General features: G+C 70.7%; 50 protein-coding genes, 1 pseudogene and 1 riboswitch (1 of these 52 only partly in view). Of the genes and pseudogenes, 23 read left to right on the top strand and 28 right to left on the bottom strand.

The window, feature by feature from the left end; all coding sequences use genetic code 11:
* Positions 1–752, bottom strand: the 5' portion of a protein-coding gene (locus AB0N06_RS25525; protein WP_366137000.1) for a glucosyl-3-phosphoglycerate synthase. 199 nt of this gene lie to the left of the window's left edge; only the first 752 of its 951 coding nucleotides appear in the window; the start codon lies at positions 750–752; its stop codon lies off the left edge, out of view.
* Positions 753–904: 152 nt separating this feature from the next.
* A riboswitch (SAM riboswitch) is annotated at positions 905–1,031 on the top strand.
* A gap of 17 nt (positions 1,032–1,048) precedes the next feature.
* On the opposite strand from AB0N06_RS25525, the gene thrC reads away from it, so the two are divergent.
* The 4 genes from thrC to groL all read left to right on the top strand — a co-directional run bounded on the left by thrC (position 1,049) and on the right by groL (position 5,250).
* On the top strand, positions 1,049–2,350 hold the full coding sequence (gene thrC, locus AB0N06_RS25520) for a threonine synthase (RefSeq protein ID WP_366136997.1): 1,302 nt from the start codon (positions 1,049–1,051) through the stop codon (positions 2,348–2,350).
* A 33-nt stretch (positions 2,351–2,383) separates the two neighbouring features.
* Positions 2,384–2,662 carry a MoaD/ThiS family protein gene (locus AB0N06_RS25515; protein WP_266730791.1) on the top strand — a complete coding sequence of 93 codons (279 nt, stop codon included), beginning with the start codon at positions 2,384–2,386 and terminating at the stop codon, positions 2,660–2,662.
* 433 nt (positions 2,663–3,095) lie between these two features.
* On the top strand, positions 3,096–3,302 hold the full coding sequence (locus tag AB0N06_RS25510; RefSeq protein ID WP_003967346.1) for a cold-shock protein: 207 nt from the start codon (positions 3,096–3,098) through the stop codon (positions 3,300–3,302).
* Between the two features lie 325 nt (positions 3,303–3,627).
* Positions 3,628–5,250 (top strand): chaperonin GroEL, encoded by a 1,623-nt coding sequence (groL, locus tag AB0N06_RS25505; RefSeq protein WP_358861679.1) that lies wholly within the window; start codon positions 3,628–3,630, stop codon positions 5,248–5,250.
* 497 nt (positions 5,251–5,747) lie between these two features.
* Here groL and AB0N06_RS25500 read toward each other — a convergent pair whose 3' ends face one another.
* Together AB0N06_RS25500 and AB0N06_RS25495 are read right to left on the bottom strand one after the other, a co-directional pair.
* Positions 5,748–6,329 carry a Uma2 family endonuclease gene (locus tag AB0N06_RS25500; protein WP_366136996.1) on the bottom strand — a complete coding sequence of 194 codons (582 nt, stop codon included), beginning with the start codon at positions 6,327–6,329 and terminating at the stop codon, positions 5,748–5,750.
* Between the two features lie 56 nt (positions 6,330–6,385).
* Complete coding sequence (locus AB0N06_RS25495; RefSeq protein ID WP_366136995.1) at positions 6,386–7,273, bottom strand: hypothetical protein; 888 nt, start codon at positions 7,271–7,273, stop codon at positions 6,386–6,388.
* A gap of 430 nt (positions 7,274–7,703) precedes the next feature.
* Here AB0N06_RS25495 and AB0N06_RS25490 point away from each other — a divergent pair, with 430 nt between their 5' ends.
* Both AB0N06_RS25490 and AB0N06_RS25485 read left to right on the top strand, forming a co-directional pair.
* Positions 7,704–8,099 carry a VOC family protein gene (locus AB0N06_RS25490; protein ID WP_366136994.1) on the top strand — a complete coding sequence of 132 codons (396 nt, stop codon included), beginning with the start codon at positions 7,704–7,706 and terminating at the stop codon, positions 8,097–8,099.
* A gap of 23 nt (positions 8,100–8,122) precedes the next feature.
* A pseudogene (locus AB0N06_RS25485) lies at positions 8,123–8,326 on the top strand (VOC family protein); the annotation flags it as partial.
* A gap of 445 nt (positions 8,327–8,771) precedes the next feature.
* Here the strand turns inward: AB0N06_RS25485 and AB0N06_RS25480 are convergent.
* Together AB0N06_RS25480 and AB0N06_RS25475 are read right to left on the bottom strand one after the other, a co-directional pair.
* Positions 8,772–9,038, bottom strand: coding sequence for a DUF397 domain-containing protein (locus AB0N06_RS25480; protein ID WP_366136993.1), 267 nt, complete (start codon positions 9,036–9,038; stop codon positions 8,772–8,774).
* Positions 9,019–9,861 carry a helix-turn-helix transcriptional regulator gene (locus AB0N06_RS25475; RefSeq protein WP_366136999.1) on the bottom strand — a complete coding sequence of 281 codons (843 nt, stop codon included), beginning with the start codon at positions 9,859–9,861 and terminating at the stop codon, positions 9,019–9,021. Before AB0N06_RS25475 ends, AB0N06_RS25480 begins: the two co-directional genes overlap by 20 nt.
* A gap of 113 nt (positions 9,862–9,974) precedes the next feature.
* Here AB0N06_RS25475 and AB0N06_RS25470 point away from each other — a divergent pair, with 113 nt between their 5' ends.
* The 5 genes from AB0N06_RS25470 to AB0N06_RS25450 all read left to right on the top strand — a co-directional run bounded on the left by AB0N06_RS25470 (position 9,975) and on the right by AB0N06_RS25450 (position 13,632).
* Entirely contained in the window at positions 9,975–10,220 is a 246-nt protein-coding gene (locus tag AB0N06_RS25470; protein WP_366136992.1) for a hypothetical protein, read from the top strand.
* Entirely contained in the window at positions 10,217–10,450 is a 234-nt protein-coding gene (locus tag AB0N06_RS25465) for a hypothetical protein (protein ID WP_366136991.1), read from the top strand. The genes AB0N06_RS25470 and AB0N06_RS25465 overlap by 4 nt, the downstream gene beginning before the upstream one ends.
* A 216-nt stretch (positions 10,451–10,666) precedes the next feature.
* On the top strand, positions 10,667–11,482 hold the full coding sequence (locus AB0N06_RS25460) for a hypothetical protein (protein ID WP_366136990.1): 816 nt from the start codon (positions 10,667–10,669) through the stop codon (positions 11,480–11,482).
* A gap of 9 nt (positions 11,483–11,491) precedes the next feature.
* On the top strand, positions 11,492–12,178 hold the full coding sequence (locus AB0N06_RS25455; protein ID WP_366136989.1) for a response regulator transcription factor: 687 nt from the start codon (positions 11,492–11,494) through the stop codon (positions 12,176–12,178).
* A 59-nt stretch (positions 12,179–12,237) separates the two neighbouring features.
* Positions 12,238–13,632 carry an ATP-binding protein gene (locus AB0N06_RS25450; RefSeq protein ID WP_366136988.1) on the top strand — a complete coding sequence of 465 codons (1,395 nt, stop codon included), beginning with the start codon at positions 12,238–12,240 and terminating at the stop codon, positions 13,630–13,632.
* Here AB0N06_RS25450 and AB0N06_RS25445 read toward each other — a convergent pair.
* From AB0N06_RS25445 to AB0N06_RS25430, 4 genes are read right to left on the bottom strand one after another with little or no spacing between them, the layout of a single operon-like run.
* The gene (locus AB0N06_RS25445; RefSeq protein WP_366136987.1) at positions 13,618–16,254 is read right to left on the bottom strand and encodes an ABC transporter permease; all 2,637 of its coding nucleotides are present in this window, start codon (positions 16,252–16,254) and stop codon (positions 13,618–13,620) included. The two genes, AB0N06_RS25450 and AB0N06_RS25445, sit on opposite strands and share 15 nt — an antisense overlap.
* On the bottom strand, positions 16,251–16,976 hold the full coding sequence (locus tag AB0N06_RS25440) for an ABC transporter ATP-binding protein (RefSeq protein ID WP_366136986.1): 726 nt from the start codon (positions 16,974–16,976) through the stop codon (positions 16,251–16,253). Before AB0N06_RS25440 ends, AB0N06_RS25445 begins: the two co-directional genes overlap by 4 nt.
* On the bottom strand, positions 16,973–17,638 hold the full coding sequence (locus AB0N06_RS25435) for an ABC transporter ATP-binding protein (RefSeq protein ID WP_366136985.1): 666 nt from the start codon (positions 17,636–17,638) through the stop codon (positions 16,973–16,975). Before AB0N06_RS25435 ends, AB0N06_RS25440 begins: the two co-directional genes overlap by 4 nt.
* Positions 17,638–18,240, bottom strand: coding sequence for a hypothetical protein (locus AB0N06_RS25430; protein ID WP_366136984.1), 603 nt, complete (start codon positions 18,238–18,240; stop codon positions 17,638–17,640). The genes AB0N06_RS25435 and AB0N06_RS25430 overlap by 1 nt, the downstream gene beginning before the upstream one ends.
* A gap of 238 nt (positions 18,241–18,478) precedes the next feature.
* Between AB0N06_RS25430 and AB0N06_RS25425 the strand changes: the two genes are divergently transcribed.
* Positions 18,479–19,084 (top strand): Uma2 family endonuclease, encoded by a 606-nt coding sequence (locus tag AB0N06_RS25425; protein WP_366136983.1) that lies wholly within the window; start codon positions 18,479–18,481, stop codon positions 19,082–19,084.
* 157 nt (positions 19,085–19,241) lie between these two features.
* Here AB0N06_RS25425 and murQ read toward each other — a convergent pair whose 3' ends face one another.
* A complete protein-coding gene (gene murQ / locus AB0N06_RS25420) occupies positions 19,242–20,216 on the bottom strand; it encodes an N-acetylmuramic acid 6-phosphate etherase (RefSeq protein ID WP_366136982.1) in 975 nt (324 codons plus the stop codon).
* 76 nt (positions 20,217–20,292) lie between these two features.
* Positions 20,293–21,210 carry a MurR/RpiR family transcriptional regulator gene (locus AB0N06_RS25415; RefSeq protein WP_366136981.1) on the bottom strand — a complete coding sequence of 306 codons (918 nt, stop codon included), beginning with the start codon at positions 21,208–21,210 and terminating at the stop codon, positions 20,293–20,295.
* Between the two features lie 124 nt (positions 21,211–21,334).
* On the opposite strand from AB0N06_RS25415, the gene AB0N06_RS25410 reads away from it, so the two are divergent.
* Both AB0N06_RS25410 and AB0N06_RS25405 read left to right on the top strand, forming a co-directional pair.
* Positions 21,335–21,703, top strand: a complete 369-nt coding sequence (locus AB0N06_RS25410; RefSeq protein ID WP_366136980.1) for a hypothetical protein — start codon at positions 21,335–21,337, stop codon at positions 21,701–21,703.
* Positions 21,700–21,987 carry a DUF4031 domain-containing protein gene (locus AB0N06_RS25405; protein WP_366136979.1) on the top strand — a complete coding sequence of 96 codons (288 nt, stop codon included), beginning with the start codon at positions 21,700–21,702 and terminating at the stop codon, positions 21,985–21,987. Before AB0N06_RS25410 ends, AB0N06_RS25405 begins: the two co-directional genes overlap by 4 nt.
* A gap of 40 nt (positions 21,988–22,027) precedes the next feature.
* Here AB0N06_RS25405 and AB0N06_RS25400 read toward each other — a convergent pair whose 3' ends face one another.
* The 3 genes from AB0N06_RS25400 to AB0N06_RS25390 form a co-directional block, all read right to left on the bottom strand.
* The gene (locus tag AB0N06_RS25400; protein WP_366136978.1) at positions 22,028–23,242 is read right to left on the bottom strand and encodes a Cmx/CmrA family chloramphenicol efflux MFS transporter; all 1,215 of its coding nucleotides are present in this window, start codon (positions 23,240–23,242) and stop codon (positions 22,028–22,030) included.
* Positions 23,243–23,334: 92 nt separating this feature from the next.
* The gene (locus AB0N06_RS25395) at positions 23,335–24,015 is read right to left on the bottom strand and encodes a hypothetical protein (RefSeq protein WP_366136977.1); all 681 of its coding nucleotides are present in this window, start codon (positions 24,013–24,015) and stop codon (positions 23,335–23,337) included.
* Between the two features lie 142 nt (positions 24,016–24,157).
* Positions 24,158–26,446 carry a heavy metal translocating P-type ATPase gene (locus tag AB0N06_RS25390; protein ID WP_366136976.1) on the bottom strand — a complete coding sequence of 763 codons (2,289 nt, stop codon included), beginning with the start codon at positions 26,444–26,446 and terminating at the stop codon, positions 24,158–24,160.
* A gap of 248 nt (positions 26,447–26,694) precedes the next feature.
* Between AB0N06_RS25390 and AB0N06_RS25385 the strand changes: the two genes are divergently transcribed.
* The gene (locus AB0N06_RS25385) at positions 26,695–27,384 is read left to right on the top strand and encodes a copper homeostasis protein CutC (RefSeq protein ID WP_366136975.1); all 690 of its coding nucleotides are present in this window, start codon (positions 26,695–26,697) and stop codon (positions 27,382–27,384) included.
* A gap of 138 nt (positions 27,385–27,522) precedes the next feature.
* Here the strand turns inward: AB0N06_RS25385 and AB0N06_RS25380 are convergent, their stop codons facing one another.
* On the bottom strand, positions 27,523–29,643 hold the full coding sequence (locus AB0N06_RS25380; RefSeq protein WP_366136974.1) for a UvrD-helicase domain-containing protein: 2,121 nt from the start codon (positions 29,641–29,643) through the stop codon (positions 27,523–27,525).
* Positions 29,644–30,056: 413 nt separating this feature from the next.
* On the opposite strand from AB0N06_RS25380, the gene AB0N06_RS25375 reads away from it, so the two are divergent.
* Entirely contained in the window at positions 30,057–30,302 is a 246-nt protein-coding gene (locus AB0N06_RS25375) for a hypothetical protein (protein ID WP_366136973.1), read from the top strand.
* Positions 30,303–30,352: 50 nt separating this feature from the next.
* On the opposite strand, the gene AB0N06_RS25370 is transcribed toward AB0N06_RS25375, so the two are convergent.
* Positions 30,353–31,996: a DNA repair helicase XPB gene (locus AB0N06_RS25370; RefSeq protein WP_366136972.1), complete on the bottom strand. Its 1,644-nt coding sequence runs from the start codon at positions 31,994–31,996 to the stop codon at positions 30,353–30,355.
* 149 nt (positions 31,997–32,145) lie between these two features.
* Here AB0N06_RS25370 and AB0N06_RS25365 point away from each other — a divergent pair, with 149 nt between their 5' ends.
* Positions 32,146–32,565, top strand: coding sequence for a hypothetical protein (locus AB0N06_RS25365; RefSeq protein WP_366136971.1), 420 nt, complete (start codon positions 32,146–32,148; stop codon positions 32,563–32,565).
* 117 nt (positions 32,566–32,682) lie between these two features.
* Here AB0N06_RS25365 and AB0N06_RS25360 read toward each other — a convergent pair whose 3' ends face one another.
* Positions 32,683–35,157, bottom strand: coding sequence for a helicase C-terminal domain-containing protein (locus AB0N06_RS25360; RefSeq protein WP_366136970.1), 2,475 nt, complete (start codon positions 35,155–35,157; stop codon positions 32,683–32,685).
* Between the two features lie 76 nt (positions 35,158–35,233).
* Here AB0N06_RS25360 and AB0N06_RS25355 point away from each other — a divergent pair, with 76 nt between their 5' ends.
* Positions 35,234–36,313, top strand: coding sequence for a hypothetical protein (locus tag AB0N06_RS25355; RefSeq protein ID WP_366136969.1), 1,080 nt, complete (start codon positions 35,234–35,236; stop codon positions 36,311–36,313).
* Between the two features lie 753 nt (positions 36,314–37,066).
* Here the strand turns inward: AB0N06_RS25355 and ispF are convergent.
* The 3 genes from ispF to AB0N06_RS25340 all read right to left on the bottom strand — a co-directional run bounded on the left by ispF (position 37,067) and on the right by AB0N06_RS25340 (position 39,073).
* Complete coding sequence (ispF, locus tag AB0N06_RS25350) at positions 37,067–37,564, bottom strand: 2-C-methyl-D-erythritol 2,4-cyclodiphosphate synthase (RefSeq protein WP_366136968.1); 498 nt, start codon at positions 37,562–37,564, stop codon at positions 37,067–37,069.
* Entirely contained in the window at positions 37,554–38,300 is a 747-nt protein-coding gene (gene ispD / locus AB0N06_RS25345) for a 2-C-methyl-D-erythritol 4-phosphate cytidylyltransferase (protein WP_366136967.1), read from the bottom strand. The genes ispF and ispD overlap by 11 nt, the downstream gene beginning before the upstream one ends.
* A 290-nt stretch (positions 38,301–38,590) precedes the next feature.
* Positions 38,591–39,073, bottom strand: a complete 483-nt coding sequence (locus AB0N06_RS25340; RefSeq protein ID WP_006380568.1) for a CarD family transcriptional regulator — start codon at positions 39,071–39,073, stop codon at positions 38,591–38,593.
* Positions 39,074–39,683: 610 nt separating this feature from the next.
* Here AB0N06_RS25340 and AB0N06_RS25335 point away from each other — a divergent pair.
* A complete protein-coding gene (locus AB0N06_RS25335; protein ID WP_366136966.1) occupies positions 39,684–40,340 on the top strand; it encodes a DUF461 domain-containing protein in 657 nt (218 codons plus the stop codon).
* 93 nt (positions 40,341–40,433) lie between these two features.
* On the opposite strand, the gene AB0N06_RS25330 is transcribed toward AB0N06_RS25335, so the two are convergent.
* Entirely contained in the window at positions 40,434–41,114 is a 681-nt protein-coding gene (locus AB0N06_RS25330) for a response regulator transcription factor (protein ID WP_366136965.1), read from the bottom strand.
* Positions 41,111–42,385 carry an ATP-binding protein gene (locus AB0N06_RS25325; protein WP_366136964.1) on the bottom strand — a complete coding sequence of 425 codons (1,275 nt, stop codon included), beginning with the start codon at positions 42,383–42,385 and terminating at the stop codon, positions 41,111–41,113. Before AB0N06_RS25325 ends, AB0N06_RS25330 begins: the two co-directional genes overlap by 4 nt.
* A 196-nt stretch (positions 42,386–42,581) precedes the next feature.
* On the opposite strand from AB0N06_RS25325, the gene phoU reads away from it, so the two are divergent.
* Positions 42,582–43,259 carry a phosphate signaling complex protein PhoU gene (gene phoU / locus AB0N06_RS25320; RefSeq protein ID WP_358860341.1) on the top strand — a complete coding sequence of 226 codons (678 nt, stop codon included), beginning with the start codon at positions 42,582–42,584 and terminating at the stop codon, positions 43,257–43,259.
* A 409-nt stretch (positions 43,260–43,668) separates the two neighbouring features.
* On the opposite strand, the gene AB0N06_RS25315 is transcribed toward phoU, so the two are convergent.
* From AB0N06_RS25315 to AB0N06_RS25305, 3 genes are read right to left on the bottom strand one after another with little or no spacing between them, the layout of a single operon-like run.
* Complete coding sequence (locus AB0N06_RS25315; protein WP_366136963.1) at positions 43,669–43,902, bottom strand: hypothetical protein; 234 nt, start codon at positions 43,900–43,902, stop codon at positions 43,669–43,671.
* Between the two features lie 34 nt (positions 43,903–43,936).
* Positions 43,937–44,638 (bottom strand): response regulator transcription factor, encoded by a 702-nt coding sequence (locus AB0N06_RS25310; RefSeq protein WP_366136962.1) that lies wholly within the window; start codon positions 44,636–44,638, stop codon positions 43,937–43,939.
* Complete coding sequence (locus AB0N06_RS25305; protein WP_366136961.1) at positions 44,638–45,852, bottom strand: histidine kinase; 1,215 nt, start codon at positions 45,850–45,852, stop codon at positions 44,638–44,640. The genes AB0N06_RS25310 and AB0N06_RS25305 overlap by 1 nt, the downstream gene beginning before the upstream one ends.
* A gap of 189 nt (positions 45,853–46,041) precedes the next feature.
* Here AB0N06_RS25305 and AB0N06_RS25300 point away from each other — a divergent pair, with 189 nt between their 5' ends.
* Together AB0N06_RS25300 and AB0N06_RS25295 are read left to right on the top strand one after the other, a co-directional pair.
* On the top strand, positions 46,042–46,983 hold the full coding sequence (locus tag AB0N06_RS25300; protein WP_366136960.1) for an ATP-binding cassette domain-containing protein: 942 nt from the start codon (positions 46,042–46,044) through the stop codon (positions 46,981–46,983).
* Complete coding sequence (locus AB0N06_RS25295; protein WP_366136959.1) at positions 46,980–47,765, top strand: ABC transporter permease; 786 nt, start codon at positions 46,980–46,982, stop codon at positions 47,763–47,765. The genes AB0N06_RS25300 and AB0N06_RS25295 overlap by 4 nt, the downstream gene beginning before the upstream one ends.
* Before the next feature lie 171 nt (positions 47,766–47,936).
* Here AB0N06_RS25295 and AB0N06_RS25290 read toward each other — a convergent pair whose 3' ends face one another.
* Positions 47,937–49,244: an MFS transporter gene (locus AB0N06_RS25290; protein ID WP_366136958.1), complete on the bottom strand. Its 1,308-nt coding sequence runs from the start codon at positions 49,242–49,244 to the stop codon at positions 47,937–47,939.
* Positions 49,245–49,613: 369 nt separating this feature from the next.
* Between AB0N06_RS25290 and AB0N06_RS25285 the strand changes: the two genes are divergently transcribed.
* Positions 49,614–50,375, top strand: coding sequence for a phosphoglyceromutase (locus AB0N06_RS25285; protein ID WP_366136957.1), 762 nt, complete (start codon positions 49,614–49,616; stop codon positions 50,373–50,375).
* A gap of 330 nt (positions 50,376–50,705) precedes the next feature.
* Here AB0N06_RS25285 and AB0N06_RS25280 read toward each other — a convergent pair whose 3' ends face one another.
* Complete coding sequence (locus tag AB0N06_RS25280) at positions 50,706–53,936, bottom strand: VCBS repeat-containing protein (protein WP_366136956.1); 3,231 nt, start codon at positions 53,934–53,936, stop codon at positions 50,706–50,708.
* Between the two features lie 798 nt (positions 53,937–54,734).
* Complete coding sequence (locus AB0N06_RS25275) at positions 54,735–55,514, bottom strand: calcium-binding protein (RefSeq protein ID WP_366136955.1); 780 nt, start codon at positions 55,512–55,514, stop codon at positions 54,735–54,737.
* Between the last annotated feature and the right edge of the window lie 280 nt (positions 55,515–55,794).

Below are 55,794 nucleotides of genomic sequence, written 5' to 3'. Positions count from 1 at the left end.
CCGTCCTGGTGGCGGTGTCTGCGCACCCCCACGTCGACCTGTGCCAGCGCGTCCAGCCCGACGGTGTGCAGGGCGTCCACCAGGAGGCCGAGTTCCACTCCGTAACCGACGGGGAACGGCAGCCGCTCCAGCAGTGAGCGCCGCACCGCGTACTCGCCGCCGAGCGGCTGGACGAAGCCGGCCAGCTGCGGCCAGTGCAGATTGAGCAGCGGGCGGGCCACCAGTTCCGTGACGCGACCGCCCTGACCCGCGGCGTCGCCCAGGGGGCGGTCGTACATCGCCTTGACGAACTGCACCTCGGGGTCGGTGAGCAGCGGGCCGACGATTCCGGAGACGAACTCCGCGGAGAAGTCCCTCAGGTCGGCGTCGATGAAGCAGACGATCTCACCGCTGGTGACCAGGAGCGAGCGCCACAGGACCTCGCCCTTGCCGGGGAGCGCGGGTATGCGCGGGAGTATCGCGTCGCGGTGCACCACTCGGGCGCCCGCCTTCCGGGCGACTTCCGCCGTGCCGTCCGTCGAGCCGGAGTCGATCACCAGCAGCTCGTCGACCAGCGGCACCTTCTCCATCAGCTCGACCCGGATCGTCTCGACGATGGCGCCGACCGTCGCCTCCTCGTTCAGGGCGGGCAGCACCACGCTCACGCTCCCGCGCCGCGGATCCCGGCTCTTGGCGGCGACGAGCCGGTCCAGCGGGCGGTCGGCTGCCGACCAGGAACGCCCGGCCAGCCAGCGTTCGACCTCTTCCAGCACGGTCGATACTCCCTGCATGTGATCCATCTCGCGGTTCGGACGACTGTCTCAACCGTCCGGGGCTTCGGTTACAGTCTTGAACAACGCGGATGACCGTCGCATGTCGGGGTCCTCCGCCAATAAATGCCTGGGTCGTTGATCCAGTGCCATAGCGCTCATCCAGAGGGACTGAGGGAACGGCCCGTTGAAGTCCCGGCAACCCCCCTGCCGACCGCGAGGTCAGGTGGGGAAGGTGCCAATTCCGGCTCGTGGCGAAATGCGCCGCGAGGAAGATGAGGAGAAAGGGCCTCGCCATCATGGCTGTGCAGACTGTTGCAGTAAGCACCGATTCTTCCACCGGCGCCGTCGACCTCGGCCCCGCAGCGGCGCTCTCCTGCCGCGAGTGCGGAGAGCGTTTCGAGCTCGGTCCCCTTTTCGCCTGCGCGTCCTGTTTCGGGCCGCTCGAAGTGGCGTACGACCTGCCGAGCGGCTCCCCGGACGAGCTGAAGAAGCGCATCGAGACCGGACCGGACAACATCTGGCGCTACGCGCCGCTGCTGCCCGTCCCCGCCGATGTCGCGGACAAGCCCAATATCAACCCCGGCTTCACCAAGCTGGTCAAGGCCGACAACCTCGCCCGTGAGCTGGGCGTCACCGGCGGTCTGTACGTCAAGGACGACTCCGGCAACCCGACGCACTCCTTCAAGGACCGCGTCGTCGCGATCGCCGTCGAGGCCGCCCGCGCCTTCGGTTTCACCACTCTCTCCTGCTCCTCCACCGGCAACCTCGCCGGCGCGGTGGGCGCGGCCGCCGCCCGGGCCGGCTTCCGGTCCTGCGTGTTCATCCCGCACGACCTGGAGCAGGGCAAGGTCGTCATGGCCGCGGTGTACGGCGGTGAGCTGGTCGGCATCGAGGGCAACTACGACGACGTCAACCGCTTCTGCTCGGAGCTCATCGGCGACCCGCTCGGTGAGGGCTGGGGCTTCGTCAACGTCAACCTGCGCCCGTACTACGGCGAGGGCTCCAAGACGCTTGCGTACGAGATCTGCGAGCAGCTCGGCTGGCAGCTGCCCGACCAGCTCGTCATCCCGATCGCGTCCGGCTCGCAGCTCACGAAGATCGACAAGGGTCTTCAGGAGCTGATCAAGCTCGGTCTCGTCGAGGACAAGCCGTACAAGATCTTCGGCGCCCAGGCCGAGGGCTGCTCCCCGGTCTCCACGGCCTTCAAGGCCGGTCACGACGTCGTGCGCCCGCAGAAGCCGAACACGATCGCCAAGTCCCTGGCGATCGGCAATCCGGCCGACGGTCCGTACGTCCTGGACATCGCCCGCCGCACCGGCGGCGCGGTCGAGGACGTCAACGACGAGCAGATCGTCGATGCGATCAAGCTGCTGGCCCGCACCGAGGGCATCTTCGCCGAGACGGCGGGCGGGGTGACGGTCGGTGTGACGAGGAAGCTGATCGAGGCCGGTCTGCTGGACCCGACGCTCACCACGGTCGTCCTGAACACTGGTGACGGTCTGAAGACGCTGGACGCGGTCGCCCCGACGACCGGCCCGACCGCGACCATCCGGCCCAGCCTGGACGCGTTCCGCGATGCCGGCCTCGCCAACGGCTGACCCGACCACCCGAGATGTAAGGAAGGCACCCAGATGAGCGTCAAGGTCCGTATCCCCACCATCCTGCGCACCTACACGGGCGGCCAGGCCGAGGTCCCGGCCGAGGGCTCGACCCTCTCCCAGGTCATCGAGTCGCTGGAGCGGAACCACCCGGGCATCGCCGCGCGAGTCCTGGACGACCAGGGCAAGCTCCGCCGCTTCGTGAACGTGTACGTCAACGACGACGACGTCCGCTTCGAGGGCGGCCTGGAGACGGCCACCCCGGACGGCGCGGGCATCTCCATCATCCCGGCGGTCGCGGGCGGCTGCTGACGAGTGGTCGGCCCTGCGGCCGACTTCACAGCGTTACCGGAATTGCCCCCTCTGCAAGCTAAGCGGAGGGGGCAATTCTGCATGGTTGAGCGCGGTACAGTGGGGGAAGTCCCCTCCGCTGCCCGTGCCGACCGCATATGAGAATGCGCCCGCCCGCGACAAGATGCAGCCAAAGTGTTCTCACTCCTTGCGCCGTAAGTGGCCTTTGTCCGGCCCGACTTGCCCTGGAATCGCGTAAATTCCTCATCTTCGGGCGTTCGGCGCTGCCCGGAATTCTCGTCCGATTGACCTGTTGCAGAGGGCAGTTGGGCAGATACATTCAGCCGCGGTCGACGCGTTCCGGCGCACGCACCCTCTCCTGTCGGAGGGTGAGTTCTGACCCGGGTCCGCGAAGTGCGGTCCTGTGCAAGGGCCAGTAATAGGGGAGTTAGGCATGGCTCAGGGCACCGTCAAGTGGTTCAACGCGGAGAAGGGGTACGGCTTCATCGCGGTCGACGGTGGTGCGGATGTTTTCGTCCACTACAGTGCGATCCAGATGGACGGGTACCGCACCCTCGAAGAGGGTCAGCGAGTTGAATTCGAAATCTCGCAGGGCCAGAAGGGGCCGCAGGCGGACATGGTCAAGCTCGCCGTCGGCTGAGCTCGACGCGGTCGGCCAACGACACTACTCACGCACGAAGGGCCCGTACCCCCGGGGGTACGGGCCCTTCGTGCGTCCCGGAGCCTGCCCGCGACCGCGCCGACGCTGCCCGGCGCCATCCATGAACTCGAAGGGGCGCTTGCACTCGAAGGGGTCGAGTGCTAATCATTGGGCGTTAGCACTCTGACGTTGAGAGTGACAGAAGGACCGGGTCGGTGAGGCCCGCAGGCCCGGCGGGGCAAGGAACCGTCAGGCACGCAGGCCGTCCGTCGCGGGCGCCACACGGTCCGGAGCAATCCACCCCTGTCCGGGAGGACCACTTCACATGGCCAAGATCATCGCGTTCGACGAGGAAGCGCGGCGCGGCCTCGAGCGCGGGATGAACCAGCTCGCCGACGCCGTCAAGGTGACCCTCGGCCCCAAGGGCCGGAACGTCGTCCTTGAGAAGAAGTGGGGCGCACCCACGATCACCAACGATGGTGTCTCCATCGCCAAGGAGATCGAGCTCGAGGACCCGTACGAGAAGATCGGCGCAGAGCTGGTCAAGGAAGTCGCCAAGAAGACGGACGACGTCGCCGGCGACGGTACGACCACCGCCACCGTTCTCGCTCAGGCGCTCGTCCGTGAGGGCCTCCGCAACGTCGCCGCGGGTGCGAACCCGATGGCCCTCAAGCGGGGCATCGAGAAGGCCGTCGAGGCCGTCTCCGCCGCTCTGCTGGAGCAGGCCAAGGACGTGGAGACCAAGGAGCAGATCGCTTCCACGGCCTCCATCTCCGCCGCCGACACCCAGATCGGCGAGCTCATCGCCGAAGCGATGGACAAGGTCGGCAAGGAAGGCGTCATCACCGTCGAGGAGTCCCAGACCTTCGGTCTGGAGCTGGAGCTCACCGAGGGTATGCGCTTCGACAAGGGCTACATCTCGGCGTACTTCGCCACCGACATGGAGCGCATGGAGTCGTCCCTGGACGACCCGTACATCCTGATCGTCAACTCCAAGGTCAGCAACGTGAAGGACCTCCTTCCGCTGCTGGAGAAGGTCATGCAGTCCGGCAAGCCGCTGCTGATCATCGCCGAGGACGTCGAGGGTGAGGCCCTGTCGACCCTGGTCGTCAACAAGATCCGTGGCACCTTCAAGTCCGTCGCCGTCAAGGCCCCGGGCTTCGGTGACCGCCGCAAGGCCATGCTCGGCGACATCGCCATCCTCACCGGTGGCACCGTCATCTCCGAGGAGGTCGGTCTCAAGCTGGAGAACGCCGGCCTGGACCTGCTGGGCCGTGCCCGCAAGGTCGTCATCACCAAGGACGAGACGACGATCGTCGACGGCGCCGGTGACACCGACCAGGTTCAGGGTCGCGTCAACCAGATCCGTGCCGAGATCGAGAACTCCGACTCGGACTACGACCGCGAGAAGCTCCAGGAGCGCCTGGCGAAGCTGGCCGGCGGCGTGGCCGTCATCAAGGCCGGTGCCGCGACCGAGGTCGAGCTCAAGGAGCGCAAGCACCGCATCGAGGACGCCGTTCGCAACGCGAAGGCGGCCGTCGAGGAGGGCATCGTCGCCGGTGGTGGCGTGGCGCTGCTGCAGGCTTCCGCCGTCTTCGAGAAGCTGGAGCTCTCGGGTGACGAGGCGACCGGCGCCAACGCCGTCAAGCTGGCGCTGGAGGCCCCGCTCAAGCAGATCGCCGTCAACGGTGGTCTCGAGGGTGGCGTCGTCGTCGAGAAGGTGCGCAACCTGGCCGTCGGTCACGGTCTGAACGCCGCGACCGGTGAGTACGTCGACATGATCGCCGAGGGCATTCTCGACCCGGCGAAGGTCACGCGCTCCGCTCTGCAGAACGCCGCGTCGATCGCCGCGCTGTTCCTGACCACCGAGGCCGTCATCGCCGACAAGCCGGAGAAGGCCGCTGCGGCCGCTCCGGGCGGCATGCCGGGCGGTGACATGGACTTCTGATCCTGACGGATCGGTAAGTGCCTGTACGTCGGCCCCCGGGACCAGTTGGTCCCGGGGGCCGACGTCATGTCCGGACCGGTGCGGCCCTACGGCGTGATCACCATCGCAGGGAAGCGGGCCGAAGGCCCGTCCAGCAGATGGTCGTCGTGCCCGCGCAGCCACGGGGCGAAGAACGACACCACGTACACGGCGGGGCCGGCGTCGGTGCGCTCAGGCGTTGGGGCGCTTGCCGTGGTTCGCCTTCTTCTTCTTGCGACCGCGTCGCTTGTTGCCTCGCTTGGCCATGGTGAATATCTCCTTATGTCGGGATTTGTCCATGCGTCAGCCAGTTTAATACCGCACCCACATGTGGGGTCGTGGTCTCGGCGTCGGTGGTGGCGTGGCGCTGCTGTGGTCAAGCCGGCGGATGCGGAGACCGATGACGGAACGCCACGGGCGCACCGCCGACCGGCAGCGGGCGGGCCGCGCGGTCGGCTGGTCCTGACGCCGGGGGAAGATCAGAGGGCGTAGTTCTTGAGTTTGTCGGTGTCCAGGGTGATGCCGACCGGGGCAGGGAGCGAGACTGTGTCTCCGTACGCGTGCGAGGTGCGGCTTCGGTACTCGCCCTTGTGCGGGTCCGTGTAGACCACCAGCTTTTCCGCGTCACGGTCGATGAGCAGGTACACAGGGATTCCGGCGGCCGCGTAGCCGTCGCGCTTCTCGACGCGGTCGCGCCGGTCGGTGTCCGAGTCGTGCGACGTGACCTCCACGGTCATCAGGACGCCGTCCGGTGCCGCCCATTCACCGGTCTGGCCGACGAAGTGGTCGAGGGGCGCGAGAGCGCCGTCCGCCCGGGCGCGCCCTCCCCGATACTTCTCCACCTGAAGGCCCTGCTCCGGATAGAGGGCCAGTTCGGGGCGGTGCTGCATGCACTGCCGGAGCAGCCACATGACGATGGCCCCATGGATCTGGTCCGGCACCGGCTTGACCTCCAGCTTTCCGTTGATGAATTCGAGCGTCACGGTCTCGGGAGCGGACCGGGCGAGCTGCTCGAACTCCTCGACGGACATCTGTGCGTGGTCAGCGGTGCTGGGGGTCATGGCGTCGCCTCCTCCCCACCATCGTGCCCCGCTTTCGGCGCGCGTGAGCTGAACCGTCATGTCCGTGTCCTCTCGGATCGGGGGACCATCGCCGCCCGCACCTCCGCGATCCGGTCGCGGACCCCGCCGGCCGGTACCGCCCCGTGCCTGCCTGCCGGTACGGGGACCTGCTCGCCCCGGCACGGTCCGCACTCGCCGCCCGGCAGCGCCTCCGGCTGCCCCGGTGTGCCGCACTTCGCGCACTCCAGGACCCGCAGCACAGTGCGTGGGGTGTGCGGGGCAACCCGTTCGGGTGGCATTTTGGCGGTCAGGCGACTGCGGACCAGTGCCGCCGCGTGATGCACCGGCACCGGCAACCCGTCGGTCAGCGCGTGCAGCAGCTGTACCTCGGTGGCGCCCCGGTCGAACCACAACGTGACGTACGGCTCCAGCGCCGCGCAGTCCGCCCCCGACAGGCTCAGTGCAGGTGCGGTGCGGCCGAGCGCGGCGAGCAGGACGAAGGACCGGGAGCGGGTGGGCCGTTGCTGCTCCGGCGGTACGTCGCCCCTGGTGAACGCCGCCCACCAGGCGTCGTCGCGAGGTGTGCGGGAGAAGAACGTACGGGTCACCCAGCGCGCGCTGCCCGAGCCGATGAGGTGCTCGCTGCCCCGGCGCAGATGCCCGGCCCGCTGAAGGTTGTTCAGCGCGGTCCGCAGCGCGCACTGCCCGTACGGGAGCATCTTTGCGAGGGTCTTCACGGAGATGTCGGCGCCGTCCGGCAACCGGTCGACATAGGCGGCGACAGCGGTCTCACGCGGCGGCAGATGCGCGAAATCGCGTGCGGTGCGTGGGTGTTGGCCGGACGCGGACCGCTTGCCGTAACCCGGATTGGCCATCGGGTGCGACGGGGTGTGCGGGGGTACGTGCGGTGCGCACGGGGCAGCACTAAGCTTGTTGGCAGCCATTGGATCGCTCTTTTCGATCTTGTTGGTCAGGCCCCTGTTCGGTGTTCCCGCACCGGCAGGGGCCGTTCGTTATTCGGAACGCTAGAGCTTCGCGACCTTGCGTGGCAAGCCGATCACGAAAAGTGAACATGCCTGCTGGGGTGGGTGGGTGGGGAGAGGTCCCCCACCCATTCCTTGGAAAGAGGGCTCGGAGTACGGGGCTTGAGCCCCGGGGCGTACGGGCCGTCGCCGGCGCGTCAGGGGTCAGGGGTGCGTTCCCAGCTGTGGACGGGGACGCGCCCCAGCTGTCCGGCAAACACCACCCGGGCGTGGCCCGGTGCTGCGGCCAGATGATCGATTCCAAGGGTTACTGGTCGTAGCGATCCGGGACTTGCCGGATGGGCGGCGCGGCCCCGTAGGCTGAGCCCCGTCCGCACTACCTGGGAGAGGCATGACAAGTAGGTTCACCGAGTTGGCCGTTGACTGCCACGATCCGGAGAAACTCGCGGCATTCTGGTGCGAGGTCCTGGACTTCAAAGTGATCGACCGGAACGGGGGCAAGGTCGAGATCGGCTCCTGGGTACCGACCGTCGAGGATGTTCGGGCCCGCCAGATGTCGCCCACCCTGCTGTTCATCCAGGTGCCCGAGGCCAGGACCGCGAAGAACCGGCTTCACCTCGACGTCAGCCCGATCGACGGCAGCACCGACGACGAGGTGACCAGACTGCTCGGCCTCGGCGCCACCAAGACGGATGTGGGCCAAGGCCCAGACCGAAGCTGGGTGGTCATGGCCGACCCCGAGGGCAACGAGTTCTGCGTCCTGCGCACCCTGGCGCCGCCCAACTAGGACTTGTCCGGCCGATCACGGGGCACCTCGATCTGACGTCCGCCGCGGACGACCGGGAGGCCGAGATCGAGCGCATCCTCGCACTCGGCGCCCGCAGTGCGGATGCCGGGCAGAGCGGCAACGAGTCATGGACCGTGCTGGCCGATCCGGAGGGGAACGAGTTCTGCGTAGTCCGCCCGAAGCAGACCCTTATCGGTGAGGACTTGTCCGGCCGATCACGTTCGTAGCCAGATGACGAGGGCGGCGGCGGTGGCTGTGCCGAGGTAGGCGTAGCCGCGTTTGTCGTAACGGGTGGGTGCGCCACGAGGCGCCATGGAGTCGAGTGAGGTGAGAGACCTTCACCGCCGTGTTGTCGCAGCAACCCGGTTGAACCTGAGGGCAGTTTGTCTCAGGGGATGCTGGGACGGGCGGTAAGCAGCCCTGACAACGTCGGGACGGGCCGGCACTGCCAGACGGTCCGGGTTCGGCTAGCGAGACGCAAAGGTGCACGCGAGGAATCAGCGCTTGACGCCCGTAATTACGACACCGGCTCCAACCTGGCGGATACGGGCTGGATGCAGTGCACGACCACCGCTGGCCGGTGGTCGACTCCGAAGCCGAGAGATCGCCCCGCCCCACAGCGAGATCATCGCGGCGCGAGGCAAGGCATGAAGACGGCTTTTGAAGCACGGCCTAAGCGCGCTTGAGGTCCGCGATGAAGGACGACCACGTCGCCGTACGGAACACGAGTGCCGGGCCGTCCGGAACCTTTGAGTCACGGACCGGGACGACACCGGGTTGCCCGTCGGCGACTTCGAGGCAGTTGCCGCCGTCGCCGCCGCTGTACGTCGACTTCCGCCAGGTGGCGGCTTCGAGGCAGTTGCCGCCGCTTGCGTCGCTGTACGACGACCTGTGCCAGGTCGCCGTGGTCAGGTCGTAGTCAGAACTGCTGATCTTCATGGGCGTGATCCTCCGCCACGGACTCGATCAAGGCCAGGGACGCTTCCGGTGACAATGCGCTGGCCACTAGGAGATCGTAGGTCAGCTCGTATTCGGTGACGGTGGCTGGATCGTCCAGGAGTTGGCCCGAACCGAGGCTCTCCAGATAGGCAAGGGGAGGCGCATCCGAGAACGCCATCAGCTTGAGACTGCCGGCCATTGCAGCATGTCCGCCTGCGCTGTACGGCAGTGCCTGCGCGATGATCCGGTGTTCGCGGGCCAGCTTCAGGATGTGGCGGAGTGCCTCTGCCATCACTGCCGGTCCGCCGACCTCCCGACGCAGCACCGCCTCATCCAGAACTGCCCAAACCAAGGGAGTTGTTGGATCGGACAGCAGGTGTGCCCGATCCAGCCTCACCGTGGTCAGGTCGTCGATCACGTTCTCCGGTGCTGTCGGCTGGTATGCACGGAACACCGCTCGCGCGTACGCCTCCGTCTGCAGCAGACCGGGAATCAGCTGCGGTGCGTACTCCTTGATGGTCTTCGCGACGGCTTCCGCCTCCGCCGCCTCTGCGAAGTGATCCGGGTACTTCGACTTCTTCAGGGCGACGCAGTTACGTACGAAGAATCCGTCCGCATGCAGGATTTCGTCGAACTTCTGGGCCTGGTCCACCTGCATCCGGCGTGTACCGGACTCCAGTTGGCCGATGAACGAGCCACTGACGAAGAGCGGGAGACCGAGTTCTTCCTGGGAAAGACCGGCTTTGTCCCTTCGGTGCCGGAGTTCGGCGCCGAGGAGGGCGCGCGGAGAGGAGGACGGGTCGAGCTTCTTGGGCCCCGGTATGACAACTCCCTGTGACACACGTGCGGTTGTTGGTTCTGCGCCCCTTCCAGGTTAGCCGCGCGTTGGACACGCTGGGTGGACGTTGCGGTTACGGAGCGTGGAAGGTGTGCAGGATGACCAATGCAGAGCGACGACGGGTTGCTGCCAGAAGAGTTCGGGAGGCGGAGGACGCGGTGGAGAAGCTGAGGCAAGGGCTGAAAGGCGTCGGGCTCGCGCTGCCGTCGCTGCGGGTCGATCCGGTGTCATGCGCGGGGAACGAGCCCGCGCCGCTGGTGGACCTCGGACGGTGCACCATCGATACGGCGCTGCGGCTGAGTGCTGTGCTGGGCGCGGACGGGCAACAGGGAGAGCGGACATGACGGGTGAGGGGCTTGAGCCGTGTGCGCCGGAACCCGGGTCGTTCGCGGTGGATTCCCGCGACGGGCGGGTGGGGCGCGTGATGGGGTGCGTCGGACCGTACGTACAGCTGCGGCCGCCGGGCGGTGGGGCGGAGTGGGACTGTCCGCCGGAATCGGTGCGCCCGGCCCCGCTCGGGGAAGTGCTGCGGGCCAGGGTCAGGGAGGTCAACCGGGAGGGGCGGCTGCCGTGACGGTGTCGGCCGGGCAGGGCTGACCCGGCGGCGGACGTGCGGAAGGGCGACGCTCTGGGTGGGTGCCGCCCTTCGACCGGACCGGCCGGTCCGGTCGAAGGGCGAGCGTCGCGACGGCGGCGAGGCTTCCGAGCTCGGTGAACACGTGTCGCACGCGGCTCGGGTGCCGTGCGCAGTCAGGAAAATTTCAGGGAGGCCATGCCAGCGTGCCGTTCCATGACAACCGACACGAGTGAGACGTATGCGCCCGGCACGCGCTCCCGGGCGCGGCAGATGCTGAACAAGGTCCCGGAAGTAACCCTCTACTTCTGGGTGATCAAGGTGCTGTGCACCACCGTGGGCGAGACCGCGGCCGATCTGCTCAACGACAACCTGGGCATGGGGCTGACCAACACCTCGTACCTGATGAGTGCGCTGCTGGTCGTCACCCTGTTCTTCCAGTTCCGGGCGCGTGCGTATGTGCCGAGCCTGTACTGGTTGTCCGTGGTCCTGATCAGCGTCGTCGGTACGCTGATCAGCGACAATCTGACCGACAACCTCGGCGTTCCGCTCCAGACCACGACCGTGGTCTTCGCGGTGGCGCTCGCCGTCACGTTCTTCGCCTGGTACGCGAGCGAGCGGACGCTGTCCATCCACTCGATCCGGACGACGCGCCGTGAGGCGTTCTACTGGCTGGCGATCCTGTTCACGTTCGCGCTGGGCACGTCCGCGGGCGACCTCACGGCGGAGAAGCTGAACCTGGGGTACTGGCTCTCCGCGGTCGTGTTCGCCGCGCTGATCGCGGCCGTGGCGCTCGCGCACCGCACGCTGGGCTTCAACGCGGTGTGGTCGTTCTGGATCGCGTACGTCCTGACCAGGCCGCTCGGCGCCTCGCTGGGCGACTACCTGTCTCAGCCCACGGCGGACGGCGGGCTGGGGCTGGGCACGGTCGGCACCAGCATCCTGTTCCTGGTCGTCATCCTCGGCCTGGTCGTCTTCCTGACCCGGACCCGGCGCGATGTGGCGGAGGAGGGTGCCGCCCGGTCGCGGTAGCGTGACGGGATGGCGCGCATCGTGGTCATCGAGGACGATCCGGCGATCGGCAGTCGGCTGGTCGCCACCCTGCGGGTGCTGGGCCACGGCAGCCAGTGGTGCCCCGACGGGGCGAGCGCCCTCGCCGTCACGGAGCGGCTACCCGCCGCCGATCTTTTCCTCGTCGATCTGGGGCTGCCGGACATCGACGGTTTCGAACTCTGCCGCAGACTCCGTGAGCGGGCGCCGGACGCGGTGCTGGTCGTGCTGACCGCCCGTACCGGGGAAATGGATGTCATCCAGGCGCTGGAGTGCGGCGCCGACGACTACCTGACCAAGCCGTTCCGGCTCGCCGAACTCCAGGCTCGGGTCACCGCCCATCTGCGGCGCGCGGCGCCCCACACGAACGGCAGTGCACCTCATCTCCGTGTCGGGGCGCTGGTGATCGACCGGTCGGCGCGGCGCTGCACCACCCCGACCGGCGAGGTGGAACTCAGGCCCCGCGAATTCGACCTGCTGGTGCGTCTCGCGGTCCGCCCGGGGCAGGCGGTGAGCCGGGAGGATCTGATGAGCGACGTGTGGGACGAGAATTGGTTCGGCCCCACCAAGACCCTCGACGTTCATGTGGCCGCCCTCCGCCGCAAGCTCGGTGACCAGGTGCGCATCACGACGCTGCGGCAGTTCGGGTACCGGCTGGAGGACCCCACCGGGCCGTGACCGTGGCCCGGTCACGAGAAGCCATGACCGTAGTCCGGTAGGTGGAGAAAGGGCGTGCCGTGCGTCGTCGCATTCTGAGAGCCACCGTTCTCGCCGTGGCGTGCGCGGTGCTGCTCTTCGCGCTGCCGCTCGGTTACGCGGCGCTGCGGCTGTACCAGCAGGACGAGGAGCGGGAGGCGCAGTCGCTGGGCGAACAGGTCGCGCTCAGCCTGCCCGAGCGGATCACCGCCACGGGCGACCCGATCGAGCTGCCGCCCGTCGAGTCCGGTACGGACATCGCGGTGTACGGGACCGACGCCCGCCGCATCCTCGGGGCGGGTCCGGGCGCGGGTGATGCCCCGGTACGGGAGGCGGAGGCGGGCCGGGTCGTCACCCGGGAGATCGGCGACAGCCTGGTCGTGGCCGTTCCCGTGGGGGGATCGGAGCAGGTGCGGGCGGTCGTACGGGTCGCCTCACCGGCCTCCGGGCCCTTGCGGCGGGCCGCGCTGACCTGGGCCGGAATGCTGGCGCCGGCGGCGGTCGCGGTGGGTGGGGGAGCCCTGCTGGCCGTACGGTCGAGCAGGCGGCTGGCCCGCCCGCTGGAGGAGCTGGCCGGGGTCGCCCGGGAGATGGAGGGCGGCGATCTGACGGCCAGGGCGGAGCCGTCCGGGCTTCCGGAGCCGGACGCGGTCGGCCATGCGCTGGCGCGGGCTGCTGCCCGCATCGATGAACTCCTGCGCCGGGAGCGGGCGTTCAGTGCGGACGCCTCGCATCAGCTGCGTACGGCACTGACCGGCGTACGACTGGAACTGGAGATGTCCCTCGCGGCCGGTCCGGACGCTGATGTTCCGGACGCTGATGTGGAGGGCGGTGCGGATGCCGGTGTGGGTGCCGGGCCACGCGCGGCCGTCCGCTCGGCCCTGGCGCAGCTCGAACGCATGGAAACCACCCTGGACGATCTGCTCGCCCTCGCCAGGGACGTACCCGAACGGGCGCCGCTCGACCTCGCGGCCCTGCTCGCCCGTGCCGAGGGGGACTGGCACGGGCCGCTCGCCGCACAGGGGCGGCGCCTGGAGATCAGGATCGACGACGCCCTGCCGCAGGCGCTCGGCTCGCGGCGGGCCGCCCGGCAGATCCTCGACGTGCTGCTCTCCAACGCGGTGACGCACGGCCGGGGCACGGTGACCGTGCACGCGAAGGAGATGGCCGGGGTCGTCGCAGTCGATGTCGAGGACGAGGGGGACGGCATCCCCGAAGCGGCTGGGGACGGTGTCTTCGAGCGGCGGGGTGGTGAGGCCGCGCGGGCGGGTGGACCGGCCGCCGGAGGCCATGGGATCGGACTCGCGCTGGCCCGGTCACTGGCCGAGGCCGAGGGCGGGAGGCTGTTCGTCTCCCGGCCCCGGCCCCGGCCCCGGTTCACCTGGCTCCTGGCGGCGTCACCGGTGGAGGAGCAAGAAGCCTCACAGTTCCCGTAGTTCGGTCAGCGGAGGTCTGCGTGCGTGTCGCGCCGCCGCCCAGGCCGCCACCGCCAGCGTGGCCGCGGTGATACCGGCCAGCGCGACGAGATACGCCCATGGCACCGCCACCTGGTCCGGGGGCGGGTCGAAGACCCCGGAGAGCACCTTCACCAGCATGTGCGACAGGGCCCATCCCACGACCGCACCGGCCGCGCCACCCGCTACCGCGACCAGTGCCGCCTCGCTCCACACGAACCCGGACAGTTGCCGGCCCCTGGCCCCCAGCACCGAGGCCAGCGCCAGCGTGCGACGCCGTTCGGCCAGGCCCAGGGCCAGGACGAGACCGCCCGCCGCCGCACCGATCACCAGGGCGAAGCCCAGCTCGACCCGGGTGAGTCCGGCGAGATCGACCGCGGTCAGGCTGGAGCCGACGACGGTCTGCGACGACGGCAGATCCGTGACATGGGCGCTCGGGCCCAACGCCTTCTTCGCCAGGTCGGCCACCTGACGCTGGCCGGTGCCCCCGGTGTCGGCGAGCAGCGTCCCGGCGGCGCCGCTGCCCGTCGTACGCGCGATGTACGAGGCGTTGGCGACCAGGAAGCTGTCCTTCGGGGCCGTCGGGAACTCCTTGACGACACCCTGGAAGTGGAAGGGGATCGTCCGCAGTTGGCCGGTCCGTGCGTCGGTCAGACGCAGCCGCACCTGATCGCCGGGGTGCAACTGGAAGTCGTGCGCCGTCTCCGCGCTGACCAGCAGCCCGTCCGGGCGCTGAGCCAGACGGTCCATCAGGGACCGTGCGGTGCCGCCGGAGAAATAGGCGTCCTGGAGCCGCCCCGCCGACACGATGCTCGCGGGCCGTACCCCGTACAGATCCTGCAAGTCGGCACCCACATAGGCGAACCGGTGCTGGAGCGGTTCCACATGCCGTACGCCCGGAACCGCCGCCAGCTTTGCGGTGTCCGCTGCGGAGAGGGCAGGCTGGGTGACCGTGACATCGGCGCCGTTGGTCAACACCGCGTCCACCGCAGCCTGTTGGCGGTACGTGGAGTTGAAGACGCTGGTCGACACGGCGAACGCGCAGGCCAGTGCCAGCAGCACCACCGAGCGGACCACGGTGCCGCGCTGCCGGGACAGGCCGGCCGCGACCGTGCCGGACAGGACCCCGGCCGTCGGGCGGAACAGCCGGGCGAGGACCGGCCTGCCGCGGCGCAGCAGCAGATCCACCAGCAGCCAGACCACCACCGCGCCGCCCGCCCACAGCAGCGCGGGACCGGCGAACGCCCAGTAGTCGACCGACAGGGTCGGGGTGCCTTCCGGCGCCAGGACCAGGGCGTAGTTGGTGCCGCTCGTGGCGCGGAAGACGGCCAGCGAACCAGCGAGCAGGCCGAGACCCAGCACCCACCACGCGGCGCGCGGCACCGTGCGCCGCTCGACCGCGGTGCGCCCCGAGGCGATCGTCGCCCGGCGGGCGTCGTACCGGGCGGGCACCAGCACGGTCGCCGCCGCGACGAAGGTGCCGACGACGCACGCGATCAGCATCCAGGACAGCGGAATGCCCTTGCCGTGGAAGGCCCAGCGGTCCACCAGCATGGCCAGCCCCAGACCACCGGCCGCGCCGAGCACCGCGACCACGGCCGCCTCCACACCGGCCAGGCCCATCAGCCGGCCGACGGTCGCACCGCGCGTCCGCAGCAGCGCCTGCTCCTTGCGGCGACGGCCCGCACCGGACTGGGCGACCGCCCAGGTCAGGGCCGCGGCCAGCACGGCCCCGGGCACGCCGAGGAAGAGGAAGAGCAGCTGTGCGTACAGGGCGTCGGACCGGGCGGCGTCCAGGACCGAACCGAGATTGTCGCCGACCAGGCCGGTACCGGCGAGCTGCACCTCGGCGTGGTGTGCGTTGCCGGTGGCCGTGGCGTAAGCGGCGGCCGGGTCGGACGGCAGGGAGTGGGTGCGCAGGGTGTGGATCTGCGACTGCACCAGGTCGGGGCGGGCCGAGGCGAGCGGACCGAAGACCGAATCCCAGGTCTGCCGGGGCATCAGGACGACATTGTCCGGCGGCGCGGAGGGCTGCGACTGGGGCGGGGCGCCCACCTTCTGGAACAACGAGTCCGCGAACGGCAGATCGACGACACCGGCCACCTTCACCGGCACGGGCGGCAGCCCGCCCGCCCGCTTGACGGTGATCGTGTCACCGGGGGCCGCGTGCAGATTGGCGGCGGTCTGCTGGGCGAGGAGCACGCCCTGCTCCCGGCCGGCCAGCAGCCGTATCTCGCCGGGGAACGTGGCGGCGTATCCGGGAGGCAGGCCGATGACCGAACCCGCGCCGGTGTTCTGTGTCGTTCCGCCGGTGTGCGCACCCAGACCACCGGTCTGTGCGTACCCGACCGGCAGGGCCGCCCTGGTGCCGGGCAGACCCCGTACGGTGGACAGCACGTGCTGTGCGTCCGCGCCGGTGGCCACCTGCACCTGCCAGTCCACGGACACCGAACGCACCGACTGGGACGTCATGGTGGCGCGGGTCGTGGACAGGAAACCGCCGAGCGCCGCGAGCAGCGCGACGGCGACCATGATACCGAGTGCCGTCCCGATCAGGCGTCCGCTGCGCACCCGCAGCAGGCCCGAGAGCCAGATTCCGATCATCGCAACTCACGTTCCCGGTCGGGGGTTTCGGGCTGTACGAGACGGCCGTCGGCCATGTACCAGCGCTCGTCGAGGGCGCCCGCCACCCGGGCGTCATGGGTGGTGATCAGGACGGCCGCGCCGAGCGAGTCGGCGGCCGACAGCAGCACCTCCAGCACGTGCCGGGCGGTCTCGCGGTCGAGCTGGCCGGTCGGCTCGTCGGCCAGGATCAGCCGCGGCCGGCGGGCCAGCATCCGGGCGACCGCGACGCGTTGCGCCTGACCCGCGGACATCTCGTCCGGGAGTTTGGCGGCCAGCGTTCCGAGCTCCAGCTCGGCCAGGGCGGCGGACGCCCGGCCGGCGGCCTCGTCCGCCGTGAGGCCGTCGATGAGCAGGGGCAGGGAGACGTTCTCCAGGGCGGTGAGCGGCGGCAGCAGGCTGGGCCCCTGGAAGACGACCCCGATGTCCCGGGCCTGCAGGATGTCCGCAGCGCCTTCGGGGTCCGCGGTCAGCCCGGGGTGGCTGACCGTACCGGCCGTGGGCCGGTCGAGGGCCGCCATCAGATGCAGCAGGGTCGACTTGCCGGAGCCGGAAGGGCCGACCACGGCGATCCGTGCACCGGCGGGGACGACGCAGTTCGCCCCGTGCACGGCGACGACGGCGTTCGGCCCCGAGCCGTAGGTACGGGCCGCGTCCACGCAGACGACGAGCGGCTTTGCGGCCGTGGGACCGACGCCGGTCATCGCACCCACCTCCCGTCACGCAGCCGGAGCACCCGGTCGGCGACGGCGGCCACCGCGCGCGAGTGGGTGACGAGCACCATCGCCGTGCCCGCACGCGCGCGTTCGCGCAGCAGCGCGAGGACGCGGCGCTCCGTCTCCCCGTCGACCTCGCCGGTCAGCTCGTCGGCCAGCAGAACAGCCGGGTTGTTGGCCAGCGCGACGGCCAGCCCGGCGCGGGCGGCTTCACCGCCCGACAGCTGCCGGGGCAGTGCGCCCGCACGGGGGGCGATGCCGACGTCCCGGAGCAGCTCGTGCACACCGGGGCGGTCCGTGCCGCCCGAAATGCCCTGCACCAGCCGGATGTTGTCGCGGACGGTGAGGTGTTCCAGCAGGTTGCCGGACTGGAACAACACGCCGATGTAGCGGGCGCGGAGCCGGCTGCGCAGGTGTTCCTGCTGGTGGGAGAGGCGTTCACCGGCGACGTGCACGGTGCCGCCGTCGGGCTCGTCGAGCCCGGCCAGGCAGCTCAGCAACGTGGTCTTCCCGGAACCGGAAGGGCCGGTCACCGCGACGATCTCGCCCCTCTCGACCTGGAGCCCCACGCCCTGGAGCGCGAACGTCTCCTCCTCGCCCGCGCGGAAGAACCGGTACAGGGAATCGGCGGTGAGCCGGGTCTCGGTCATCACGCCCACCGGAAGGAGTCCGTCACGATGTGCCAGGGATCGACGTTGTCGGCGCCCACGGCACCGGACAGGGTCAGCACGACCTGGGTGCCGTTCTTCCAGAACGCGTACCGCTCGACATCCTGGCGCACGCTCTTCCCGGTCACCTGGTCGGGCGCCGAGTCGGCCTGGTAAGTGGCCAGCACGGCGGTTGCGCCCGAGCGCTTCACGGTGCTGACCTTCCCCACCGTGACGTTCTTCGCGCTGCGCTGGACGGCCGGCAGATCGGCCGAGCGGACCGACTGGACCGTGGGGGCCTTGTTCGCCGGACTCCGGTCGATCCGGATGCTGTTGAACTTGTCGCTGAACACCGTGGCCCCGCCCGCCTGCTGACGGGCCCACCCCTCCGGCACCTTCACCGTGTACCCGCCGCCGGACGGCGACCACGCGACGTACACCTGGTCGTCGGGGATGTCACCGGCCGGATTCACCTCCTTCGGAGGCGCGACCGTGGAGGAGGACGACGAGTGCGAGGAACCGGACGAACCGGAGGAGGAGGAACAGGCCGCGGCCCCGGTGACGACCACAAGGCCGGTCACCACGGCTGACAAGGTACGACGCATGGGGAACACCTCTGCGCGAGCGAAGGAGCCGACCGGGATGCCGACCCCACTGCGACGCTAGAAACCCACCGGCCAGCGCCGTGGTTGCGGAGGGTTAGCGGGGGGTTAACGCCGACGGGCACACGGCGGAGGGTCGCTGCGCACGTCACACGATCGTGGGACGCTGGTGGGAGCGGCGAACTGCCGCAGAACCGTCGATCTACGCTCCTTTGACAGGCCACAGGAGAAGGGACCCGCGATGACCGCCGCGATGGTCGAGAACGACCGGCCCGCTGAGGGCCGCCCGTGGGAATACCTGCTGCAGACATGGCGTGAACTGGACGTGCCCGAGGGGTGGCGCGCCGAGATCGACGAAGGGCAGATCGTCTTGGTACCACCGCCTCATGCGCATCACAACGGCATCGCCGAGATGGTGCAGCGTCGCCTGTATCGGGGTCTCCCCGAGGAACTGGGCATTTACCAGACCCTGGGCGTGCACGTTGCCCCGTTGGACAAGCTCTACGTTCCCGACCTGGTGGTCATGCCGTCGGAGCTGATCGTGGAAGCCGATCCGGAATCCAGCGATCCGATGAACGCCTCCGAGGCCCTGCTCATCGTCGAGATCACGTCGAAGGGCAATGCCCGGGAGGACCGGACGAAGAAGTACCGCTCCTACGCGCGCGCGGGCGTGCCGCTGTACCTGCTGATCGACCGATTCGACACCCGTGGCGCGATGGCCACGCTGTTCACGGAGCCGAACGAGGACGGGACGTACAAGCACTCCGACCCCGTGCCCTTCGGGAAGCCGCTCACGCTTCCCGAGCCCTTCGGCACGACGCTGCCCACGGGGGACTTTCCGGTGTGACCGGGCACGGCTGAGGGCGGCACCCGGTGCGGGTGTCGCCCTCTGTTGCGTTACGGGGGGGCAGGCGCGGGTCGGTTCCTGCGGCGGGTCCGTGGTCGGGCAGGCCGGGATACCGGTCGCCGTGACCGGTGGGTGCGGAGCGGTGCCCCGGATCGGGTCAGGTGCTGCGGGGTGCGGCCGCGAGGGCGGTGCGGAGGTGACCGTCGGACGCGGACAGGAGCGTGGCGGCGGTCGGACCGTCGACCTGGCCGAGGATGGCGAGGATCGCGTTCTTCACCTCGCCGTCGGTGGCGGTGAGCGCGGCTTCGATCTCCGTGTCGGAGGCGCCGGTGGCGAGGGAAACGATCCGGCGGGAGCGGGCGCGCAGCTTCTCGTTGGAGGCGCGGACGTCGACCATGAGGTTTCCGTACGTCTTGCCGAGCCGGATCATCGTGATCGTCGACAGCATGTTGAGGACGAGCTTCTGCGCCGTACCGGCCTTCAGGCGGGTCGAGCCGGTGAGGAGTTCCGGGCCGACGACGACCTCGATGGGGTGCTCGGCCGCGGCCCCGAGCGCCGAGTCCGCGTTGCAGGACAGGCCGATGGTCAGCGCCCCCTTGGCGCGGGCGTGCTCGACGGCTCCGATCGCATACGGCGTACGGCCGGAGGCGGAGATGCCGACCACCGTGTCGTCCGGGGTGAGATCCAGTCCGTCGAGGTCGGCGGCGGCCAGCTCCTTGCTGTCCTCGGCACCCTCGACGGCTGTGACCATCGCGGACGGGCCGCCCGCGATCAGACCGACCACCTCGGACGGGTCGGTGTTGAACGTGGGCGGGCACTCACTGGCGTCCAGGACGCCGAGCCGGCCCGCGGTGCCCGCGCCCGCGTAGATCAGCCGGCCACCACGGGCCATGCGCGCGGCGACCCCGTCGATCGCGGCGGCGATCTCGGGCAGCCGGGCGGCGACGGCAGAGGGGACGGACTGGTCCTCGCCGTTCATGATCCGGGCAATCTCCAGCGTGGCCAGCCGGTCGATCTCGGCGAGCTCGGGCCGGAACGCCTCGGTGGTGAGGGTGGCGAGCTCGGCGCGCAGCTCCCCGTACTCGGAGGGCTGATCGGGCGTCGCGGCGTTGGCGTCGGTGGTGGAGGTCATGGGGAGCGGCTCTGCTTTCTCGATCTCGTGGCTCGTACGGTTCAGCGCGTGCGGCTGGGGGCGGTTGCTCGTGTGGTCAGCGGGTGCGGGGAGTGTGGCGGTGGGCCAGTGCCTCGTACGAGGCGGCGAGCGCCGGGGCCGCCGTCTCGTACGTCCGCTGGGCAACCCCTATGAACAGGCAGTCCACGACGAGGAGCTGGCTCGTCCGGCTCGACATGGCGGCGGGGCGCAGCTCGCTCTCGCGGGCGGTGGACGTGGTCAGCACGTGGTCCGCGTACTGCGTCACCGGGCCGTCGGGGCGGCCGGTGATCGCGATCGTCGTCGCGCCCCGGTCGAACGCCACCCGGAGCGGCTCGATCACGTCACCGGTGGAACCGGAGTGGGTGATCGCGATCGCCACATCGCCGGAGCGGAGCTGCACGGCGTTGGTGACAGCCAGGTGCGGGTCCATGTGCGCGTGCGCGATCAGGCCGATGCGGAGCAGCTTCTGCCCCAGGTCCTGGGCGACGAGAGAGGAGGCACCGACGCCGTAGATGTCGATCCGGCGGGCGGTCGACGCGGCGGCGACGGCGGCACCGAGCTGCACCGTGTCGAGTCCGGCGGCCGTGTCCGCGAGGGTCTGCTGCTCGTCGAAGGCGAGCTTGGCGACCACGTCGGCGATCGGGTCGTCGACAGCTATGTCCGCCGTGACGGAGGGGGCGCGGCCGGACTGCTGGTGGGCGGCGAGCCCGGCGAGGGCGAGGCGCAGATCCCGGTAGCCGGGGTAGCCGAGGAGGCGGGCCGTGCGGACCACGGTCGCCTCGCTGGTGCCGGTGAGCTCGGCGAGACCGGTGACCGTCAGGGCGGCGCAGCCGGCCGGGTCACCGGCTACGGCCTCGGCGACCCGCTGCATGGAGCGCGTCATGGACGGCGCGAGCGTCCGCACCTTGGCCGCGAGCGCGGCCGGAGCGGGCGGCGCATCACCGCTGAAACTTTCCTTCAGGTCATGGGTCACCTTTGGAAGGTATTTTCAACACTGTGGTCCGTCAACCCCCTGTGGTCCCGACCTCTGACGGAACGGAGGCCGGGACGGGTGACTGGACGCAGGACATGGTCGCACTCGGGGTGACAATGGCTGCATGGAGCTGAACCGCCTGGAGCAGGCGCTGCACACCGCCCGCGCCTTGGTCATGGCCGATCTCGCCGCAGGCGGTGTCGCCGAGGCCGAGATCGTCTCGCTCGTCGAGGACGCGGTGACGCACCGGCGCTGGTGGGTCGAGCACTGGCCGGACGGCGTGGATTACGTCGTCGGCCTCGTCGCCCAGGACGTCCAGGACGCGCTGCTGGAGCGGTACGGCCGCTGGCCGCTCTGCCCCGTGTGCGACGCGGGCGACCCGCACGCCCTCGACGTCGAACCGGAGCTGGGCCCGGACCCGCGCTGGGTCTGCACCAAGGCGACCGTGATGGTGGCGCGCGTGGGCGCGCTGAGCGGAGTGCTCGGCCGGTGACGGTCTATATCGACCCGCCCGACTGGCCGGGCCACGGTCGGCTCTGGTCGCATCTGGTCAGCGACGTGTCCTTCGACGAACTGCACGCGTTCGCCGCCGCCATCGGCTGCCCGCCGCAGGCGTTCGAGCGGGACCACTACGACGTACCGGAAACGCGGTACGCGGACGCGGTGCGGGCCGGGGCCGTCGAGATCGGTTCGAAGGAGCTCGTCCGTCGGCTCACGGAGGCGGGACTGCGGCGCCCCAAAGGGCGCCCGGCACGCGGCCGGGTGCCCGGCGGCTGAACGACTGCCGAAGCCACACCGCTCAGGCGGCGGAGGAGCTTCACGCTTCCACGTCGACGGACGCCGGCGAGGACGTCACGGCGGGCGACCCGGTCACCCGGCGCGACCGGGCCCCGCTGTGCAGCCGCAGCGAGAACACCACGGCGACCAGCGCCAGGGCCGTCATCGCCGCGCCCGCCCAGGCAGTCCCCTCGAAGCCGAAGTCCGCGTCGATCACCGTGCCGCCCAGCCAGGGGCCGCCCGTGTTGCCGAGGTTGAACGCGGCGGTCGTCGTCGCACCCGCCAGGGTCGGGGCCGCGCCCGCGATGTTGAACATCCGGGCGTTCAGCGCCGGGGCCGTGTAGAACGCCGACACGCCCAGCAGGAACGCCAGCCCGACCGCGGCGACCTGGTTCGAGGCGAACAGCGCCAGCGCGACCAGGAAGACTGTCGAGGCCGCGATACCGCTCATCAGCACCCCGAAGAGGTGCGCGTCCGCGACCCGGCCGCCGATCGTCGTACCGACCAGCGCCCCGATCCCGAACAGCGCGAGAACCGTCGGAACCCAGCCCGAATCCAGCCCGGCCACATCTGTCAGCAACGGCGCCAGATAGCTGAACGCGCAGAAGACCCCGCCCGCCGCGAGCGCCGTGATCACGATCGACAGCCACACCTGCCGGTCACGGTAGATGGACATCTCCCGCCCCAGCTGCGGCTTCTCCTCGGGGAGCGGGATGCGGGGGATGAGCGTCGCGACACCGACGAGCGCCACGGCGGACGCCGCGCCGACCGCCCAGAACGCCGACCGCCAGCCGAGGTTCTCACCGAGGAACGCCCCCAGCGGTACGCCGAGGACGTTCGCGATCGACAGCCCGCCGATCATCACGGCCATCGCTCTGGCCCGCGCGTTCACCGGCACCATCGCGATGGCGACCGCCGCCCCCACCGCCCAGAACCCGGCGCACGCGAAGGCGCTCACCACGCGGGAGGCGAAGAGCACCTCGTACGTCGGCGCGAGCGCTCCCGCGACCTGCCCGAGGCCGAAGACCGAGATCAGTGTGATGAGGGTGGTGCGGCGCGGCAGCCGGAGCGTGGCCACGGCGAGCAGGGGTGCGCCTATCACCATGCCGATGGCGAAGGCGGATATGAGGAGTCCGGCCCGGGGGATCGACACGTTCATGTCGTCGGCGATAGGCGGCAACAGCCCGGAGAGCATGAACTCACTGGTGCCCAGGGCGAAGACCGAGAGGCCCAGAATGTATACGGCGAGTGGCATGCGTGAGCGGCGAGCGGCAGAGTCGGGCATGACAGCTGCCAACAGCGACCACGGGCGTTACATTCCCGTATCGGGATATCTCGTCGGCCGTCTCAACGGGTGAGCAGTTCCAGCTCGGTCAGTAGGTTCTGCCGGGCCCGCGGTTCCCACTCGGCGAACCCGTGCGGCGTACGGAACAGCCGCGGCAGTCCGAGCAGCTGTCGCAGGATGGCCGCACGCCCGCTTCGGAAGGCTTCGTCGGGGACGAAGCCGTACTCGTCCCGCACCTGGGCCGCGTATGCCGCGTACTCCTTGGGGGCGGCCGCCAGGATGGCCAGGTCCGCGTCGCACAGCACCTCGCCGTTGGTGTCGCCGCCCGCCGGGTCATGGGTGACGGTCAGCCGGACCAGCCGTGCGACCTCGGCGGTGACGGCGTCCGGGACCCCGGCCTCGGGCAGGGCGCGCTCGGCGAGGGCGGCGCTGCGCTCCTCGTTCTCGGAGCGGTCCGGGCGGTACACCGCGTCGTGGAACCAGGCGGCGAGGCGGACCGCGTCCGCGGCGGCGGCGTGACCGGCGAGGGTGTCGATGCGGTCGAGGACCGCCGTCAGATGGGCGGTGGTGTGGTAGCGGCGCTGCGGTTCGGCCCAGCGGGCGAGCAGGTTGTCGGCGTACGGCAGCGGATCGGGGCCGGTCCCGCCTCCCCGCACGGCGAGCAGAGCATCGCTCCAGCGGGCCCGGAGCGCGTCCGCGGCGTCGGGGGAAGATCCGCTCTCGTGCGCGCTCTCGTCCGTCATACGCACGAGAGTAGATTCCCCCCGTCGTCCACGGCGAGCGGGCCCGGTTACCCGGCCCGCCGGGGGTTCGGGAGACGGTGCGGATGATCGCGGGCTGAGCACCGGCCCCGTCGGGCCGGTGCTCACCCCTGGGGCATGTCCCTCAGGCCGCGGCGCGGAACCCGCGCAGCCGCAACGAGTTCCCCACCACGAACACCGACGAGAACGCCATCGCGGCCCCCGCGATCATCGGGTTCAGCAGCCCCGCCGCCGCCAGCGGCAGCGCCGCCACGTTGTACGCGAACGCCCAGAACAGGTTCGTACGGATCGTCCCCAGCGTCTTCCGTGACAGCCGGATCGCGTCCGCCGCGGCCCGCAGGTCCCCGCGGACCAGCGTCAGGTCACCGGCCTCGATCGCCGCGTCCGTGCCCGTGCCCATCGCCAGCCCCAGGTCCGCCTGGGCCAGCGCCGCCGCGTCGTTGACGCCGTCGCCGACCATCGCGACCGAACGACCCTCCGCCTGCAGCCGCTTGACGACGTCGACCTTGTCCTCGGGCATGACCTCGGCGTACACGTCGTCCCGGCCGATCCCGACCTCCGCCGCGACCGACTCCGCGACCGCCCGGTTGTCCCCGGTGAGGAGGATCGGCGTGAGCCCCAGTGACCGCAGCCGCGCGATCGCCTCCGCGCTGGTGTCCTTCACCGCGTCGGCGACTTCCAGAACCGCCCGCGCCTCGCCGTCCCAGGCAACCGCGACGGCCGTCCGGCCCGCCGCCTCGGCGGCCGCCTTCTTCCGGGCCAGCTCCACCGGCAGATGGATCTCCCACTCGGCGAGCAGCTGCTCCCTGCCGACGAGGACCGCGTGCCCCTCGACGACGCCCTGGACGCCGAGCCCCGCGACGTTGGCGAAGTCCTCCGGGGCGGGGAGCGCCGCGCCGGTCCGCTCGACCGCACCGGCGGCGACCGCCTGGGCGATGGGGTGCTCGGAGGCGTGCTCCAGGGCGCCCGCCAGCCGCAGTACCTGCGTCGCGTCGGTGCCGGGCGCCACGTTGACGTCCAGCAGCGTCATCCGGCCGGTGGTGACCGTGCCGGTCTTGTCCAGGACGATCGTGTCGACGCGACGCGTGGTCTCCAGGACCTCCGGGCCCTTGATCAGGATGCCGAGCTGCGCGCCGCGCCCGGTCCCCACCATGAGGGCGGTCGGAGTGGCGAGGCCCAGCGCGCACGGGCAGGCGATGATCAGTACGGCGACGGCGGCCGTGAACGCGGCCGTCAGACCGGCCCCGTTGCCCAGCCAGAACCCCAGCGTGCCGAGCGCGAGCGCGATGACCACGGGCACGAACACCGCGGAGATCCTGTCGGCCAGCCGCTGCGCCGCCGCCTTGCCGTTCTGCGCGTCCTCGACGAGCTTCGCCATCCGCGCCAGCTGCGTGTCGGCGCCGATCCGTGTCGCCTCGACGACGAGCCGGCCGCCCGCGTTGAGCGTGGCACCGGTGACGGAGTCCCCGACACCGACCTCGACCGGCACGGACTCGCCGGTGAGCATCGACGCATCGACCGCCGAGGCGCCCTCGACGACTGTGCCGTCAGTGGCGATCTTCTCGCCGGGGCGGACCAGGAAGCGGTCCCCGACCCGCAGCTCCGCCGTCGGGACGGTCACCTCGCGGCCGCCCCGCACCACGGTGACCTCCTTGGCGCCCAGCTCCAGCAGCGCCTTGAGTGCGGCACCCGCCTTCCGCTTGGAACGGGCCTCGAAATAGCGCCCGGCCAGGATGAACGCGGTGACGCCGGCCGCCGCCTCCAGATAGATGTTCCCGGCGCCGTCACTGCGGCCGATGGTCAGCTCGAAGGGGTGTGTCATGCCCGTCATCCCCGCCGTGCCGAAGAACAGCGCCCACAGCGACCACAGGAACGCGGCCGAGGTGCCGACCGAGATCAGCGTGTCCATCGTCGCCGCGCCGTGCCTGGCGTTGGTCCAGGCGGCGCGGTGGAACGGCCAGGCGGCATACGTGACGACCGGCGCCGTCAGGGTCAGCGACAGCCACTGCCAGTAGTCGAACTGGAGCGCCGGGATCATCGCCATCGCGATCACCGGGACGGCGAGCACCACGGCGGTGAGCAGCCGCTGCCGCAGGGGGAGCAGCTCGTCGGCCTCCGCGGCGCCGGGGGAGTCGTCCTCGCTGCGTACCGGCGGAGCGGGCTCGTGCGCGGTGTAGCCGGTCTTCTCGACGGTGGCGATCAGGTCCTGGACGGAGATGTCCTCGCCCCGGTAGCTGACCTTGGCCTTCTCCGTGGCGTAATTGACGGTGGCCTCGACGCCGTCCATCCGGTTGAGCTTCTTTTCGATACGGGCCGCGCAGGAGGCGCAGGTCATGCCGCCGATCGCGAGCTCGACCTCTCTGGTGGTGCCGGCGGCTGTTCCGGTGCCGTTTGTGGCGGTGTGCGCGGACACGATGTCCTCCCTGGCGGAGATGTTGATACCCCTAGGGGGTATGCATTGCTGGTTCAGGTATACCCCCTACCCCTATAAAGCGCAAGGGTGATCCATCGTCGGGACCCGGAGTGCGCGCGTCCGATCGTCTGGCGCGCGTCTGACCTCGCGTATCTTCACGTCGGATTGAGGCTGCGTCCTCGGGCGACCGCCCCGTAGGCTGTCCATTGGACTAGACCTGTAGCTGCTTACTGGAGGAATGGGGTCCCATGAGCAACCGTGCAGTCCTGGAGGTGATCGCTCTCGACGCGGAGGACGCGGTCGCTGCCCAGGCGGGTGGTGCAGACCGGCTTGAGCTGGTCACCGACATGGCGGCGGACGGCCTGACCCCGTCCTGTGCGACCTTCGCGGAGATCCGGGCGGCGGTGGACATTCCGCTGCGGGTGATGCTCAGGTCGGCGGACGGCTTCGTGGCCGGCGACATCGAGGTGCTCCTGCCCAGGGCGCGCGAGCTGCGGGCGGAGGGCGCCGAGGAATTCGTCCTGGGCTTTTTGGACGTCGAGGGCCACCCGGACCTGGTCGCCGTCGAACGCCTCCTCGCCGAGCTGGAGGGCTGCCGCTGGACGTTCCACCGCGCGATCGACCACGCCACCGACCGGGACACCCTGCGCAAACAGCTGGCAGACCTGCCGGGCCTCGACACGTATCTCACGGCGGGTTCGCCGAAGGGCGTCGACGACGGCATTCCGACGCTGCTGACCGAGGCGGCGCGCAAGGGTGAGCCCGGGTACGAGGCGCAGATCCTGGTGGGCGGCGGGCTCCGCCTGGACCACCTGCCGGAGCTGCTGTCCGCGGGCATCGACGCCGTACACATCGGCGGCGCCGCGCGCCCGCACGGCTGGTCGGGTCCGGTGGACGCGGCGGCGGTACGGGAGTGGCGGGCGGTGCTTGACGCGTAGGTCCCGTCCTCGGCGGCACTAGCCAGGGGCGAGGTGGCCCCGTGCCGTGAGTCCGGGCTCATCCGGCTGAACGGTTCCGTCCTCGAACGCCGGACGGGCTTGATCTCCCAGCCCGTCCGGCGTTTGACGACAAAGCGGCTACCGGACGACCCCGGTACCCCCGAGCACCTCCGGCAGCTCCGCCGCATGCACCACGGTCAGCCCCGACACCGCACGGGTCAGCGCCACGTACAGCCGGCGCAGACCCGTGCGTTCGTCCGGTTCGCCGTCGACCACCGCCGCCGGCTCGTCCAGCACCACGTAGTCGTACTCCAGGCCCTTCGCCAGCGACGCCGGGACCAGCGTCAGCCGCGACTCGGCCGTCGTCTCCTCGCCCGGCGACAGATACGCGTGACCCGCCGCCGTCAGTGCCTCCGCCAGCACCGGGATCCGCGCGTCCGCCGCGATCAGCCCGATCGAGCCCTCCTGCGCCAGCGACTCCTCGCAGGCCGCGATCACCGCCGCGTCCAGTACGGCCGCGTCGGGCACCTCCCGTACCGCCAGCGAACCCGGCGACTCACGCACCGACTCCACCGCCGCAAGTCCCGGCGAGATCACCGGCAGCAGGCGTGACGCGTACGCGATGACCTCCCTCGGCACACGGAAGCCCGCCGTCAGCTCCTCCACCACGGCGTCCTCCTTGCCCAGGTGGTGCAGCGCCTGCGCCCAGCTCTCCGTCGACCACGGCGTCGTCCCCTGCGCCAGATCGCCGAGCACCGTCGCCGAACCCGTCGTGCACCGCCGTCCCACCGCCCGGTACTGCATCGGCGACAGGTCCTGCGCCTCGTCGAGGACGACATGGCCGAGCGAGTGCGTACGTGCCACCAGATCGCTCGCCTCGTCGATCAGCACCGCGTCCGCCGCCGACCACTTCGCCGATTTCACACTGCGGGCCGGCTTCGTCCACAGGATCGCCTTCTGCTCGTCCTCGGTGAGCAGCCCGTCCGCGTGCGCGGCCAGGAAATCGGGGTCGGAGAGCAGCCGCAGCACCAGCTTCGCCGGATCGACCGCGGGCCAGATCGCCTTCACGGCCGCCTTGACCGCCGGAGTACGGGCCACCGCGTTCTGCACCCGGTCGTCGGGCGCCTCGCCGGCCTCCTCCATCCGGACGAGGACGGCGTGCGCGATCCGCTGCGGGAGCGCCTCGTGCGCCGCGCCGTACCGCATGTCGCGGGCCAGCAACTCCGTGACGATCTCCTCCAGTTCGTACGCGGGTACCCGCCACCGCCGCGAACCGCGCACCACCATCACCGGCTCCGTCGGCAGCGTCACATGCGAACGGATCGCCCGCCGCAGCACCTCCGCCATCCGGGCGTCACCCTTGACGACGGCTGCCTCCGCCGCGTCCGATCCCCGTACCTCGACATGTGCCGCCACCAGATCGTCGACGGTCGCCTGCTTCACCTCCAGCTCACCGAGGGCCGGGAGCACCTGCTCGATGTAGTGCAGGAACGACCGGTTCGGCCCGATCACCAGCGTGCCGGTGCGGGCGAGGCGCTCCCGGTGCGCGTACAGCAGATAGGCGACACGGTGCAGACCGACGGCGGTCTTACCCGTACCCGGGCCTCCCTGGACGCAGACCGTCCCGCCCAGTCCACTGCGGACGATCTCGTCCTGCTCCGGCTGGATCGTCGCCACGATGTCGCGCATCGGACCCACGCGTGGCCGCTCGATCTCCGCCTGGAGCAGCTTGCTGGTCTGCGTGGCCTCGGTGGGGTCGGTGAGGTGCTCGTCCTCGTACGCGGTCAGTTCGCCGCCGGTGTAGCCGAAACGGCGCCGCTGTCCGACGTCCTGCGGGTCCTTCCTCGAAGCCCGGTAGAACGGCTGCGAGACGGGCGCACGCCAGTCGATGACCATCGGGTCGCCGTCGGCGTCATGGACGTGGCGGCGCCCGATGTAGAACTGTTCGCCCTCCCGTCGCCCACCACCACCCTTGGCCGAGGCGCTCCGCGCCGCCCCTCGTGAGGCGCCCTCGGCCTGATCCGCGCCGACCCGGTGCAGATAGTCGAGGCGGCCGAAGAAGAGCGGGGTGTGCGACAGATCGGCGAGCGCCTTGATGCGTTCGTCGACCTTGGCCTGCAGGACGACAGCGTTCACCCAGTTCGCGGTGACATCGCGGATGTCGAGGGCCTGCGCGTCCTCGCGCATGGCCCGCAGCGCGGCGCGGGACGCGGCGAGATGGGCGCGCTCGTGAGCCAGCGCATCGGTGGTGGTCGTCATAACGGCTTCGTGTTCGTGCGCGGGCACGGTGTTGCCTCCGGCTTGTGACGCAGGACGGCGGACCGCGGCTCGCTCCCGGTCACGTGCCGGGGGCGATGCGGTCCGCTCGGGGATCGATCACGGGGTGCGCACGCTGGTGCGCGTGCGGCTGTCGGCCGGTTTCCGTCCGGTCGGCGGCGCTCCCCCGGCTGCCGGCGAAGAGCCGGTACCACGGTGCGGGAGGCGGGCAGACCGGCGATTGTATCGACCGCGACCGGCAGGGTCGAATGAATTGGGCCGCGGGGCCCGCCCCTCGTCCGCCCCTTGGCCCACCCCGCAGGGGACGGCGTGCGACCGGAGGCCTGTGCGAAGCCCACGGGGATTCCGCCCGCGAGCCGATGCCTCTGCGGAACGGGAGCAGGACCATGGACTACATGAGCACCGTCAGCCTGAACCCACACGGCACCGGCCCCGCGCACGGCGCGACCGCGGCCACCGGTCACCCGCCCACCCACCACGTCGGCGACGCCGTGCGCGCCGTCAAGGTCTTCGCGCGCGCCGCGTTCGGCGTGGCTGTCCTCGGCGAGTACGCGGAGGAGGCGGGCGTCCTCCGCCGCGACCACCGAGAACAGCACGACCACCGAGCACGCCGCGCCCACGGAGAACAGCGCGCCCACTGAGTACGCCGCGAAAACCGATGACGCCCCACCTACGTGCGCGGCCTCTGAGTTCAGTCGTTCGCCAGCAGCTCGTCCGCGTCCACGATCCGGTACGCGTACCCCTGCTCGGCCAGGAACCGCTGGCGGTGCGCCGCGAAGTCCTGGTCGATCGTGTCGCGGGCGACCACCGAGTAGAACCGGGCCTCGTGCCCGTCCGCCTTCGGCCGCAGCACCCGGCCGAGCCGCTGCGCCTCCTCCTGCCGCGAGCCGAATGTGCCCGACACCTGAATGGCGACGGTCGCCTCCGGCAGGTCGATCGAGAAGTTCGCGACCTTCGACACGACAAGGACGCTGAGCTCGCCCTCACGGAACGCGTCGAAGAGCTTCTCGCGCTGTGCGTTGCTCGTCTCGCCCTTGATGACCGGGGCGCCCAGATGCTCACCCAGCTCGTCGAGCTGGTCGATGTACTGCCCGATGACGAGAGTCTGCTCGCCCCGGTGCTTGCGCACCAGCGCCTCCGTCACCTTCTGCTTCGTCGCGGTCGTCGCGCAGAACCGGTACTTCTCCTCCGCCTCGGCCGTCGCGTACGCCAGCCGCTCCGAGTCCGTCAGATTGACGCGTACCTCGACACAGTCGGCGGGCGCGATGTAGCCCTGCGCCTCGATCTCCTTCCACGGGGCGTCGAACCGCTTGGGACCGATCAGCGAGAAGACGTCCGACTCGCGGCCGTCCTCCCGGACGAGCGTCGCGGTGAGGCCGAGCCGCCGCCGGGCCTGCAGGTCGGCGGTGAACTTGAAGACGGGCGCGGGCAGCAGATGCACCTCGTCGTAGATCACCAGACCCCAGTCGCGGGAGTCGAACAGCTCCAGGTGCGGGTAGATGCCCTTACGGCGGGTCGTCAGCACCTGGTAGGTGGCGATGGTGACCGGCCGGATCTCCTTGCGCGCACCGCTGTACTCGCCGATCTCGTCCTCGGTCAGCGAGGTCCGCCGCACCAGCTCGTGCTTCCACTGCCGGGCCGAGACGGTGTTCGTCACCAGAATCAGCGTGGTCGCCTTGGCCTGCGCCATCGCACCGGCCCCGACCAGCGTCTTCCCCGCACCACACGGCAGTACGACCACCCCGGAGCCGCCGTGCCAGAACCCTTCGACGGCCTGCTTCTGGTACGGACGCAGCGCCCAGCCGTCCTCGGCCAGCTCGATCGGGTGGGCCTCGCCGTCCACGTACCCGGCAAGGTCCTCGGCGGGCCAGCCCAGCTTCAGCAGCGTCTGCTTGATCTGCCCGCGCTCGGACGGGTGCACCGCCACGGTGTCCGGGTCGATCCGCGCCCCGACCAGCGGCTGGACCTTCTTCGACCGGAGGATCTCCTCCAGCACCGGCCGGTCGGTGGAGGTCAGGACCAGCCCGTGGACCGGGTTCTTGGAGAGCGTGAGGCGGCCGTACCGGGCCATCGTCTCGGCGATGTCGACGAGCAGCGCGTGCGGCACCGGGTAGCGGGAGTACTGCACGAGGGCGTCGACGACCTGCTCGGCGTCGTGCCCGGCGGCGCGCGCGTTCCACAGTCCGAGCGGCGTCAGCCGGTAGGTGTGGATGTGCTCGGGCGCACGCTCCAGCTCCGCGAACGGGGCGATCGCCCGACGGCAGACGTCGGCCTGCTCGTGGTCGACTTCCAGGAGCAGCGTCTTGTCGCTCTGGACGATGAGGGGTCCGGTCACGCGTCTCGGCCCTTTCTACGGGGGGTGGCCGCCCGTGCGGCCAAACGTCCAGTGTGCCGCATGCGGGGCAGGTGGTGCGTCGGTGTCGGCCGCCGTGGCGTTCGGCCCTCCGCCCGCCGCGCGGGCGGGGTGTGTGTCATGGTCCGTCCGTGACTGATGCCGCTGCCGGGGAAACGCCCCCGGAACGAACCGCTTCCGCGCGTCCGGACGACCGCATACCGTCCGTGCTGCGCTTCGCCACCGAACTCGTCGCCTGGGTGACCACCCCCTGGGTGCTGGCCGGCCACTCGTGGCTGCTCGCGGCGCTGTCGCTGGTGGTACTGATCGGCCTGCCGGCCGTTCTGTCCACCCCGGGCGACAAGAACAGTGTGATCGTCGCCGTGCCGGGCTGGGCCACGATCCTGATGGTGCTGGCCGAGCTGGGCGCTGCCGTCGTCTCGTCGTGGCTGCTGTGGCCGGTGTGGGCGGCCGTTCCGGTGACGCTGCTCGCGGCGGCCGCCGTGGTCACCGAGCAGCCACGCTGGCGGTGGCTCGTCTCGCTGAAACAAGGACTGTCCCGTCATGTCTGACGGCGCACGACGACAGCCACGGCATGTCGCCGCGTTGTCGGAACGTCCGAATACCTCCAGTATGCGGACGCCCCTCCGCCTTGCGATGCACCGCATCCGACGCCGCGCGCTGACCCGTCAGGTGTCACCGGACGAGGCGTCTTCGGAGTCGGCCAGTTCCGCGACGCCCGTGACCCGGTGCAGCGGATACGTGCGGATCTCGTCCGCCGTGTGGTCGTACGCCGTCACGAAGCCGCCCTCGACCCGCACCGGCGCGATGACGCGCTGGCTGGCCGCGCCGTCCGCGTTGACGTAGCCGATCCAGATCGCCGAGCCCGTCATGACCGCGGCCTGGACGGTCGCGAGAGTCTCCGCGGAGGTTGTACGGGGCAGTGAACCGGCCGGGGCCGCGGCGTCCTGGGAGGTGTCCTTGCGGACGACGGTGGCGGCCGTGTCCCCGGCGCGGATCGCGCGTACCGCCGCGCCCAGCAGCGTTCCGTCGGGGTGCGGCGGGCCCTCGGGGACCGGCACGGGGGGTGTACGGGGAGGGGTGCGGCAGGTGCCCGCGCGGGTGATCAGGACATCGCCCTCGGCGGACTCGGCGGCGGGCGCGTACCCCATCTCGCGCAGCCCTTCGAGCAGGGACGCCGGGTCGATCTGGGCGGCCAGCGCCGTCGGCGCGAGGCGGCGCAGGCGCAGGGTGGCCGAGCGTTTGTCGGCGAGGATCTCGCCCAGTACGGCCTCGTCGTCGCAGCGTACGTACGCGGACGCGGCGCCGATCCGCAGATGGCCGTGGCGACGGGCGATGTCGTCGATGAGGTAGCTGAGCGGCTGCGGGACCGGCGTGCGGCTGTGTGTGGCGAGGAACGCGTGCAGATCGGCCGCGGACCGTCCGGCGTCCAGCGCGCGGCGTACGGAGCCGGGCGTGAACCGGTAGACGGTCGCTCCGCCCTTCGACTCGATGTCCGCGAGGACGGACAGGGTGTCCGCGAGGGGGCGCTCCAGCGGGCCGGGCGCGACGGCCGTCAGGTCGGCCTGCAGCAGGACGTGGTCGAGAGGCTCAGGGATGAGCGGGGCGAGCAGCGCGGCCGCCTCGGCGGGCCCGGAGACGAGCAGGGCGCGGGACTGGGAGGAGAGTGCGCCGCGGCCGGTGATGCCGAGGAGTTCGGACTCGTTCAGTGTCCACAGGGCGATCCGGGACCGGAGGTCGGTGGTGTCCCCGGCGGAGGTGGAGGTGCCGCGCAGCGGCCGTTCCCAGCGGAGCCGGGCGAGCAACGTCTCCGGGTCCGGGGCGGTGCCGGGGACCAGGGAGGCGAGCAGGGCCAGGATGCGGTGGCGTACCTCGGGTGCTGCCGAGCGGTCCAGTTCGGGGCCGAGCGCGGACAGGGCCCGGCCCTTGGCGTCCTGGCCGCCGACCAGACCGGCGGTGCGGGTGGCGGAGAGCCAGGCGGTCGCGAGGCGCACCCAGCGGTCCTGGACGGGGAGTTCGGTCCAGTCGTCGTATGCGGGCGTCGGCGCGTACCGCTCGTCGGCCTCGCCGTCGGAGGCCAGCAGCCCGGCCGCGTAGGCGAGTTCGAGCCAGAACGCGGCGATCGGCTCGGACACGTCGAGGACGGACGCGGTCCGCTTCAGCTCGCGGACGCTGAGGCCGCCGGCCCGGAGCATGGCGGGGCCGCCGCTGTTCCAGCTCGTCAGGAGTTCCTCGACGGTGGACACCGCCAGGTGCGCCTGACCTGCGGCCGCACTGTCCACAGACTGGGGATCGCGGGTCGCGGCGGCCACGACGGCGGGCGGCAGCGGCTCCGGTACGCGGTGGGCGCGCCCGGCCCGCAGATGCAGCGCCGCCTCGCGCGGCAGGACGACGGTGCGCGTCGACACGGGCAGCAACAGCCCGCGGTTGCGCAGCCACGTCACGGGCGGGGTCGGGTTCGGGGTCACTTCCCCGTACGGCGGACCCCACACCAGCCGGTCAAGTACGGCGAGCGCCTCCGTCGGCGCGGTGTCCAGCAGCTCGCCCATCCTGGTCCGGTCGGTGAACAGCGCGGCCAGCGCGGCCACGGCGGAGACCGGGTCGTGCGTGGCGGGCAGCCCGGCTGCCGCCAGGATCTCCTGCAGCCGACCCGGCGACATGCCGGCCGTGGCCTCGGCGACGGTCGGCCCGAGACCGGTGGGGGAGGGGTGCTGCGGGGACGGTGCGAGAAGTTCGCGCGCGGTACGGACCAGCCGCAGCCGGTCGTCCTCGCCCCAGACCAGGGCCTGTTCGCGCAAGGTCGCGAGGGCTCCCGGCGCCGCGTCCCGGATCGCCGAACCCGCGTCGTCGAGCTGCGCGCCGTCGTCCTGGCCGTCGCCCGTGAGGAGGGCGAGAAGGGTGTCGTACGAGGCCGGGTCGGGTGCGACCGCGAGCGCCTCCGCGGTCTGCAGGGCGAACCGGTCGAGGTGCTCCAGCGCGCGCACGACAGAGGCACGGGTGCCGGCTCTCGTCGCCAGCTGGGTGATGTCGTTCGGCACGGGAGACAGGAGGTCGGGACGGGCACGCAGCAGCCCGGTCAGCGACTCGTCGTCCCGGGCACGCAGCGCTTCGGCGAGCGTCCGCGGTGGTGTGGTCATCCCCATCCGTCCCACGGTAGTCGCTCCGGACAGGCCCGAGGGCGCTACCGTCGGTGCAGGGCGGCCGGAGGGGAACCATCGCGTGGGGATCGAGAGCGACCAGCTTGTCTACGACTACCTGAGCCGGGTCGGAGACCTGGCCCAGCAGCAACAGCTGCCCTCGGGTGTCCGGATGCGGCTCGTGGCGGCACTGCGCACCGAGATCGACCGGCAGCGCGGAAGCCAGGGCACGGACACGCCGGCGGCGGTGCGGCGCATCATCGGGAAGCTCGGCACGCCGGACGAACTGGTGGCCGCGGCGGCGAGGTCGGGCGACGGGACCGTGATGCTGCCGGAGGCGACGAAGGACGGGGAACGGGGCGATCCGGAGCCGTCGGGGGTCCCACGCCCGCGGAGAGGAACCTTCCGGAAAGAGACTTTGCGCAAGGGCGCGTCGGAGAGGGACCCGGGGGCCGGTGGGGTGCCTGGGGCGCGTGAGGCGCGTGAGGATTCTGCGGCTCCTGCTGCTTCGAGGGGGGACGGGCCGTCGCCGCCGCACATGGCGGGGACGGATGAGCTCGGAGCGTCCGGGAGCGAACCCGACTGGTGGCGTATCGAGCCGGAGCCGTTCGGGGACGGGGTGCGGGTGCCGGGGTTCACCGGTGGGGTGGAGATCCCGGACCTTCTGAAACCGCCGTCGCCCTCGGAGGAAGCGGAAGCGGCTGCCGAGGGCGAGGCGGAGCGGGACGGGAACGGTTCCGCTGAGGATGGTGGGAGCGAGGGTGCGCGGGGGCGATGGCGGCCGCGGATCCGGCGGCGTGCGCCACGGGAGAGGGCGGGGTTCCGGTTCGGTCACCCGTTGCTGCTGCTCGCCGCCGGGTTGCTGGCCACCGGTGCGGTGACGGGATCCCTGCTGGTGCTCGCGGGCGGCTGGCTGATCGCGTACAGCTCGCGCACGCTCTCCCGCGCGGAGGCGAAGCTGGCCGCGTTGGGACTGCCCGGAGCGGCTGTGGTGGGCGGCCTGGTCTGGCTGTGGGGGCGGATGGACGGGCGCTGGGGCGAGCCGATCCCGGAGGACGGCATGGGGGACGCGCTGAGCGGGGTGTGGCCAGTGGTGGTGCGGTCGGCTGCGGTGGCGTCGGCGGTGTTCCTGGTGCGGCGGGCGGGGAAGCGGGTGGAGTAGGCGGGGGTTCTGTCCTCAAGCGCCGGACGGGCTTGGGTGTGCGGGCGTGCCGTGTCCGGCGGGTTCGGGCCCACGGGGTGGGGGGTTCCGTCCTCAAGCGCCGGACGGGCTTGGGTGTCCGCCTGGCTCTCCGGTGGCACCGTCGCCGTGTCGGGTGGGTGGTGGTCCGGGGCCCCTCCGGGGTGTCTCCTCGGGCGACGAACGTTCGGCGGGTACGCGAGGGGAGCCCGGGTCTTTGTTCATCGCCCTGCGGGGACTCCCCTGCACGGCCCCGGACCGGCCGTCCCGCGTCAGCGGCCCGGTGTGCCCTCCTGTCACGACCTCCGGGGCGCAGGCGCGAGTGATGCCCGGGTGGGGCCGTGCAGGGGAGTCCCCGCAGGGGCTGGCGTACGTGCCGGGTTCGTCCGCGTTGCCGGTTTCCGCGCCAGTCCTGAGGAGACGCCCCGGAGGGGCCCCACCCGCCCCGCCACCGGACAGCGCGGCGGCGCCCCCGGGGCACGGCGCCGAAAATCAAGCCCGTCCGGCGATTGAGGACGGAACCCTGCCCCCGGACCCGGGGTGCGAGAACCGGACCGCCCGCCGCGGCGGCCCCGCACCCCGGACGGGCCCCACCCACCCCACCACGGGACAGCGCGGCGGCGCCCCCGGGGCACGGCGCCGAAAATCAAGCCCGTCCGGCGATTGAGGACGGAACCCTGCCCCCGGACCCGGGCACGAGAACCGCACTACCCGCCGGGGCAACCCCGCACGCGCTCAGCCCACCCGGTAGACCAGCGCCGTAGCGAGCCCCGCGAGCCCCTCCGCACGGCCGGTGAATCCGAGCCCGTCCGATGTGGCGGCGGAGAGCGAGACCGGGGCGCCCACCGCCGCCGACAGCACCTTCTGCGCCTCGTCGCGCCGCTTGCCGATCTTCGGTCGTACGCCGATGACCTGGACGGCGACGTTCCCGATCTCGAACCCCTCGGCCCGTACGATCCGCGCCGCCTCGGTCAGCAGCGTGACGCCCGCGGCGCCGGACCACTCGGGGCGCCCCGTCCCGAAGTGCTGTCCCAGGTCCCCTAGCCCGGCGGCCGAGAACAGCGCGTTGCAGGCGGCGTGCGCCACGACGTCGGCGTCGGAGTGGCCGGCGAGACCGGGGCCCTCGTCCTCCCAGAGCAGGCCCGCGCACCACAGCTCGCGGCCCTCCTCGAAGGCGTGGATGTCCGTGCCGATGCCGACCTGCGGAATCACCGGCGCGTGCTCAGAACCCATCGTTCGCCCTCCTGCGTGCGAGAACCGCCTCGGCCAGCACCAGGTCGAGCGGCCGGGTCACCTTGAATGCCTCTTCGTGCCCGGGTACGACCACGACGGGCGCCCCGAGCTGTTCAACCATGCCCGCATCGTCGGTGGCGCCCTCGCCGTCGACGGCGGCGGTCTCGTGGGCGCGGACCAGGGTGTCCCGGTCGAAGCCCTGTGGGGTCTGCACGGCGCGCAACCTGGCCCGTACGGGCGTGCCGAGCACGGGCTCCGGGTCGCCGGGCGCGCCGGGCTCGACCTCCTTGACGGTGTCGGCGAGCGGCAGCGCGGGGACGACGGCGGGTGCGCCGTCGCGTACGGCCTCGATCACCGCGTCCACGGTGTCGACCGGCACCAGCGGGCGTGCCGCGTCGTGGACGAGGACGGCGGAGATGTTCTCGGGGAGCGCGGCGAGGCCGAGGCTGACCGATTCCTGGCGGGTGTCACCACCCGGCACGACGAGGTAGTCGGTGCGCTCGGGCAGGGCGTGTTCGTCCAGCAGGTTCTTGACCTCGGGCGCGCCGTCCGGCGGGGCGACCACGACGACGAGGGAGACGGACCGGGACGCCGCCATGGCCCGTACCGCGTGGATGAGCATGGGCGTGCCGCTCAGCGCACGGAGCGCCTTGGGGGCGCCCGGGCCGAGCCGTACGCCTCGGCCGGCGGCGGGAATCACCGCGGCGGTGCGGTACGGACGCGATTGATCAGACATCGGTTGCACTCCGAAGCATCAGCATGTTTGTTTCCACGGCCGACATGGGTATGGCCACAAGCGAGCCGGGCGCGACGCCTTGACTTGGCCGGGACCCCTTCCGTGACACCCGGTCGAGTTCGGGCGAGCCGCAGCGGCTGCTCGGGGCGGGCCTTGCAAGATCGCGAGCAAAGTATCGATGGGATAGCCGGATCCGAATCCGGACATGCCGCAGCGCCCGACGACACACCGTGAATACGGCTGGTCAGCGGGCACCGCGGCACATTTATTTACGACCGGTGCGATCCGGGTCAGGACGCGAGGACCTCGTCGAGCAGAGCCTCGGCCTTGTCTTCGTTCGTGTTCTCCGCGAGAGCGAGCTCACTCACCAGGATCTGGCGAGCCTTGGCGAGCATGCGCTTCTCACCTGCGGAGAGTCCGCGCTCACGCTCACGACGCCACAGGTCGCGAACGACTTCGGCGACCTTGATGACATCGCCGGAGGCGAGCTTCTCCAGATTTGCCTTGTAGCGCCGGGACCAGTTCGTCGGCTCTTCGGCGTACGGTGCGCGCAGCACCTCGAAGACCCGGTCCAGGCCCTCCTGCCCGACTACGTCGCGCACGCCCACGAACTCCGCATTGTCCGCCGGGACACGAACCGTCAAGTCACCCTGGGCGACCTTGAGCACCAAGTAGGTCTTGTCCACGCCTTTGATCTGGCGAGTTTCGATAGCCTCGATCAGCGCGGCCCCGTGATGGGGATAGACCACGGTGTCGCCAACCTTGAACGTCATGTGACAGGTACCCCTTCCGTGGCTATCAAGAGTAACACGAGAACAGCTTCTCCTGAATGGCGTTTTCGCAGGTCAGGGCATATCTCGGGGCTTGACAACAGCAACACGGACGTGCTGCGGAAGGCTTCGGGAAGGTGGTATTCGCAGGTCGGAGCGGCTGTACGGGTAGGGCGAAACACCCGCGTCACACACGCCCGAACCCCCTCCGAAGTGACCGAACGTCCCGGTTTGCCGGATTCCAGATGGTGAACTTTCCGTACTCCGTTCGGAGATCGATCACCCGCACGGACGTAAGTACCGATGACCAATGGAATTGATCAACGGCAGGGGTTGCGGAGATTATGCGCAAGGAATGCGTCACGGTCCGAGGAATTGATCAAGCCTGTTATGTGAACAGCACACGAATCGCGGGGGCGGGGCGGCATGCCGGTGGCTCAGGGGCCCGACTGCGGACACGGCTCGTGATGCCCGGGAGCGGTAGGGGCGGGTCGGGTGCGGGGCGGGGACGACGGCTCGGTAACCTAAGCCCGCTGACACACCCTTAGGGCGGCTTTACGTCGCTCGCCCCTCCAGTCCGTGAAGTCCGTACGTTCAAGGAGTTGCCGCAGCCGTGAGCCGCAGCCTTCGACGCGGCGCCCTTGCCGCCACTGCCATCGTGATCTCGATCGGTGCACTTTCCGCGTGTGGTGCCGGCAATGACGCGCAGACGCTCGAAATCAAGCCGGACAGCGCTGCCACCAGCATCGGTGACATCCGGATCCAGAACGCGAACGTCATCACCCAGCCCGAGCGCAACGCCGCGGGTCCGGCCGTCGTCACCGCGACGCTGTTCAACAACGGTGTCGCACGGCAGACGCTGGACGCGATCACCCTGCCCGGCACCGGCGCGACGGTGCAGCTGCACGCCGCCAAGGGTGCGGGACCGATCGTCGTCCCGGCCGGGGGCAAGGTCGTCCTCGGCGGCAAGGGCAATGCCGCCGGCGTGATCGAGAACGGCCGCGAGGCCGCGCGGAACGGCAACGTGCAGTCGGTCGTCTTCAAGTTCAGCAAGACCGGCGACGTCCCGCTCGGCGTGTTCGTCGTCCCGGCCACCAGCTACTTCACGGGCTTCGGCCCGAGCTCGCTGCCTTCGTTGCCGTCCGAGACGCCGGCGACGACGCCGTCCGGGTCCGCGACGCCGGGCGCGCCGTCGGGCAGCCCGTCCGAGTCGGCGAGCGGCGCGGCGGGCCCGACGGACGCGGCGTCGGCCTCGCAGTCGGCCGGCTGACGTCCGCGGATACGCACGACGGAGGCGCCTCCCGAGCGGGAGGCGCCTCCGTCGTATGTGCTCCGCCCGGCCGCCTGCCGTACGGGCCCGGGTCTACGGCTCGAACTTGTAGCCCAGGCCGCGCACCGTCACCAGGAAGCGCGGCGCCCCCGGGTCGGGCTCGATCTTGGCGCGCAGGCGCTTGACGTGGACGTCGAGGGTCTTGGTGTCGCCCACGTAGTCCGCGCCCCAGACGCGGTCGATCAGCTGCATCCGGGTCAGCACCCGGCCCGCGTTCCGCAGCAGCATCTCCAGCAGGTCGAACTCCTTGAGCGGGAGGTCGACCTTGCCGCCGGAGACCGTGACGACGTGGCGGTCCACGTCCATCCGGACCGGGCCCGCCTCCAGGGCGGCCGGGGTGACCTCCTCCGGCTCCCCGCGACGCCGCAGCACCGCGCGGATGCGGGCGACGAGCTCTCGCGAGGAGAACGGCTTGGTCACGTAGTCGTCGGCTCCTATTTCCAGGCCGACGACCTTGTCGATCTCGCTGTCCTTGGCCGTGACCATGATCACGGGGACGTTGGACCTGCCGCGCAGCTGGCGGCAGACCTCGGTGCCGGGCAGGCCCGGCAGCATCAGGTCGAGGAGGACGAGGTCGGCGCCGTTGCGCTCGAACTCGTCGAGCCCGTCGGGGCCCGTGGCCGCGATCGCGACCTCGAAGCCTTCCTTGCGGAGCATGTAGGACAGAGCGTCGCTGAAGGATTCCTCATCCTCGACGACAAGCACTCGGGTCACGGAAGGACCTCCGGGGCAGGAATTGGTTCGAGAGTGTCGGGGTCGGCGGTCCGGTAGGTCCCGTCGTCACCGTTGACGATGAGCGGTCCGCCCGATGTGCGGTCTCGGTCTCGTACGGAGCCCGCTTCGGGCAGCCGCAGGGTAAAGGTGGAGCCCTGTCCCTCCGAGCTCCAGACCGTGACCTCCCCGCCGTGCGAGGCGGCCACATGTTTGACGATGGCGAGGCCGAGACCGGTGCCACCAGTGGCCCGTGAGCGGGCCGGATCGACGCGGTAGAAGCGTTCGAAGACCCGCTCGCGGTCCTTCTCCGAGATGCCGATGCCCTGGTCGGTCACGGCAATCTCGATCTGGTCCCCGCCCGGTACGACCAGGCGCCTCGCGGCGATGCCGACGCGGGTGCGGGCGGGGCTGTAGTTGACGGCGTTCTCCACGAGATTGCCGAGCGCCGCGGCGAGCTGGCCGCGGTTGCCCCAGATCCGGAGCGCCGCGGTGCCGCCGGCGGCCATGGTGATCTGTTTCGCGCCGGCCTGCTGCCGGCAGCGGTCGATGGCCTCGGCGACCAGTTCGTCGACCCGGACCGGCTCGGCGTCCTCCAGCGGGTCGTCGTTCTGAACCCGGGAGAGGTCGATGATTTCCTGCACGAGGTTGGTCAGCCGGGTCGCCTCGACCTGCATCCGGCCCGCGAACCGCTCGACCGCCTCCGGATCGTCGGACGCGTCCATGACGGCTTCGGAGAGCAGCGAGAGCGCTCCCACCGGGGTCTTGAGCTCGTGGCTGACGTTGGCGACGAAGTCGCGTCGTACCGCTTCGATACGGCGGGCCTCGGTGAGGTCCTCGACCAGCAGGAGCACCAGCCGGGAGCCCAGCGGGGCGACCCGTGCCGAGACTGCGAGAGCCTCGCCCCGGCCCGTGCCGCGCCGGGGGAGGTCCAGCTCGACCTGCCGTATCTCACCGTCCCGGCGGGTGTCCCTGGCCATGTGCAGCATGGGTTCGACGGCCAGCCGGCCGCCCCTGACCAGTCCCAGCGCGTACGCGGCGGAGCTGGCCTTGACGACACTGTCGCTCTCGTCGAGCACGACCGCGGAGGAGGAGAGCACGGAGAGCACCGTGTCGACCCCGGGGGGCAGTGCGCCGTTGCTGTCGGGCCGCAGGGACGTGCGCGTGGGTCTCTTCAGGTCGCGCTCGCTCCAGCGGAACGCCAGCATGGCGATCACGCCGGTACACAACCCGGCGATCGCTGCAGCTGCGGCGACCGCCGCGTTCACGTCCATGCGTCCAGGTTAAGCGGGTGCGGCAGCGCTCTCCCAGCCGTCCGAGGGTGTACTCGAACACTCGTCGCCCAGAGTTCACCGAGGGGCAAGGGCTGGTTCATTTGGTCGGCCGGATCCGGACGCGTACACCCCACAGGGTGAGAGCGTGGGGTCCAGATCTGGCCCCGGCCATAGTGAGGACTGGAGAGGGACTTCCATGCGCGACGCTTACCACGAGGAACTCGACTCGATCGGAGAGGGCCTGGTCGAGATGGCCCGGCTGGTCGGATCGGCGATCGGCCGGGCGACGACGTCCATGCTCGACGCCGACCTCAAGCTCGCGGAGAGCGTGATCGCCGCGGACCAGAAGGTCGACGACCTCCAGCACGACCTGGAGGCGCGAGCGATCGCCCTCCTCGCGCGCCAGCAGCCCGTGGCGACCGATCTGCGGATCGTGGTCACCTCGCTGCGGATGAGTGCCGACCTGGAGCGTTCGGGCGACCTGGCCCAGCATGTGGCGAAGCTGGCCCGGCTGCGCTTCCCGCAGTCGGCGGTACCGAACGACCTGCACGCCACCATTCTGGAGATGGGGCAGCTGGCGCAGCGCCTGATGGCCAAGGCCGCTGAGGTGATCATCACGAAGGACGTCGACCTGGCGCTCCAGTTGGAGCAGGACGACGACGAGATGGACCTGCTGCACCGCACGCTGTTCCAGCACCTGATGGACGACCGCTGGAAGCACGGCATAGAGACCGCCGTCGACGTGACACTGCTCGGCCGGTACTACGAGCGCTTCGCCGACCACGCGGTGTCGGTCGCCAAGCGGGTCGTCTATCTGGTGACGGGTGAGCACGCGGACGACATCCAGAATGCGGCGTCGGTAGAGGGCGCGTAACACGTAGGGGGACGGCGCGTTTTGCGCGGGTGTGCCTTGGATGCGCCGTCTGTGCGCCGTTGATGGGGCAGCCGGAGTGGGCATGAATGAGGTGGGGCGGCAGGCGGTACGCCTGGTGGCACGCCCCGGTCGTGCGTCGCTGTCGGTCGTACGGCCCTGTCGTACGCCTGGATGTACGTCCTTGAGGAGGAACGATGGCCGACTCCCCCACGACCGACCCGCAGCAGGAGACACCCGCTGAAGTGGTCCATCTGACGGTGCTCGGTGCCTGTGGCTGCGGATCGGGCTGCGGGTGCGGCTGCCAGTCGGGCGCGCCGTGCCAGTGCGGCGGCTGCTGCGGCTGACGGGACACCACCGGACCGGCGCCCCGTGCGGGGCGCCGGTCCGGTGCGTTTCGGGCAGTGCCGTTTCAGGCGATGACGGGCTCCGGGGCGCGGCGGGTACGGGCCACCGCGTGGCCGTCGGCACCGATCAGCAGCAGTGCCACTGCCGTGCCCAGGGTGGAGATGTCGCAGGTGCGGTCGTACAGCCGCCCGTCGCGGACCTCGGCACGGAACGGGTCGCCGGTCCGCTCGCTCCTCGGCTCCGCGGACACGACGTCGATGTGGCCGTTGAGGAGGAGCGAGCGGCCGACTCCGGTCATCCACGCAGCCCACTTCGCCGACTGACCGCCGTGTTCAGCGCGGGGTGACCAGTCCGGCCCGATAGGCGGTGATGACGAGTTGGACGCGGTCGCGTGCGTCGAGCTTGGTCAGCAGGTTCCCGACGTGCGTCTTGGTGGTACCGGGGGTGATGTGCAGCCGGGTCGCGATCTCCGTGTTGGTGAGGCCCTGGCCGATCAGGGTGAGCACTTCGCGCTCGCGTGGGCTGACGCCTCGTAGGTTCTCCTCCCGGCCGGGAGGCGCTGTTGGGGGTGCTGTCGTGCCCGTTGAGGCGGGCCGGCCGGCGAACTCCTCGATGAGTCGGCGGGTGACCTGAGGTGCGAGCAGTGCCTCGCCGGAAGCGACGACCCGGATCGCGGTGAGGAGTTCGTCGGCGGGGGCGTCCTTGAGGAGGAAGCCGCTGGCGCCGCCGCGCAGGGCAGCGAAGATGTACTCGTCCATGCCGAAGGTCGTGAGCATCAGCACCCGCACGCCAGGGGCGGCGGCCGTGCGGCCGGCTTTGCCGGTGATGAGGCGGGTGGCCTCCAGCCCGTCCATGTCGGGCATGCGGATGTCCATCAGGACGACGTCGGGCCGCTCCCGCCGGGCGACTTCGACTGCGGCCAGGCCGGTGCCTGCCTCACCGACCACGGTGAAGCCCGGTGCGGCGGAGACGATGCCCTTGAAGCCCGTGCGGACGAGGGTCTGGTCGTCGGCGACCACGACACGGACGACCATCACGCGTTCCCTTCGGCTCCGGCCATGGGCAGCCGTGCGGCCACCCTGAATCCCCGCCCGGGCAGCGGCCCGGCGCTGAACTCCCCGCCGTACAGGCCCACCCGCTCACGCATCCCGGCCAGGCCCTGCCCGTCCCGGCTCGGGGCAGCCGCGCCCGCGCCGCCATCGACGACCTCCACCGTGAGTTCGCTCACCTGGTATCCGACGGTGACCCGGCATTCCCCGGTGCCGGCATGCTTCACGACATTGGTCAGCGCCTCCTGGACGATCCGGTAGGCGGACAGTTCGATCCCGGGGGACAGCTCACGCCGTCGGCCGTGGACCCGCAGGTCGGCCTTGACGCCTGCCTCGGCCGTGCGGGTGATCAGCCGGCCCAGCTCGCCGAGCCCGGGGGCGGGCAGCACCGGCAGGCAGTCGTCGGTGCCGCCCTCGCGGAGTACGGAGAGCAGCCCGCTCAGTTCCCGCAGGGTGTCCCTGCCGACCGCCTGGATCGTGGTCAGCGCCGCCTTGGCCTCCTGCGGGTGTTCGTCGATCACGAAGTGGCCGTATCCGGCCTGCACGGTCACCACACTCATGCTGTGCGCGATCACGTCGTGCAGCTCCCGGGCCAGCCGCAGCCGCTCCCGGGTCCGCTCCGTCAGCGCGTCGCGGGCCTGATACGCACGCAGCTCGGCCGCGTAGGCGCGGTGCCGTCCCACGGCGTATCCGACCGCCCAGAAGGTGGTCTGGGCGGCCAGCGCGACGGGGATGTTGTGCCGCAGCTCGCCGGATCCGAACCGGGCGGCGGCCACGCCCGCCAGACCCGCGCCCAGTGCCAGCAGAGCGGTCCGGCGATTGCGGGTGGCCGCGACGAGGTAGAGCAGCAGTGCGGAGGCCGCCACGATCTGGGTGCCGACCACGCGGGCCATGGATGTCTGGCCGAGGACGGCGACGACCGCGGTCCAGGACGCGAACACGGCGGCGCAGACGGACAGCGGGAAGCGGCGGCGCAGCGCCACGGACAACCCCACGACCACCGTGGCGGCCAGCGCGACGACGAACATGGCCGCACTGGGCCGGGGATACCCCCGGTGGTGTGGGTCGAAGACGCGGTAGGTGTCCAGCGTGCCCCGCCATGCGACGTACGCCAGCAGCGCTCCGGCGAGGGCGTCCAGGACGGTCCAGTGGCCGGGGCTCAGCCTCTTCGTCAGGGGCGGATGCGGCGCGGTGGGCATCGCCCCAGCGTAGCGACGGCCTGCTCGCGCGCCCTCCGCCCGCGGGCATACGTCCCTGGTCGTAGACCGGCCCGGCGGAGGCGGTGGATCTCCGACCGTGGCCAGAGGCCCGGCGGCGGCCGGAACGGCACGGTGGGGAGCGGCACGCAAACAGCTGCCAGTCACCGCTCGCGGAGCGAAGGAGTGTTCATGATCGAGGCCGAAGGGTTGGTCAAGCGCTACGGGTCCACCACTGCCGTGGAGGACCTCACCTTCGAGGCCGGTCCGGGACGGGTGACCGGCTTCCTCGGCCCGAACGGGGCGGGGAAGTCCACCACGATGCGGATGATCCTGGGCCTGGACGCGCCCACCGCCGGGCTGGCCCTGGTGGGCGGCCGCCCCTACCGTTCGCTGGCCCGGCCACTACGTGAGGTCGGCGCGCTGCTCGACCCGCACGCCGTGCACCGGGGGCGCAGCGCCCGCGCCCATCTGGCGAGTATCGCGGCGAGCAACGACATCCCCGCCCGGCGGGTCGACGAGGTCCTCGAAATGACCGGGCTGGCCGAGGTGGACCGCCGCCGGGTGGGCGGGTTCTCACTGGGCATGAAGCAGCGTCTGGGCATCGCCGTGGCACTGCTCGGCAACCCGCCGGCGCTGATGCTCGACGAGCCGGTCAACGGCCTGGACCCGGAGGGCGTCCTGTGGATCCGCACCCTCATGAGATCGCTCGCCGCCGAAGGGCGCACGGTGTTCGTCTCCAGCCACCTGATGAGCGAGATGGCACTCACCGCCGACCACCTCGTCATCGTCGGCGGGGGCAGGCTGATCACCGACATCAGCACCGAAGAGTTCATCCGCGGCAGCGCGCGCGGCGCGGTCCTGGTGCGCACGGCCGACAGCGCCACGCTGACCAGGCTGCTCACCGCCCACGGCGCCCAGGTCACCCCGGAACCGGACGGCGTCCTGGCCGTGGCCGGACTTCAGCCCCAGGACATCGGCGACCTGGCGGCCGCCAACCGCCTGACGATCCACGAACTGTCCACCCGGCAGGCCTCGCTGGAGGAAGCCTTCATGGACATCACCGCCGCCAGCGTGCAGTACCGGGCCGGCGCCACCGCCGGCACCTCCCGCCGAAAGGACCAGCACCAGTGACACCCCCCGGCCCAGGCCTGCTCACCTCCGAGTGGATCAAGCTCCGCAGCGTCCGCTCCACCTACCTCACTCTGCTCGTCGCGATGGCTGCGGCGACGGTCGTCGGCATCCTCGACTACCACTCCCTGGACGGTAGTTGGGACACCATGACCGCCCCGGAACGGGCCCGCATCGACCCGGTCCGCTACGGCTTCAGCGGCGGGTTCTACTTCGCCATCCTCGCCCTCGGCACGCTCGGTGTCCTGGCGACCGGCTCGGAGTACAGCAGCGGTCTGATCCGCACCACCTTCACCGCGACCCCGCACCGTGGCGCCGTCCTGACCGCGAAAGCCGTCATCACCGGCGCGCTCACCCTGGCGGTGGGGGAACTGCTCGCCTTCACCACCTATCTCCTCGGCCGCAGCGCGCTGTCCGGCAGGCACCTCGCGATGGGGCTCGCCGACCCCGGCGTGTTCCGGGCGGTGGCATCCACTGGTCTGTTCCTCAGTGTCATGGCACTGCTGGGGCTGGCCCTCGGGGCGATCCTGCGCAGCCAGGCAGGCGCGATCGCCACCCTGTTCGGCCTGTTCTTCGTCCTTCCCATGCTCGCCTCCACGCTCGACAACTGGAGCACGACGCCTGGCACATGGACGCTGCAGTCGGCCTTCGAAGCGCTCAGCGGCACGGTGGCGCGCCCGGGCACGGACACCCCCTCCCCGGGCCTCGCCTTCGCCGTCTGCGGGGTGTACCTCGCGGCCCTCGGGGGCCTGGCGGCGATCCTGGTCAAGCGCCGAGACGCCTGACAGGTGTCTTTGCCGGTCCTGCCCATGGACGCGGGCAAGCACCGCACGGCGGGCTGCCGGCGGAGGTCGGGGGCCGCCGGCCGTGCGGGCTCCCCGTACCCGGGCCGGGCTCCCCGTACCCGGGCCGGGCTCCCGTGATTCAAGCCCTCCGCGCAGCTCGCCCCATCCCTGTCAGACCGCTCGCTCCACCGCACCCTGCGGGGCACCGGAGGCCGCGTCCGGCTCGGCCTCCGCAGCCGTCACCGCCACCACCCCGGTCGCCTTCTCCTCCGCCGGAAGCCCGCGCATGAGCAGCCAGTACCCGAGCGCCGCGACCGTCCCCAGCACCCCGCACGTCCCCCACAGCCACGTCGCACCGTAGTGGTCGATCACCAGACCGGACATCAGCGGTGCGACCAGCGCGGCCGCCGACCACGACAGCGTGTACATGCCCTGGTAGCGGCCCCGGCCGTGGGCCGGGGAGAGGCGGACGACCAGGCTGCTCTGGACCGGTGCGTTGATGATCTCGCCGACCGTCCAGACACAGATCGTCAGCGCGTACACGGCGACCGACCCGGCGAACGCGGTCAGCCCGAATCCGTATCCCGCCAGCAACGACGACACGACCAACAGGCGGCGCGGGTCGCGCTGCTGGATGAAGCGGGTGGCGGGGATCTGGAGCGCCACGATCAGCACACCGTTGACGGCGACCGCGGTGCCGAAGTCGGAGCTGGAGAGCCCGTCCGTACCCATCGCCACCGGCAGCCCCACGTACCCCTGCTGGAAGATCAGCGCGACCACGAACGACAGTCCGACGACGCTCATGAAGCGGCCGTCGCGCAGCACGGTGGAGAGCCGGACCTCGGACTCGTCCGCCGCGCCCTTCGTGATTCTCGGTGTCCGCTCCGGCCGGGACTCCGGCACCTTCAGGAAGACGACGAGCGCGCAGAACAGCGTCATCGCGGCCTCGGCCATGAACCCGGCCCGATAGCTGTACTCGGCGATGAACCCCGCGCCCGCGGACGACACCGCGAAGCCCAGGTTGATCGCCCAGTAGTTCAACGAGAACGCCCGCACCCGGTCCTCGGGCCGGACGATGTCGGCCATCATCGCCTGCACGGCGGGCCGGGACGCGTTGCTCGTCATGCCGACGAGGAACGCGACCGCGGCGATCGCGACCGGATGGACCATGAACCCGAGCAACGCGACCGACGCGGCGGTCGAACTCTGCGCGATCAGCATCGTGGGCCGCCGCCCGAGCCGGTCCGTCATCACCCCCGCGCCGAGCGAGGAGACGACCCCGCCGAGCCCGTGCAGCGCGACGACCAGCCCCGCGTACGAGGCGGAGTAGCCCCGGTCCAGGGTCAGGTAGAGGGCCATGAAGGTGGCGACGAACGCCCCGAGGCGGTTGACCAGAGTGCTGGTCCACAGCCACCAGAACTCCCTGGGGAGACCGGACACGGATTCGCGTGCGGCCCGTCTGAGACCGGCGACAGACATAACGGTTCCCCCCCGGGGACGTACGGAACGGGTTCGAGCTGTAACGACCTCACCCACGATTGGCAGCGGCGTCGCGACGCCTGGGACCTCCGCCTCCGGCGTTGTCGTCAGTCCCCGACGCTCCGCGTCGACTCCCTCCTCCGCCTTGGATTCGAAGGCCCCAGACGCCGCTCCTTCTCCCACTGCCAATCGTGGGCGAGGTCGTAAGTGGCCCGATGGCTATGAGCACATTACGAAGCTCTGCTTCCGGACCGCCACTCGTTTGACGGCTGCCGTCAATCGAAGCCGCCCCACCCGCCACTCCCCCCCATTTGTCCGCCCTGTGACCGGCTGCGCGGTGCCCGCACGGGTTCGATTACGCTCGGACTCATGGCCGACGCACCGTACAAGCTGATCCTCCTCCGCCACGGCGAGAGCGAATGGAACGCGAAGAACCTGTTCACCGGTTGGGTGGACGTCAACCTCACCGAGAAGGGCGAGAAGGAGGCAGTCCGCGGCGGTGAGCTGCTCAAGGACGCCGGCCTGCTCCCCGATGTCCTGCACACCTCCCTCCAGAAGCGCGCCATCCGCACCGCGCAGCTGGCCCTGGAGGCCGCCGACCGCCACTGGATCCCGGTCCACCGCTCCTGGCGCCTGAACGAGCGCCACTACGGTGCGCTCCAGGGCAAGGACAAGGCGCAGACCCTCGCCGAGTTCGGCGAGGAGCAGTTCATGCTGTGGCGCCGCTCGTACGACACCCCGCCGCCGGCCCTCGAGGACGGCACTGAGTTCTCGCAGAGCGACGACCCGCGCTACGCGTCGATCCCGAGCGAGCTGCGTCCGCGCACCGAGTGCCTCAAGGACGTCGTCCAGCGCATGCTGCCGTACTGGTACGACTCGGTCGTCCCGGACCTGCTGGACGGCCACACCGTCCTGATCGCCGCCCACGGCAACAGCCTGCGCGCGCTGGTCAAGCACCTCGACCGCATCTCCGACGCCGACATCACGGGCCTGAACATCCCGACCGGCATCCCGCTCGCCTACGAGCTGGACGCCGACTTCCGCCCGCTGAAGCCGGGCGGCACGTACCTCGACCCGGACGCGGCGAAGGCCGCCATCGAGGCCGTGAAGAACCAGGGCAAGAAGAAGTAGTACGCCGAAAGCAAGCCCCCTGCCTGCGGTTTCTCCGCGGGCAGGGGGCTTGTTGCTGCCCTGGGACCGTCGCTGGGCCGTCAGGTGCTTCATCGGGCCGTCTCGAAGACGGCGCCGGACGCGGGTGTACACCAGCGTCTCTGCCCGGCCGTCGCACCCGCCCCCACCGAGCACGCAACCAACTACCTCCGGGCGCCGACCAGCAGCCCATCACCGTGCACGACCTCGAAGTCCGCAGACTCCTGCGCACCCGCATCCTCGGCGGCGCCATTAACGAGTACCGCTATGCGGCTTGACCTGCAGCGACGACTTTCCGAGCCCCACAGGTTGCTAGGAGAGGGCCTTGTACCCGCCCCAGCCGGTGGCGATCTGGGTACGGGACCCGAACGACCCCTTCCCGTCACCGTAGTTGCGGTACAGCTTGCCCGCGCTGTCCCGGACGACGATGTCCGCCTTGCCGTCACGGTTGAGGTCGCCGACACCGACGACGGCGTTGTACGTGCCGCCCCAGTTGCTGAACACCTTGGCGCGGGCGCCGAACGTGCCCTTGCCGGTGCCGTTGTAGCGGTACAGGGTGTTCGAGGTGTCCTGGACGACCAGGTCGCCGATGCCGTCACCGTTGAGGTCACCGGTGCCGACGATCTTCTTGTAGCCCTTCCAGCTGTCGTACAGCTTCACGCGCGCGGACAGCTTGCCCGTGCTGGTGCCCTTGTACAGGTACACCGCGCCGGTCGAGGCGTTGCGCGCGATCAGGTCGGGCCGGCCGTCACCGCTGATGTCACCCGGAGAGGTCAGCACGTCGTACTGGGTCCAGCCGCTGGTCGCCAGCGTGGTGTACGACGTCGTCGGCTTGAGCGCCGCGCCGCAGCCCGGCTTGTACAGGCGCAGGGCCCCGCTGCTGTAGCGCACCAGGACGTCGTTGCACCGGTCCCCGCTCAGGTCGCCGAACGGGACCGCCTTGACGCTGGTCGCCCAGCCGCTGCCGCTGACCTTGCTCGAGAACGTCCCCGTGCCCGTGCCCCTCTGGAAGGTCAGGGCGCCCGAGGAGTTGAGGGTCAGCAGGTCGCCAGTGCCGTCCGGGCCGTCGGGGCTGCCGAAGTCGTGCCGTACCGGTGCCCCGTTGTTGAGGAAGCCGCTGCCGGTTGCCACGGTGGTGGCGGTGGACGTGTTCAGGCCCGTCGCCTTCAGGGTCCAGGTGAACCGGCCGTTGGGGAAGCGGGCCCCGCTCGCGGTCTTGCCGTTCCAGCCCGCCGAGACCCGGGCGGCGCTCGCACCGCCGGTGACCGAGCGGCTCGCCTTTCCGGTCTCGCCGCTCTCCACCGAGGTGAAGGTGAGCGACCAGGAGCCGACAGGGCGGGACAGCAGCCACGAACCCGTCCAGGAGTCGGCGGTGGAAGGCGCGGCGTAGCTGTCGGCGCTCGAGTCGAACGCGGTCAGGGCGGACGGGGTCACGCCGGTGGTGGCGACGTGCGTCTGCTCGAACGCGTCGAACCAGGCGACCAGGCCCGTGTACTCGTCGACCGTCCAGCGGTAGCGGCGGTCGGCGGCCAGGCCGGTGTCCGGGACCTTCGCGGCGACCACGCGGGTGGCGCCGGTGGCCGCGTCGGTGAGGACCAGCTCGTCGGCGGCGTGGTCGTGGCGGACGGTGAAGCCGTCGCCGAGCAGCACGTCACCGGGGGCCACGGCGGCGGACGTGCCGGCCTTGGTGTCGTACACGCCCGCTGAGGCCGTGCCGCAGGCCCAGTACAGCCAGCGGCCCGCCGCCTGCAGCTCGGTCGGCACACAGCCGGCGCCGGGGACCGTGACCGTGGTGAGGGTCTTGTCCGTGGTGAGGCTGTAGGAGGTGACCTGGCCGGCGGTGGCGGTGGCGCTCCACAGGACGGGCCCGTTCAGGGCCGCGGCGCGGACCGAGCGCTTCAGCTTCTGGCCGTAGCCGAAGTGGCCCACGTACTGCATCGGGGCGGAGCCGCCCGAGTTGTAGACCGCGTAGTCGTCGGACACGTCGACGATCGCGCCCTTCTCGGTGCCGAACTCAAGGTCGGGAACGCCCGAGCCGTCGCCGACGCGGGCCACCCGGTCCGCGTCCGACAGACCCGATCCGCCCTCGTCGGCGTCGTAAAACGTCTCGAGGTAGGCGTCCCGGGGGGCGGTGACCTTGTTGCCCCACATCGCCGAGCAGGAGGTGCCCGGGTACGGGCACACGGCCGAGACCTTGTCGCCGGCCGTGGCGTCGGACGCGGTGAGCGTGGTGCTGCCGTTCGTCGTCAGCGTGCGCACGGACGTGGCGTCCATAGTGCTGCTGACGGCGGGGTCGCGCTCCGCCACGCGCAGGCTGCCCCGGCTGAGCGCGAGGCCCGTCTTGGGGTTCTCGTACGGCGGCACCTTGGCCACCTTCTCCAGCCGCGGGGTGCCGTCGGCGCCCTGGACGACGCGCTGCACCCACCAGTCGGTGGTGCTCGTGCCGCCGGTGACGAGGGCGGAGCCGTCGGGGGCGGCGACGGGGTCGCCGTACGAGCGGGTCAGCAGGGTCTTCGTGGTGCCGTCGGTCAGCGAGACGGCCGTGACGGGGCCGCGGTCCGCCACCAGGACGAGCCAGTTCCCCACGACCACAGGGGAGCCGGCCGTGCCGTTGCCCGCCACCGGGACCGTCTCCTCGGCGGCGAGGTCCGCGCGGGACCGGAGGTGCAGGCCCGCGGCCGGGGTGTACCAGCCGATCCGGTCACCGGAGAGGGAGAGTGAGAGTGACAGCCCGCTCCCGGCGCCGGAGAAGACCTGGGTGAGCTCCGCGGTGGCGAAGTCGAGGTAGTGGATGTCGAAGGTCGCGGCGCCGGTCGAGTCGGCGGCGCCCGGGTACGCGAGCAGCGCGCCCTTGGCGTCTCCGGTGCGCACGGAGGTGACGCCCGTCTTCCAGACCTTGTCGGCCGGGCCTCCGGTCACCACGCGGGTGCGCTGCTTGCCGTCGACGTAGTCCAGCAGTTCCAGCCCGGTGCCGGGCCGGGGCGAGCCGTCGACGCTGGTGTTCTGCTCGGCCGCCACGACAGTCCCGCCGTACGTGCCGACGTAGTCCAGCCGCGGCATGTCCAGCGTGCGCAGCGTGCCGCCGTCCGCTCCGCCGGGCGTCCACAGTGAGACGGGTTCGGTGTACGACCGGTGCGGGAGCGCGACGGTGTCGGCGCCCTGTCCGAACGTGCCCGAGGGGCAGGTGGCGCTGATGTCGTAGCAGCTGGTGGTGGTCGGCTGGTACGGCCGGCCCGCACCGGCGTTGCCGGGCGGGGTGGTGACGGTGGTGGTGACGCCGTCCTCGTAGTTCGTCCAGAGCAGCCCGGCTCCACCGGCCTGCCGGTGCAGGAAGCCGGTCTCGCCGGCCGCGAGCACGCGGTCCGAACGCGTCGTTTCCGTGCGCGGGTCCTGAAGGAGAATCTCCGTCGTTCCCGCTGTCTGTGCGGTGGCCGCGCGGGCCGGATCGCCGCCCCCCGAGACCACAGTGACGGCCGCGACGGCGACCGAGAGTGCGGAGACGGCGACGGTCAGACCGCCCCGTCCCAGGGCATGTCTGCCCACGTGAGAGTCCCTCCCAGCGAGGGCCCCTGCCCCGCCCAAGTGAGCGGACTTTACCAGCCTCTTGCCATTCTCTTACCAGGAGCCTGGGTGTTCACGTCGTCGGCCCCACGCACCCGGCGGCTGCCGGGCGGCCGTCACTCAGGAGACTCCTCGTCGGGCGACTCGCCCTCCTCCATCAGCCGCTCGGCGATGTCGTCCGAGTCTCGGCGGTGGCCGTGGCCAGAGACAGGGAGCGGAGTGCTCGGGGGCGAGCACGAACACGGATTGAGTCCGGGACGTCGATGGCCCCGCTACAAGTCAGGCGATGACGCAACCGTCGCGTTCTGCCAGTGGTGACCTCATGGGTCAGGGTGGGGATCTGTCGAGGCCGCCCGCTCGCGCGGCTGCTCCTCTTCGCGATGAGGGTCCGGGGCGACGCCACCGGGCCCCCTCTGGGCCCTCTCTGGGCCCTCCGAGGGCGACAAGCAACGGCCAACAACGACCAATCATGACAGCCAAACCGCAGGTCAGTTGCGGCATGCACCCTCCCGACCAGGGCCGGAAGACGGGCCCGCCAGACCCAGGGCAAGAAGAAGTACTACACCGAAAGCAAGCCCCCTGCCTGCGGTTTCCCCGCGTGTAGGGGGCTTGTTGCTGTGCTGGGGCCGTGTCTGGGCCACCTGTCCGGGGCGCCGTCCCGGTGAGGACGGCGCCCCTACTGGACATCCGCTGAGACTCGACCAGGCGTGGTGTGACGGTCACCTGTGGTCGAACCGGCGTTCTCCCGCATCAGGTCTCAGAAACGCTCTCAGTACGTAGCTATTGGACGTCCACGTAGTCGCCGGCCGCGTTGACCACCGAAGTCGTCGTCGTGCCCGCGAAGCTGTAGCGGAAGTAGCCGTCGGTGGAGGCGGTGACGGTCGTCTTGAGGTTGCCCGTCGAGTTGGACTTGATCGTCTTCACCGTGGTGTAGGTGGTGCTGCCCTTCTTGCGGAACTGCAGCTTCACCGACTGGTTCGTGTAGCCGTGGTACTTGTTGTCCTCCCAGCTGGCCCGGGAGAGCTTGCCTGTGACCGTGATGGTCTTGCCCTTCTTCACCGGCTCCGGCGAGGCGTTGACCGTCAGCGTCGAGTGGCGCTGCACCTTGAACGTGGTGGCCGCGTCCCGGTGAATGTAGTCGTAGTCATTGGCGGAGACCAGCGTGCCGAGGTTCCAGGTGGCCGCCGCGCTGTTGCCAACGAAGCCGGTCGACGCCTGCGGGTCGAACGTCAGCGTGCCCGTGCAGGTCGACGTGGTGGCGCTCGCCTTGACGCACGTGATCTCGTCGTCCCAGATCTGCGCGTAGTTCGGCTTCGGACCGAAGGCGCTGATGTACGTGGTCTCGGCGATGCCCGAATCATCCGAAGCGGTCACGGAGACCTTGGCAGACACCACCTTGGTGGTACCAACCACGACCGGTTTGCCACCGTTGACGACGACCTTGTCGATCGTGATGTTGCCCTTGCCGCCGTCTTCCGCCTGGGCGGCAGTGGCACCGATTGCGGTGGCGACCAGCGCGGCACTGGTGCCGAGCAGGGCAAGGCGCGTGGTTGTGCGCATGAATGTCCCCCATGGAGTCTTTGAATGACCACAGGGAGCGTACGACGTTGGCCAACGGTTCACCACGTTGTTGTTTCAACGCCTCCACCACACACGGATGCCTTCGCCTTCATCAGGATCCGCGAGTGTCAACGACGCTCATGCTCAAAACACCTAGTGCCGCGACCGGCAAGGTTTGCCCCGTCGCGGTACCGGGGCGTGTTTCGAAAGTAGCGTCGTCCGCCCGTAGGGCGGGCCAGGCGGGGGGTTGGGAACAGATAGGAAGAGGGTGGGGGTGGGG

Origin of the sequence: Streptomyces sp. NPDC051020 (assembly GCF_040683105.1) — a bacterium.
GTDB lineage: Bacteria > Actinomycetota > Actinomycetes > Streptomycetales > Streptomycetaceae > Streptomyces.
The sequence above is the reverse complement of the archived record's forward strand: the minus strand, read 5'-3'. Positions and strand labels throughout refer to the sequence as shown.

Bases quoted from the DNA above. Each gene is read 5' to 3' on its own strand.
- thrC (WP_366136997.1), top strand. From the start codon at position 1,049: ATGGCTGTGCAGACTGTTGCAGTAAGCACCGATTCTTCCACCGGCGCC.
- AB0N06_RS25510 (WP_003967346.1), top strand. From the start codon at position 3,096: ATGGCTCAGGGCACCGTCAAGTGGTTCAACGCGGAGAAGGGGTACGGC.
- AB0N06_RS25310 (WP_366136962.1), bottom strand. From the start codon at position 44,638: ATGGTCGTCCGTGTCGTGGTCGCCGACGACCAGACCCTCGTCCGCACG.
- groL (WP_358861679.1), top strand. From the start codon at position 3,628: ATGGCCAAGATCATCGCGTTCGACGAGGAAGCGCGGCGCGGCCTCGAG.
- ispD (WP_366136967.1), bottom strand. From the start codon at position 38,300: ATGTCTGATCAATCGCGTCCGTACCGCACCGCCGCGGTGATTCCCGCC.
- AB0N06_RS25375 (WP_366136973.1), top strand. From the start codon at position 30,057: ATGAGCACCGTCAGCCTGAACCCACACGGCACCGGCCCCGCGCACGGC.
- AB0N06_RS25290 (WP_366136958.1), bottom strand. From the start codon at position 49,244: ATGTCTGTCGCCGGTCTCAGACGGGCCGCACGCGAATCCGTGTCCGGT.
- AB0N06_RS25305 (WP_366136961.1), bottom strand. From the start codon at position 45,852: ATGCCCACCGCGCCGCATCCGCCCCTGACGAAGAGGCTGAGCCCCGGC.
- AB0N06_RS25340 (WP_006380568.1), bottom strand. From the start codon at position 39,073: ATGACGTTCAAGGTTGGCGACACCGTGGTCTATCCCCATCACGGGGCC.
- AB0N06_RS25465 (WP_366136991.1), top strand. From the start codon at position 10,217: ATGACGGGTGAGGGGCTTGAGCCGTGTGCGCCGGAACCCGGGTCGTTC.
- AB0N06_RS25380 (WP_366136974.1), bottom strand. From the start codon at position 29,643: ATGACGACCACCACCGATGCGCTGGCTCACGAGCGCGCCCATCTCGCC.
- AB0N06_RS25410 (WP_366136980.1), top strand. From the start codon at position 21,335: ATGGAGCTGAACCGCCTGGAGCAGGCGCTGCACACCGCCCGCGCCTTG.
- AB0N06_RS25325 (WP_366136964.1), bottom strand. From the start codon at position 42,385: ATGGACGTGAACGCGGCGGTCGCCGCAGCTGCAGCGATCGCCGGGTTG.
- AB0N06_RS25495 (WP_366136995.1), bottom strand. From the start codon at position 7,273: ATGGCTGCCAACAAGCTTAGTGCTGCCCCGTGCGCACCGCACGTACCC.
- AB0N06_RS25470 (WP_366136992.1), top strand. From the start codon at position 9,975: ATGACCAATGCAGAGCGACGACGGGTTGCTGCCAGAAGAGTTCGGGAG.
- AB0N06_RS25275 (WP_366136955.1), bottom strand. From the start codon at position 55,514: ATGCGCACAACCACGCGCCTTGCCCTGCTCGGCACCAGTGCCGCGCTG.
- phoU (WP_358860341.1), top strand. From the start codon at position 42,582: ATGCGCGACGCTTACCACGAGGAACTCGACTCGATCGGAGAGGGCCTG.
- AB0N06_RS25400 (WP_366136978.1), bottom strand. From the start codon at position 23,242: ATGCCACTCGCCGTATACATTCTGGGCCTCTCGGTCTTCGCCCTGGGC.
- AB0N06_RS25490 (WP_366136994.1), top strand. From the start codon at position 7,704: ATGACAAGTAGGTTCACCGAGTTGGCCGTTGACTGCCACGATCCGGAG.
- AB0N06_RS25315 (WP_366136963.1), bottom strand. From the start codon at position 43,902: ATGACCGGAGTCGGCCGCTCGCTCCTCCTCAACGGCCACATCGACGTC.
- AB0N06_RS25515 (WP_266730791.1), top strand. From the start codon at position 2,384: ATGAGCGTCAAGGTCCGTATCCCCACCATCCTGCGCACCTACACGGGC.
- AB0N06_RS25395 (WP_366136977.1), bottom strand. From the start codon at position 24,015: ATGACGGACGAGAGCGCGCACGAGAGCGGATCTTCCCCCGACGCCGCG.
- AB0N06_RS25435 (WP_366136985.1), bottom strand. From the start codon at position 17,638: ATGACCGAGACCCGGCTCACCGCCGATTCCCTGTACCGGTTCTTCCGC.
- AB0N06_RS25430 (WP_366136984.1), bottom strand. From the start codon at position 18,240: ATGCGTCGTACCTTGTCAGCCGTGGTGACCGGCCTTGTGGTCGTCACC.
- AB0N06_RS25360 (WP_366136970.1), bottom strand. From the start codon at position 35,157: ATGGGGATGACCACACCACCGCGGACGCTCGCCGAAGCGCTGCGTGCC.
- AB0N06_RS25445 (WP_366136987.1), bottom strand. From the start codon at position 16,254: ATGATCGGAATCTGGCTCTCGGGCCTGCTGCGGGTGCGCAGCGGACGC.
- AB0N06_RS25385 (WP_366136975.1), top strand. From the start codon at position 26,695: ATGAGCAACCGTGCAGTCCTGGAGGTGATCGCTCTCGACGCGGAGGAC.
- AB0N06_RS25460 (WP_366136990.1), top strand. From the start codon at position 10,667: ATGACAACCGACACGAGTGAGACGTATGCGCCCGGCACGCGCTCCCGG.
- AB0N06_RS25300 (WP_366136960.1), top strand. From the start codon at position 46,042: ATGATCGAGGCCGAAGGGTTGGTCAAGCGCTACGGGTCCACCACTGCC.
- ispF (WP_366136968.1), bottom strand. From the start codon at position 37,564: ATGGGTTCTGAGCACGCGCCGGTGATTCCGCAGGTCGGCATCGGCACG.
- murQ (WP_366136982.1), bottom strand. From the start codon at position 20,216: ATGACCTCCACCACCGACGCCAACGCCGCGACGCCCGATCAGCCCTCC.
- AB0N06_RS25285 (WP_366136957.1), top strand. From the start codon at position 49,614: ATGGCCGACGCACCGTACAAGCTGATCCTCCTCCGCCACGGCGAGAGC.
- AB0N06_RS25425 (WP_366136983.1), top strand. From the start codon at position 18,479: ATGACCGCCGCGATGGTCGAGAACGACCGGCCCGCTGAGGGCCGCCCG.
- AB0N06_RS25480 (WP_366136993.1), bottom strand. From the start codon at position 9,038: ATGAAGATCAGCAGTTCTGACTACGACCTGACCACGGCGACCTGGCAC.
- AB0N06_RS25440 (WP_366136986.1), bottom strand. From the start codon at position 16,976: ATGACCGGCGTCGGTCCCACGGCCGCAAAGCCGCTCGTCGTCTGCGTG.
- AB0N06_RS25455 (WP_366136989.1), top strand. From the start codon at position 11,492: ATGGCGCGCATCGTGGTCATCGAGGACGATCCGGCGATCGGCAGTCGG.
- AB0N06_RS25500 (WP_366136996.1), bottom strand. From the start codon at position 6,329: ATGACCCCCAGCACCGCTGACCACGCACAGATGTCCGTCGAGGAGTTC.